This is a genomic window from Streptomyces sp. Xyl84, from assembly GCF_059731885.1.
In genome coordinates, this window is sequence record NZ_AP029182.1 from 2,744,734 (window position 1) to 2,800,491 (window position 55,758).

The 55,758-nt window shown below is 73.3% G+C and carries 52 protein-coding genes (1 of these 52 only partly in view); 30 read left to right on the forward strand and 22 right to left on the reverse strand.

Annotated features, from left to right (window positions below; translation table 11 throughout):
* Positions 1 to 5 precede the first annotated feature (5 nt).
* From AC6I72_RS11675 to AC6I72_RS11685, 3 genes are read right to left on the reverse strand one after another with little or no spacing between them, the layout of a single operon-like run.
* Entirely contained in the window at positions 6 to 416 is a 411-nt protein-coding gene (locus AC6I72_RS11675) for a RidA family protein (protein ID WP_498000726.1), read from the reverse strand.
* Complete coding sequence (locus tag AC6I72_RS11680) at positions 413 to 1,198, reverse strand: IclR family transcriptional regulator (RefSeq protein WP_037861334.1); 786 nt, start codon at positions 1,196 to 1,198, stop codon at positions 413 to 415. The genes AC6I72_RS11675 and AC6I72_RS11680 overlap by 4 nt, the downstream gene beginning before the upstream one ends.
* Positions 1,195 to 2,241 carry a sugar kinase gene (locus AC6I72_RS11685; protein WP_498000727.1) on the reverse strand — a complete coding sequence of 349 codons (1,047 nt, stop codon included), beginning with the start codon at positions 2,239 to 2,241 and terminating at the stop codon, positions 1,195 to 1,197. The genes AC6I72_RS11680 and AC6I72_RS11685 overlap by 4 nt, the downstream gene beginning before the upstream one ends.
* Positions 2,242 to 2,381: 140 nt before the next feature.
* Between AC6I72_RS11685 and AC6I72_RS11690 the strand changes: the two genes are divergently transcribed.
* Positions 2,382 to 3,653 (forward strand): amino acid deaminase, encoded by a 1,272-nt coding sequence (locus AC6I72_RS11690; protein WP_498000728.1) that lies wholly within the window; start codon positions 2,382 to 2,384, stop codon positions 3,651 to 3,653.
* A gap of 31 nt (positions 3,654 to 3,684) precedes the next feature.
* The gene (locus AC6I72_RS11695; protein WP_498000729.1) at positions 3,685 to 5,334 is read left to right on the forward strand and encodes an N-acyl-D-amino-acid deacylase family protein; all 1,650 of its coding nucleotides are present in this window, start codon (positions 3,685 to 3,687) and stop codon (positions 5,332 to 5,334) included.
* 185 nt (positions 5,335 to 5,519) lie between these two features.
* On the opposite strand, the gene AC6I72_RS11700 is transcribed toward AC6I72_RS11695, so the two are convergent.
* Positions 5,520 to 6,419 carry a S1 family peptidase gene (locus tag AC6I72_RS11700; RefSeq protein WP_498000730.1) on the reverse strand — a complete coding sequence of 300 codons (900 nt, stop codon included), beginning with the start codon at positions 6,417 to 6,419 and terminating at the stop codon, positions 5,520 to 5,522.
* 216 nt (positions 6,420 to 6,635) lie between these two features.
* On the opposite strand from AC6I72_RS11700, the gene AC6I72_RS11705 reads away from it, so the two are divergent.
* The 3 genes from AC6I72_RS11705 to AC6I72_RS11715 all read left to right on the forward strand — a co-directional run bounded on the left by AC6I72_RS11705 (position 6,636) and on the right by AC6I72_RS11715 (position 9,078).
* Positions 6,636 to 7,847 (forward strand): pyridoxal phosphate-dependent aminotransferase, encoded by a 1,212-nt coding sequence (locus AC6I72_RS11705; RefSeq protein ID WP_498000731.1) that lies wholly within the window; start codon positions 6,636 to 6,638, stop codon positions 7,845 to 7,847.
* 102 nt (positions 7,848 to 7,949) lie between these two features.
* On the forward strand, positions 7,950 to 8,396 hold the full coding sequence (locus tag AC6I72_RS11710) for an SCO4983 family protein (RefSeq protein ID WP_498000732.1): 447 nt from the start codon (positions 7,950 to 7,952) through the stop codon (positions 8,394 to 8,396).
* A 175-nt stretch (positions 8,397 to 8,571) separates the two neighbouring features.
* The gene (locus AC6I72_RS11715) at positions 8,572 to 9,078 is read left to right on the forward strand and encodes a GNAT family N-acetyltransferase (RefSeq protein ID WP_498000733.1); all 507 of its coding nucleotides are present in this window, start codon (positions 8,572 to 8,574) and stop codon (positions 9,076 to 9,078) included.
* A gap of 97 nt (positions 9,079 to 9,175) precedes the next feature.
* Here AC6I72_RS11715 and AC6I72_RS11720 read toward each other — a convergent pair whose 3' ends face one another.
* Both AC6I72_RS11720 and AC6I72_RS11725 read right to left on the reverse strand, forming a co-directional pair.
* The gene (locus tag AC6I72_RS11720; RefSeq protein WP_037861344.1) at positions 9,176 to 9,352 is read right to left on the reverse strand and encodes a membrane protein; all 177 of its coding nucleotides are present in this window, start codon (positions 9,350 to 9,352) and stop codon (positions 9,176 to 9,178) included.
* 221 nt (positions 9,353 to 9,573) lie between these two features.
* A complete protein-coding gene (locus tag AC6I72_RS11725; RefSeq protein WP_498000734.1) occupies positions 9,574 to 11,406 on the reverse strand; it encodes a phosphoenolpyruvate carboxykinase (GTP) in 1,833 nt (610 codons plus the stop codon).
* Positions 11,407 to 11,706: 300 nt separating this feature from the next.
* On the opposite strand from AC6I72_RS11725, the gene trhA reads away from it, so the two are divergent.
* The 4 genes from trhA to AC6I72_RS11745 all read left to right on the forward strand — a co-directional run bounded on the left by trhA (position 11,707) and on the right by AC6I72_RS11745 (position 14,318).
* Positions 11,707 to 12,420 (forward strand): PAQR family membrane homeostasis protein TrhA, encoded by a 714-nt coding sequence (gene trhA / locus AC6I72_RS11730; protein ID WP_498000735.1) that lies wholly within the window; start codon positions 11,707 to 11,709, stop codon positions 12,418 to 12,420.
* Positions 12,421 to 12,513: 93 nt separating this feature from the next.
* Entirely contained in the window at positions 12,514 to 13,161 is a 648-nt protein-coding gene (locus tag AC6I72_RS11735) for a TetR/AcrR family transcriptional regulator (RefSeq protein ID WP_498000736.1), read from the forward strand.
* 33 nt (positions 13,162 to 13,194) lie between these two features.
* Positions 13,195 to 13,926: a Mut7-C RNAse domain-containing protein gene (locus AC6I72_RS11740; protein ID WP_498000737.1), complete on the forward strand. Its 732-nt coding sequence runs from the start codon at positions 13,195 to 13,197 to the stop codon at positions 13,924 to 13,926.
* 47 nt (positions 13,927 to 13,973) lie between these two features.
* Positions 13,974 to 14,318, forward strand: a complete 345-nt coding sequence (locus AC6I72_RS11745; RefSeq protein WP_498000738.1) for a hypothetical protein — start codon at positions 13,974 to 13,976, stop codon at positions 14,316 to 14,318.
* Between the two features lie 10 nt (positions 14,319 to 14,328).
* Here the strand turns inward: AC6I72_RS11745 and AC6I72_RS11750 are convergent, their stop codons facing one another.
* Complete coding sequence (locus tag AC6I72_RS11750; protein ID WP_498000739.1) at positions 14,329 to 16,362, reverse strand: thioredoxin domain-containing protein; 2,034 nt, start codon at positions 16,360 to 16,362, stop codon at positions 14,329 to 14,331.
* Positions 16,363 to 16,556: 194 nt separating this feature from the next.
* On the opposite strand from AC6I72_RS11750, the gene AC6I72_RS11755 reads away from it, so the two are divergent.
* Positions 16,557 to 19,760, forward strand: a complete 3,204-nt coding sequence (locus AC6I72_RS11755) for a tetratricopeptide repeat protein (protein ID WP_498000740.1) — start codon at positions 16,557 to 16,559, stop codon at positions 19,758 to 19,760.
* An 88-nt stretch (positions 19,761 to 19,848) separates the two neighbouring features.
* Here AC6I72_RS11755 and AC6I72_RS11760 read toward each other — a convergent pair whose 3' ends face one another.
* Entirely contained in the window at positions 19,849 to 20,106 is a 258-nt protein-coding gene (locus AC6I72_RS11760) for a hypothetical protein (protein WP_498000741.1), read from the reverse strand.
* 6 nt (positions 20,107 to 20,112) lie between these two features.
* Positions 20,113 to 20,970 (reverse strand): mycothiol conjugate amidase Mca, encoded by an 858-nt coding sequence (mca, locus tag AC6I72_RS11765; RefSeq protein ID WP_498004654.1) that lies wholly within the window; start codon positions 20,968 to 20,970, stop codon positions 20,113 to 20,115.
* 223 nt (positions 20,971 to 21,193) lie between these two features.
* Between mca and AC6I72_RS11770 the strand changes: the two genes are divergently transcribed.
* Both AC6I72_RS11770 and greA read left to right on the forward strand, forming a co-directional pair.
* Complete coding sequence (locus AC6I72_RS11770) at positions 21,194 to 21,592, forward strand: DUF4307 domain-containing protein (protein WP_366723546.1); 399 nt, start codon at positions 21,194 to 21,196, stop codon at positions 21,590 to 21,592.
* Positions 21,593 to 21,787: 195 nt separating this feature from the next.
* A complete protein-coding gene (greA, locus tag AC6I72_RS11775) occupies positions 21,788 to 22,288 on the forward strand; it encodes a transcription elongation factor GreA (RefSeq protein ID WP_498000742.1) in 501 nt (166 codons plus the stop codon).
* Between the two features lie 181 nt (positions 22,289 to 22,469).
* On the opposite strand, the gene ilvA is transcribed toward greA, so the two are convergent.
* Positions 22,470 to 23,717 carry a threonine ammonia-lyase gene (ilvA, locus tag AC6I72_RS11780; protein WP_498000743.1) on the reverse strand — a complete coding sequence of 416 codons (1,248 nt, stop codon included), beginning with the start codon at positions 23,715 to 23,717 and terminating at the stop codon, positions 22,470 to 22,472.
* Between the two features lie 168 nt (positions 23,718 to 23,885).
* Here ilvA and AC6I72_RS11785 point away from each other — a divergent pair, with 168 nt between their 5' ends.
* The 3 genes from AC6I72_RS11785 (at position 23,886) to AC6I72_RS11795 (ending at position 25,447) form a co-directional block, all read left to right on the forward strand.
* Entirely contained in the window at positions 23,886 to 24,386 is a 501-nt protein-coding gene (locus tag AC6I72_RS11785; RefSeq protein ID WP_498004655.1) for a MarR family winged helix-turn-helix transcriptional regulator, read from the forward strand.
* Between the two features lie 197 nt (positions 24,387 to 24,583).
* A complete protein-coding gene (locus AC6I72_RS11790; protein WP_498000744.1) occupies positions 24,584 to 25,087 on the forward strand; it encodes a sigma factor-like helix-turn-helix DNA-binding protein in 504 nt (167 codons plus the stop codon).
* Between the two features lie 111 nt (positions 25,088 to 25,198).
* Positions 25,199 to 25,447, forward strand: a complete 249-nt coding sequence (locus AC6I72_RS11795; RefSeq protein WP_498004656.1) for a hypothetical protein — start codon at positions 25,199 to 25,201, stop codon at positions 25,445 to 25,447.
* A gap of 154 nt (positions 25,448 to 25,601) precedes the next feature.
* Here the strand turns inward: AC6I72_RS11795 and AC6I72_RS11800 are convergent, their stop codons facing one another.
* A complete protein-coding gene (locus tag AC6I72_RS11800) occupies positions 25,602 to 26,756 on the reverse strand; it encodes a cystathionine gamma-synthase (protein WP_498000745.1) in 1,155 nt (384 codons plus the stop codon).
* A 125-nt stretch (positions 26,757 to 26,881) separates the two neighbouring features.
* Between AC6I72_RS11800 and AC6I72_RS11805 the strand changes: the two genes are divergently transcribed.
* Positions 26,882 to 28,000: a hypothetical protein gene (locus AC6I72_RS11805; protein WP_498000746.1), complete on the forward strand. Its 1,119-nt coding sequence runs from the start codon at positions 26,882 to 26,884 to the stop codon at positions 27,998 to 28,000.
* Positions 28,001 to 28,053: 53 nt separating this feature from the next.
* On the opposite strand, the gene AC6I72_RS11810 is transcribed toward AC6I72_RS11805, so the two are convergent.
* A complete protein-coding gene (locus AC6I72_RS11810) occupies positions 28,054 to 29,094 on the reverse strand; it encodes an NAD(P)-dependent alcohol dehydrogenase (protein ID WP_498000747.1) in 1,041 nt (346 codons plus the stop codon).
* Positions 29,095 to 29,263: 169 nt separating this feature from the next.
* On the opposite strand from AC6I72_RS11810, the gene AC6I72_RS11815 reads away from it, so the two are divergent.
* Positions 29,264 to 30,301 carry a helix-turn-helix domain-containing protein gene (locus tag AC6I72_RS11815; protein WP_498000748.1) on the forward strand — a complete coding sequence of 346 codons (1,038 nt, stop codon included), beginning with the start codon at positions 29,264 to 29,266 and terminating at the stop codon, positions 30,299 to 30,301.
* Positions 30,302 to 30,449: 148 nt separating this feature from the next.
* On the opposite strand, the gene AC6I72_RS11820 is transcribed toward AC6I72_RS11815, so the two are convergent.
* Positions 30,450 to 31,712, reverse strand: coding sequence for a L,D-transpeptidase (locus AC6I72_RS11820; protein WP_498000749.1), 1,263 nt, complete (start codon positions 31,710 to 31,712; stop codon positions 30,450 to 30,452).
* 535 nt (positions 31,713 to 32,247) lie between these two features.
* Between AC6I72_RS11820 and AC6I72_RS11825 the strand changes: the two genes are divergently transcribed.
* Positions 32,248 to 32,652, forward strand: coding sequence for an LAETG motif-containing sortase-dependent surface protein (locus AC6I72_RS11825; RefSeq protein ID WP_498000750.1), 405 nt, complete (start codon positions 32,248 to 32,250; stop codon positions 32,650 to 32,652).
* Between the two features lie 79 nt (positions 32,653 to 32,731).
* Here the strand turns inward: AC6I72_RS11825 and hutH are convergent, their stop codons facing one another.
* The 3 genes from hutH to AC6I72_RS11840 form a co-directional block, all read right to left on the reverse strand.
* Positions 32,732 to 34,300, reverse strand: a complete 1,569-nt coding sequence (hutH, locus tag AC6I72_RS11830) for a histidine ammonia-lyase (RefSeq protein ID WP_498004657.1) — start codon at positions 34,298 to 34,300, stop codon at positions 32,732 to 32,734.
* A 99-nt stretch (positions 34,301 to 34,399) separates the two neighbouring features.
* Positions 34,400 to 35,551, reverse strand: a complete 1,152-nt coding sequence (locus tag AC6I72_RS11835) for a GGDEF domain-containing protein (protein WP_366723557.1) — start codon at positions 35,549 to 35,551, stop codon at positions 34,400 to 34,402.
* A gap of 245 nt (positions 35,552 to 35,796) precedes the next feature.
* Positions 35,797 to 36,591 (reverse strand): enoyl-CoA hydratase/isomerase family protein, encoded by a 795-nt coding sequence (locus AC6I72_RS11840; protein WP_498000751.1) that lies wholly within the window; start codon positions 36,589 to 36,591, stop codon positions 35,797 to 35,799.
* 204 nt (positions 36,592 to 36,795) lie between these two features.
* Between AC6I72_RS11840 and AC6I72_RS11845 the strand changes: the two genes are divergently transcribed.
* Positions 36,796 to 37,722 carry a hypothetical protein gene (locus tag AC6I72_RS11845; protein WP_498000752.1) on the forward strand — a complete coding sequence of 309 codons (927 nt, stop codon included), beginning with the start codon at positions 36,796 to 36,798 and terminating at the stop codon, positions 37,720 to 37,722.
* 183 nt (positions 37,723 to 37,905) lie between these two features.
* Here AC6I72_RS11845 and AC6I72_RS11850 read toward each other — a convergent pair whose 3' ends face one another.
* The gene (locus AC6I72_RS11850; protein ID WP_498000753.1) at positions 37,906 to 39,036 is read right to left on the reverse strand and encodes an adenylate/guanylate cyclase domain-containing protein; all 1,131 of its coding nucleotides are present in this window, start codon (positions 39,034 to 39,036) and stop codon (positions 37,906 to 37,908) included.
* 250 nt (positions 39,037 to 39,286) lie between these two features.
* Positions 39,287 to 40,180, reverse strand: coding sequence for a biotin--[acetyl-CoA-carboxylase] ligase (locus AC6I72_RS11855; protein ID WP_498000754.1), 894 nt, complete (start codon positions 40,178 to 40,180; stop codon positions 39,287 to 39,289).
* Between the two features lie 111 nt (positions 40,181 to 40,291).
* Here AC6I72_RS11855 and AC6I72_RS11860 point away from each other — a divergent pair, with 111 nt between their 5' ends.
* The 4 genes from AC6I72_RS11860 (at position 40,292) to AC6I72_RS11875 (ending at position 43,002) form a co-directional block, all read left to right on the forward strand.
* Positions 40,292 to 41,887: an acyl-CoA carboxylase subunit beta gene (locus AC6I72_RS11860; RefSeq protein ID WP_498000755.1), complete on the forward strand. Its 1,596-nt coding sequence runs from the start codon at positions 40,292 to 40,294 to the stop codon at positions 41,885 to 41,887.
* A gap of 18 nt (positions 41,888 to 41,905) precedes the next feature.
* A complete protein-coding gene (locus tag AC6I72_RS11865; protein WP_498000756.1) occupies positions 41,906 to 42,115 on the forward strand; it encodes an acyl-CoA carboxylase epsilon subunit in 210 nt (69 codons plus the stop codon).
* Positions 42,116 to 42,215: 100 nt separating this feature from the next.
* Positions 42,216 to 42,344: a morphogenic membrane protein MmpB gene (gene mmpB / locus AC6I72_RS11870; RefSeq protein WP_267883417.1), complete on the forward strand. Its 129-nt coding sequence runs from the start codon at positions 42,216 to 42,218 to the stop codon at positions 42,342 to 42,344.
* A 34-nt stretch (positions 42,345 to 42,378) separates the two neighbouring features.
* On the forward strand, positions 42,379 to 43,002 hold the full coding sequence (locus AC6I72_RS11875) for a Maf family protein (RefSeq protein ID WP_037861386.1): 624 nt from the start codon (positions 42,379 to 42,381) through the stop codon (positions 43,000 to 43,002).
* A 9-nt stretch (positions 43,003 to 43,011) separates the two neighbouring features.
* Here AC6I72_RS11875 and AC6I72_RS11880 read toward each other — a convergent pair whose 3' ends face one another.
* Positions 43,012 to 43,515, reverse strand: a complete 504-nt coding sequence (locus AC6I72_RS11880; RefSeq protein ID WP_498000757.1) for a hypothetical protein — start codon at positions 43,513 to 43,515, stop codon at positions 43,012 to 43,014.
* A gap of 373 nt (positions 43,516 to 43,888) precedes the next feature.
* Here AC6I72_RS11880 and AC6I72_RS11885 point away from each other — a divergent pair, with 373 nt between their 5' ends.
* Complete coding sequence (locus AC6I72_RS11885) at positions 43,889 to 45,661, forward strand: acetyl/propionyl/methylcrotonyl-CoA carboxylase subunit alpha (protein WP_498000758.1); 1,773 nt, start codon at positions 43,889 to 43,891, stop codon at positions 45,659 to 45,661.
* Between the two features lie 141 nt (positions 45,662 to 45,802).
* Here AC6I72_RS11885 and AC6I72_RS11890 read toward each other — a convergent pair whose 3' ends face one another.
* Together AC6I72_RS11890 and AC6I72_RS11895 are read right to left on the reverse strand one after the other, a co-directional pair.
* Positions 45,803 to 46,771: a DeoR/GlpR family DNA-binding transcription regulator gene (locus AC6I72_RS11890; protein WP_078884273.1), complete on the reverse strand. Its 969-nt coding sequence runs from the start codon at positions 46,769 to 46,771 to the stop codon at positions 45,803 to 45,805.
* A 356-nt stretch (positions 46,772 to 47,127) separates the two neighbouring features.
* On the reverse strand, positions 47,128 to 48,576 hold the full coding sequence (locus AC6I72_RS11895; protein ID WP_498000759.1) for an NAD(P)H-quinone dehydrogenase: 1,449 nt from the start codon (positions 48,574 to 48,576) through the stop codon (positions 47,128 to 47,130).
* 105 nt (positions 48,577 to 48,681) lie between these two features.
* On the opposite strand from AC6I72_RS11895, the gene AC6I72_RS11900 reads away from it, so the two are divergent.
* From AC6I72_RS11900 to AC6I72_RS11910, 3 genes are all read left to right on the forward strand, one after another.
* A complete protein-coding gene (locus AC6I72_RS11900; RefSeq protein ID WP_498000760.1) occupies positions 48,682 to 49,119 on the forward strand; it encodes a gamma-glutamylcyclotransferase family protein in 438 nt (145 codons plus the stop codon).
* 104 nt (positions 49,120 to 49,223) lie between these two features.
* Positions 49,224 to 50,048, forward strand: coding sequence for a purine-nucleoside phosphorylase (locus AC6I72_RS11905; protein WP_498000761.1), 825 nt, complete (start codon positions 49,224 to 49,226; stop codon positions 50,046 to 50,048).
* A gap of 315 nt (positions 50,049 to 50,363) precedes the next feature.
* The gene (locus AC6I72_RS11910) at positions 50,364 to 51,995 is read left to right on the forward strand and encodes a phospho-sugar mutase (protein ID WP_498004658.1); all 1,632 of its coding nucleotides are present in this window, start codon (positions 50,364 to 50,366) and stop codon (positions 51,993 to 51,995) included.
* A 97-nt stretch (positions 51,996 to 52,092) separates the two neighbouring features.
* Here AC6I72_RS11910 and AC6I72_RS11915 read toward each other — a convergent pair whose 3' ends face one another.
* Positions 52,093 to 52,812: a PH domain-containing protein gene (locus tag AC6I72_RS11915; protein ID WP_498000762.1), complete on the reverse strand. Its 720-nt coding sequence runs from the start codon at positions 52,810 to 52,812 to the stop codon at positions 52,093 to 52,095.
* A gap of 352 nt (positions 52,813 to 53,164) precedes the next feature.
* Here AC6I72_RS11915 and deoC point away from each other — a divergent pair, with 352 nt between their 5' ends.
* The 3 genes in view from deoC to AC6I72_RS11930 are tightly spaced (at most 5 nt apart) and all read left to right on the forward strand, a layout consistent with a single transcriptional unit that may run on beyond the window.
* Entirely contained in the window at positions 53,165 to 54,124 is a 960-nt protein-coding gene (deoC, locus tag AC6I72_RS11920; protein WP_037861083.1) for a deoxyribose-phosphate aldolase, read from the forward strand.
* A 5-nt stretch (positions 54,125 to 54,129) separates the two neighbouring features.
* A complete protein-coding gene (locus AC6I72_RS11925) occupies positions 54,130 to 55,569 on the forward strand; it encodes an aldehyde dehydrogenase family protein (RefSeq protein WP_498000763.1) in 1,440 nt (479 codons plus the stop codon).
* On the forward strand, positions 55,559 to 55,758 hold the 5' end (the start) of the coding sequence (locus AC6I72_RS11930) for an aldehyde dehydrogenase family protein (protein WP_498000764.1). Its footprint extends 706 nt past the window's final position; the window shows 200 of its 906 coding nt (coding positions 1–200); the start codon lies at positions 55,559 to 55,561; its stop codon lies off the right edge, out of view. The genes AC6I72_RS11925 and AC6I72_RS11930 overlap by 11 nt, the downstream gene beginning before the upstream one ends.

Here is a 55,758-nt window from a genome sequence, read left to right on the forward strand (position 1 = left end):
AGGCGTCAGCCGAGGACGGCGAGCGCGTCGATCTCGATGAGGAGTCCCGCGGGCAGACCGACGTAGACCGTGGTGCGGGCGGCGGGCGGCTGGGTGAGGCCCTGCTCCTCGAAGTAGGCGTTGTAGATCTCGTTCATCTCGGCGAAGTGGTCCACGTCGGTGAGGTAGACGCGGATCATCATCACGTCGTCCCAGCCCGCGCCGCCCTCTTCGAGGATCGCCTTGACGTTGGCGAGGGTCTGCAGGGTCTGCTCGCGCAGGGTGGGGCCGGCGGGCGTGGGGGCCTTGCCCTCCTCGTGGGGCAGGAAGCCGACCTGGCCGGCGACCTGGAGGATGTTGCCCTTCTTCACGCCGTGGGAGAACTTGGCGGGCGGCACGGTGTGGGTCTTCGGGGTGAGCGCGGTCTTCTCGGTCATGCGGTGTCCCTGTCCGGTGTGGTTGCGGGGGTGGGTACGGGGGTTCTCCCGGAGTACTCGCCGCTGATGGCGTCCGCGGTACGGCGCACCAGCGGGAGCAGGGTGAGGAGTTCGTCGGCGGTGACGACGACGTTCGGCGCGGAGACCGACATCGCGGCGACCACCCGGCCGTCGGCGCCGCGGATGGGGGCGGCGACGCAGTTGATGGACTCCTCGTGGCCGCCGAGGTCGGTGGCCCAGCCCTGTTCGCGCACCGTCGCCAGCTCCTTCAGGAAGGCGGCGGCGCTGGGGGTCGAACGGGCCGTGTACAGGGGGTAGTCGAGCTTGTCGGCGATCGCGCGCCGTTCGGGCTCGGGCAGGTCGGCCAGCAGGAGTTTGGCCACCGCCGCGACGGTGATCGCGACGGGCTTGCCGATCCGGGAGTACATGCGCACCGGGTAGCGGCTGTCGACCTTGTCGATGTACAGCACCTCGTTCTCCTCGTAGACGGCGAGGTGCACGGTGTGGCCGCAGGTCTCGTTGAGGCGCAGCAGGTGGGGGTGGGCGATCTCGCGGATGTCGAGGTTCTCCACCGCCTCCTGCGCGAGGGCGAAGAGGCGCGCGCCGAGCCGGTAGCGCTGGTCGGACTGGCGGTAGACCAGGCCGTGTTCGTGCAGGGTGCGCAGCAGCCTGAGCGCGGTGGACTTGTGGACGCCGAGGCGGTCGGCGACCTGTCCCAGGTCGGCGGGGCCCTCGGCGAGCAGCGGCAGGATGCTCAGTGCGCGGTCGACGGTCTGGCTCATGGCGTACGTACCTCCTTCTCGGCCCCTTCAGCGGTGCGCGTCCAGCCGGGGCCGAGTCGAAGTCTCCCCCACGCGGCCTCGTCCAGGGCGGCCAGCCGGTCGGCGTGGCCGCGGGCGGCGGGGACGGCGAGGTCGCCGGGGACGGTGAGGGCGGCGGCGGCCATGAGGTGGCCGTGCCGGAGGCGGTCGCGTACGGGCAGGCCGCGCAGGGTGGCGGAGAGGAATCCGGCGGCGAAGGCGTCCCCGGCGCCGACGGGCGCGACGACGTCCACGCGCAGGGCGGGCACGGAGGTGCTGCCGCCGGGGTGGAAGACGGTGGCCCCTTCGGCGCCCTGTTTGACGACGAGGACCGCCGGTCCGGGCAGCAGGGAGCGGATGGCGCCGGGGCCGCCGGTGACGCCCCAGGCGGCCTCGGCCTCGTCCTCGCCGACGAAGACGAGGTCGGCGCCGCGGGCCAGGTCCAGCAGCACGCGCGGTCCTTCGGTGTCCCGCCACAGGCCGGGCCGGAAGTTGACGTCGAAGGAGACCAGGGGGCGGCCGGGGCGGGGGGCGGTCAGCTCGCGCAGCAGGCCGAGGCAGCCGGCGGACAGGGCGGCCGTGATGCCGGACAGGTGCAGGACGCGGCAGGCGCGCAGGGCCGCCGCATCCACGGTGCCGGCGGCCATCGCGGAGGCCGCCGAGCCGGCCCGGTAGTAGGCCACCTCGTGCGCGTCGGTGGCCCGGTCGCCGGCGGTGCGGAAGTAGATGCCGGTGGGGCGGTCGGGGTCGCGTGTCACGGAGGTCACGTCGACGCCGTACGCGCCGATCGTCTCGACCAGGTGGTCGCCGAAGCCGTCGGCGCCGACCCGGCTCACCCAGCGGGCGGAGTGTCCGGCGGCGGCGAGCATGCACGCCACGTTGGACTCGGCGCCGCCGATGGCGCGGGTGAAGGAGGGGACGTCGGCGAGGCGGCCGGGGCGGGAGGGCAGGAAGGTGACCATGGACTCGCCGAGCGCGACGACGTCCACGTCGTCGGTGCCATTGCGGGGTCCGGTGGCGGTCACGATGCTCGTAGCTCCTCGGTGCGGGGGGTGCGGGGCGCGGGGCGTTTCGTTGACCTCGCGTGGCCGAGATGTTAGACAGCATTAAGCGGTCCGTGCAATGCACGTTGCACATTTTGCAACGCACCTGATCAGGAGGGTCCATGGATACCGAGGCGCTCGCACGCCTGGCCGAGGAACGGGTCGACCACCGGTTCAAGGGGCTCCCGCCGGACGCGGACGGCCTGACCGTCGGCGAGCTGACGGCCGAGCGCCGCAACCTGTTCACCGGCGGCTTCACCACGCCCGTGCTCGCGCTGTCCGCCGAGCGCCTGGAGCACAACCTGAAGCTGATGGAGACCTACGCGGCCCGGCACGGCCTCGCCTTCGCCCCGCACGGCAAGACGTCCATGGCGCCGCGGCTCTTCCAGCGGCAGCTCGAACACGGCGCGTGGGGCATCACCCTGGCCGTACCGCACCAGGTGCGGGTGGCCCGCGCCTTCGGGTTCCGGCGGATCTTCCTGGCCAACGAGCTGGTGGACCCGGCCGCGCTGCGCTGGACCGCCGCCGAACTCGCCGCCGACCCGTCCTTCCGCCTCGTCTGCTACGTCGACTCCGTGCGCGGTGTGGAGCTGATGGACGCGGTGCTGCGCGAGGCCGGCGCCGGGCGTCCGCTCGACGTGGTGGTCGAGCTGGGCGCGGGCGAGGGCGCGCGCACCGGGGCGCGTACCGCGGCGGAGTGCGCGGCGGTCGCCGACGCGGTCGCGGCCACGGACACGCTGCGCCTGGCCGGGGTCGCCGGGTACGAGGGCGAGGTGCCGCGCGCCGACCCGGAGCGGGTGCGGGCGTGGCTGCGCCGGCTCGTCGGCCTCGCCGTGGAGTTCGACGAGGCGGGCCGGTTCGCGGGGACGGAGGAGATCGTGGTGAGCGCGGGCGGCAGCGCCTGGTTCGACGCGGTCGCCGATGTGTTCGCCGAGATCCCCGGGCTGTCCCGGCCGGTGCTGAAGCTGCTGCGCTCGGGCGCCTACGTCTCGCACGACGACGGCCACTACCGCGAGATCACCCCGTTCAACCGGGTTCCGCAGGAGGGCGCCCTGGAGCCCGCCTTCCGCCTGTGGGCCCAGGTCGTCTCCCGGCCCGACGGCGGGCAGGCCTTCGCCAACGCGGGCAAGCGGGACGCGGCCCACGACCTGGACCTGCCGCTCGCCCAGGTGGTCCGGCGCGGGAGTGCCGAGCGCCCGGCGGCCGGCATCACCGTGACCGGCCTGTCCGACCAGCACACCTGGCTGGGCACGGACCCGGAGGCGGACCTCGCGGTCGGCGACTGGATCGGCCTGGGTCTGTCCCACCCGTGCACGTCCTTCGACAAGTGGCAGCTGATCCCGGTGGCCGAGGCGGACGGCACGGTCGTCGACTACATCCGTACGTTCTTCTAGGACTCCGAGGAGTCAGGAAAGGGAGCCACCCATGGATCCGGTCGAACTCGCCGACCTCACCGACCTCGTCATCCGGGACGCGGACGTCGTGGACGGCACCGGCGCACCCTCCTACCGCGCCGACGTGGCGATCAGGGGCGGCCGGATCGTGTCGATCGTCAAGGAGGCCGCGGCGGCCGGCTGCGCGCGGCCCCGGGCCCGGCGCGAGCTGGACGCCGAGGGGCTGGTCCTCTCCCCCGGCTTCATCGACATGCACGCCCACAGCGACCTGGCCCTGCTGCGCGATCCCGACCACAGCGCGAAGGCCGCCCAGGGCGTCACCCTGGAGGTGATCGGGCAGGACGGCCTGTCGTACGCCCCGGTCGACGACCGGACGCTCGGCGAGGTCCGCCGGGCGATCACCGGGTGGAACGGACACGGCGACGACATCGACTTCTCCTGGCGCTCGGTGGGCGAGTACCTGGACCGGCTCGACCACGGCTTCGACGGCCGGGGCATCGCCGTCAACGCGGCCTACCTGGTCCCGCAGGGCACCGTGCGCGCCCTGGCGGTCGGCTGGGAGGACCGCCCGGCCACCCCCCAGGAGCTGGACCGGATGCGGCAGCTGGTCGCCGAGGGCCTGGAGCAGGGCGCGGTCGGCATGTCCTCCGGTCTCACCTACACGCCCGGCATGTACGCCGAGGACGCCGAACTGACCGAACTGTGCCGGGTGGTGGCGCGCCACGGCGGCTACTACTGCCCGCACCACCGCAGTTACGGCGCGGGCGCGCTGGAGGCGTACGCGGAGATGGTGGCCCTGACCCGGGCGGCCGGCTGCCCGCTGCACCTGGCGCACGCCACGATGAACTTCGGCCCGAACAAGGGCCGGGCGCCCGAACTGCTGGCGCTGCTCGACGACGCGCTCGCGGCGGGCGCAGACATCTCCCTCGACACCTATCCCTACACGCCGGGCTGCACCACCCTGGTCGCGCTGCTGCCGAGCTGGGCGAGCGAGGGCGGCCCGGAGAAGATCCTCGGCCGGCTCGCCGACGCGGCGACCGCCGAGCGGATCCGCCACCACCTGGAGGTCACCGGCGCGGACGGCTGCCACGGGGTGCCGGTGGAGTGGGAGACGATCGAGATCTCCGGGGTGAGCGACCCCGCGCTCGCCGGGTACGTCGGGCTCACGGTGGCGCAGTCGGCGGCCCGGCGCGGCGAGAGCTGCTGGAGCGTCGCCCGCCGCCTCCTGGTGGAGGACCGGCTCGGCACGACGATCCTCCAGCACGTCGGCCACGAGGAGAACGTGCGGGCGATCATGCGCCACCGGGTGCACACCGGCGGTTCGGACGGCATCCTCCAGGGCACCAAGCCGCACCCGCGCGCCTACGGCACCTTCCCGCAGTACCTCGGCCGGTACGTACGGGAGCTGGGGATCCTGTCCCTGGAGGAGTGCGTCGCGCACCTCACCTCGCGCCCGGCGGCCCGGCTGCGGCTGGCGGACCGGGGTGTCGTCCGGGAGGGCCACCGCGCCGACCTGGTGCTGTTCGACCCGGCCACGGTGGCGGCCGGGTCGACCTTCGAGGAGCCGCGCGCGCTGCCGACGGGGATCCCGCACGTCCTGATCGACGGCCGGTTCGTGATCGAGGACGGGCGGCGCACGGACGTCCTGGCGGGGCGGGCGGTCCGCCGCACCGAGGCGTGACCGCCCGCCGCGCCCGGGGGCTGAGAGCTGCGAACAACAGCGGGGTCCGGTCAGCGGGCGGTGTCCGGTGCGTGCGGTCGCAAGGCGCCGGAAGGCCCTCGTAGCGGAGCTGCCAGGGCCTTCCGGCAAGGCGGCGAGGGCGCGTGCCGGGCGCCGCCCGCCCGGGCCCGCTTCTGTCCGCGGCTCTAAGGCTTGGGCAGGACGCAGCCGGCCGCGTCCAGGTCCAGCCGGTTGCCGGTCGTGAAGCAGGCCGGGATCTGGTAGGTCTCCTCGGCGTAGTTGATGCCCTGGCGGACGGTGACGTTGCCGCTCTGGTCGACCTCGCAGGGGTTGTTCTCGGTGCAGCGCTCCCCGTCCTCGTTGCCGGTGTTGTTGACGGCGACCACCTTGCCGGTGGCGGTGTCGATGACGGGCGAGCCGGAGGTGCCGCCGATGGTGTTGCAGGCGGAGGTGTAGCGGACGGAGTCCTTCCAGGTCCAGCCGCCCTCCTTGAGGCGGTAGACGAAGCCGTCGATGTTGCAGCTGTAGGTGCGCTTCCAGTAGCCGGAGACGACCTTGATGGCGGTGCCGGCGACCGGGTGGGTGTCGCTGACGGTGAGCGGGCTGATCCCGTAGGAGCTCCTGATCTGCGCGTAGGTACGGGTGAGCTGGTAGATCGTGACGTCGGTGTCGGTCATCGTCGAGTAGACGACCTTGCTGGCGCGCAGCGTCGCGACCTGGGAGCCCGCCGAGTTCAGCAGCCCGAAGGAGCGGCTGGAGGTCTGGCCGACGATGACCTCGCCGGGCGCCGGGAAGCCGGTCTCCAGGCAGTGACCGTTGCTGAGCACGAGCGCCGGGTCGCTGTCCGCGGAGGCGGGGAAGCGGATGACCGAGCCGGAGCAGTTGCTCAGCGCCACGGTGCCGGCGAAGTCGACGGCCTTGGCGGCGGGCGCCGCCTGCGCGCGGCCGGGCGTGGCCTGCGCGCGGCTCTGGGCCGCCTTCGCGGGGGCGGGCGCGGCGCTCGTGGTCTGCGCCGCCGCCGCGGGGGCCACGCCGGCCCCGGTGATCACCAGGGTCGCGAGCGCGGCCAGGAGAGGCTTGTTCATGTGGGGGTCCCCTCTGCGGACATGAGCGACCGGAGATCTTCCGGTCGCCTGTCTTGTCATGCGCATTGTGATGGCGGCGTGCGGGCCCCCACAAGAACCCGTCCCGCCGTCATGGGGTCATCCCTCGGTCGCGATCCGCGGCCGCGGACCCGACGCGCGTCTCAAGTGGCGGAAAACACGAGCCACCGGGCGTTACCCGGCCGTAAGCTCCCATACATGCAGGTGATCCAGTCGACCAAGCTCGCCAACGTCTGTTACGAGATCCGGGGGCCGGTGCTCGAGGAGGCGATGCGGCTGGAGGCGGCCGGCCACCGCATCCTGAAGCTGAACACCGGCAACCCGGCCGCGTTCGGCTTCGAATGCCCGCCGGAGATCCTGGAGGACATCCTCCGCAACGTCTCCACGGCCCACGGCTACGGCGACGCGAAGGGCCTGCTGGCCGCCCGCCGCGCGGTCGTCATGCACAACCAGACGCTCGGCATCGAGACCGACGTCGAGCACGTCTTCATCGGCAACGGCGTCTCCGAGCTGATCGTGATGGCCATGCAGGCCCTGCTCGACGACGGCGACGAGGTCCTCGTCCCGGCGCCGGACTACCCGCTGTGGACCGCCGCCGTCTCGCTGTCCGGCGGCACCGCCGTGCACTACCGCTGCGACGAGCAGTCCGACTGGATGCCCGACCTCGCCGACGTGGAGCGCAAGGTCACCGACCGCACCAAGGCCATCGTGATCATCAACCCGAACAACCCGACCGGGGCGGTCTACGACCCGGCCGTGCTCAAGGGACTGACCGACATCGCCCGCCGGCACAACCTGCTGGTCTGCTCCGACGAGATCTACGACAAGATCCTCTACGACGGCGCCACCCACACCCCGACGGCCTCCGTCGCCCCGGACCTGCTGACCCTCACCTTCAACGGCATGTCCAAGGCGTACCGGGTGGCCGGCTACCGGGTCGGCTGGATGGCGGTCTCCGGCCCGCGCGCCCACGCCGACTCCTACATCGAGGGCCTGACCATCCTGGCGAACATGCGCCTGTGCGCGAACATGCCGGGGCAGCACGGCGTGGTGGCGGCCCTCAGCGGGCGGCAGACCATCAACGACCTGGTCCTGCCGGGCGGCCGGCTCAAGGAGCAGATGGACACCGCCCACGAACTGCTCACCCGGATCCCGGGCGTGACCTGCGTACGGCCCAAGGGGGCGCTCTACCTCTTCCCGCGCCTGGACCCCAAGGTCTTCAAGATCAAGGACGACCGGCGGATGGTCCTGGACCTGCTGCGCCGCGAGAAGATCATGGTCGTGCACGGTACGGGCTTCAACTGGCCCGAGCCCGACCACTTCCGGGTCGTCACCCTGCCCACGGCCGGCGACCTGCGCGACGCGGTGAGCCGGATCGGCACCTTCCTGGACGGCTACAGCCAGGTCTGACCCTCACGCTCGGTGCGCCTGTGGTCCGGTTCCGCGACCCGGCTCAACTTTAGACGCGTTCTAATGTAGGATGCCTTCTGTCAGAGCACAGGAGGCCGTCCCATGTACGAACCGATCCGCGGCAAGTCGGTCCACAGCACGATGGCCGGCACCACCTCCGACTTCCCCCACCGCTCCCGCGAGGAGGAGCTGGACATCCAGCTCGCCGGCCATCTCGCGGCCCTGCTCGCCGTCACGGACGAGCTGCGCACCCTGGCCCCGGAGGCCGGCCTGGACGCGGCGGCCGAACGGCTCGCCGCCCAGGTGACCCGGCTGCGCGGAGGCCGCGCCCCGGCCCGCACCTCGGTGGCCGCGGTCACCGATCCGGGTCCGCTGCACCGGCGGGCCCACGCGCTCGCGGGCCGCGCCCTGGTCGTCGCCGCCTCCCGGGCGGACACGGCGGCGGCCATCCTGGCCGCCGAGCGGATGGACGCGCACGCCGCCGCGCAGGCGGCGGCACCGCGGGAGCCCCGGGGGAACACCCAGGAACTGAGTGGCGCCGCCCAGTAGCCCCCGCCGAGGGCTCCACCGACGGCCCCGGTCCGCGCGCACCCGCAGCGACGCGCGGACCGGGTGCCCTACACTTCGCCTGCCGTCGCGCCCCTGGACCACGGGCCGCAGGCCACACGGCGCCGTGACCGCACCCCGGCGGGAGAGAGAAGACGTGTCAGGCGAGAGAGAAGACGTGGCCGTTCCCGGTGCCGCAGTCCGGCCCGTGCGCCCCGCCGACCTCCCCGCGGTCGCCGCCGTCTACGGGTACTACGCCCTGCACACCGTCGCCACCTTCGACGAGACGCCCCGCTCCCTGGAGGACTGGGAGGCCAAGCGCGCCGATCTGGCCGCGCGCGGGCTGCCGTTCCTGGTCGCCGAGGAGGCGGGCCGCGTCCTCGGCTTCGCGTACGCCGGTCCGTACCGCCCCAAGCCGGCGTACCGGCACACGGTCGAGGACACCGTGTACCTCGCCCCGGACGCCACCGGGCGCGGGCTCGGCGCCGCCCTGCTGGGCGCGCTGATCGAGGGGTGCGCCCGCGCCGGGGCGCAGCGCATGATCGCGGTCGTCGCCGAGCCGGGCGGCGACGCGTCGGCCGCGCTGCACCGCCGCCTCGGGTTCACCGAGGCGGGCCGGCTCACCGGCGTGGGGTACAAGCACGGCCGCCGCCTCGACACCCTTCTGCTCCAGCGCGCGCTGTGACCGTGCGCCGGCGGACGCGCCGACCACGCGCCGGCGCGTGAAAGCCCCGGCCCAGCGCCCACGGTGACGCGTTCGCGTCAACCAAAGATCACGACCGTCAGCCGAAGATCACGACGAAGAGCACGAACAGCACGAGGATCGCCAGGACGACCATCCAGACCGGCCAGTTGCCGCGTCCCTGCGGCTCCTCGGGGCCGCCGCCGCGCGGGCGGTCCTCGGCCAGGTCCGGGTTGTCGGGACGGTCGTGCTTGTAGAAGTCACCGTCTCCAGCCATGCCCTCATCACCCTCCTTCACCGGGAGGACTCCCGGGTACCCGCGGCCGCCCCGGCCATACGGCCGGCTGTGCCGAACGGGTGAGGGCACACGGAAGGGGCCGGCCCCGCACGCCGTTGTGCGGGGCCGGCCCCTGACCGGGTCCTGCCGCGGCCGACCGGAGCGACTGTGCAGGTCAGGGCAGGTCGCGGTCGGCCGCGGAGTTCTGGGGCGCGGGCGGGTCAGCCCAGGCGCTCGACCAGCGCGCGGTACTGCTCCCACAGCTCCTCGGGCGTGTGGTCACCGAAGGTGTTCAGGTGCTCGGGGACCAGCGCGGCCTCCTCGCGCCACACGTCCTTGTCGACGGTGAGCAGGAACTTCAGGTCGGAGGCGGACAGGTCCAGGCCGTCGGTGTCCAGCGCCGCCTCGGTCGGCAGGATGCCGATGGGGGTCTCGACGCCCTCCGCCCTGCCCTCCAGGCGCTCGACGATCCACTTCAGCACGCGGCTGTTCTCGCCGAAGCCGGGCCAGACGAACTTGCCCTGGTGGTCCTTGCGGAACCAGTTCACGTAGTAGATCTTCGGCAGCTTGGACTGGTCCTTGTCCTTGCCGACCTCGATCCAGTGGCCCATGTAGTCGCCCATGTTGTAGCCGCAGAACGGCAGCATGGCGAACGGGTCGCGGCGCAGCTCGCCGACCTTGCCCTCGGCGGCGGCGGTCTTCTCGGAGGCGACGTTCGCGCCGAGGAACACGCCGTGGTTCCAGTCGAAGGACTCGGTCACCAGCGGCACGGCGCTGGCGCGGCGGCCGCCGAAGAGGATCGCCGAGATCGGCACGCCCTTGGGGTCCTCCCACTCCGGCGCGATGATCGGGCACTGGGCGGCGGGGGTGGTGAAGCGGGCGTTGGGGTGCGCGGCCGGGGTGCCGGACTCGGGCGTCCAGTCGTTGCCCTTCCAGTCGGTCAGGTGGGCCGGGGTCTCCTCCGTCATGCCCTCCCACCACACGTCGCCGTCGTCGGTGAGGGCGACGTTGGTGAAGACCGAGTTGCCCCACAGCGTCTTCATCGCGTTGGCGTTGGTGTGCTCACCGGTGCCGGGCGCGACGCCGAAGAAGCCTGCCTCCGGGTTGATCGCGTACAGGCGGCCGTCCTCGCCGAACCGCATCCACGCGATGTCGTCGCCGATGGTCTCCACGGTCCAGCCGGACACGGTCGGCTCCAGCATGGCGAGGTTGGTCTTGCCGCAGGCGCTGGGGAAGGCGGCCGCGACGTACTTGGCCTCGCCGGTGGGCGGGGTGAGCTTGAGGATCAGCATGTGCTCGGCGAGCCAGCCCTCGTCACGGGCCATGACGGAGGCGATGCGCAGGGCGTAGCACTTCTTGCCGAGCAGCGCGTTGCCGCCGTAGCCGGAGCCGTAGGACCAGATCTCGCGGTCCTCGGGGAAGTGCGAGATGTACTTGGTGGAGTTGCACGGCCAGGGGACGTCCTCCTGGCCCTCCTCCAGCGGGGCGCCGACGGTGTGCACGGCCTTGACGAAGAAGCCGTCGTCGCCGAGTTCGTCGAGGACCGGCTGTCCCATGCGGGTCATGGTGCGCATGGACACGGCGACGTAGGCGGAGTCGGTGATCTCGACGCCGATCGCGGAGAGCGGGGAGCCGAGGGGGCCCATGCAGAACGGGACGACGTACATCGTCCGGCCCTTCATGGAGCCGCGGAAGATCCCGCCCTCGCCGTCCTGGCCCCGGAAGATCTCCCGCATCTCGGCGGGGGCCTTCCAGTGGTTGGTGGGGCCGGCGTCCTCCTCCTTCGCGGAGCAGATGAACGTACGGTCCTCGACGCGGGCCACGTCGGAGGGGTCCGAGGCCGCGTAGTAGGAGTTGGGGCGCTTGATCGGGTCGAGCTTCCGGAAGGTGCCCTTCTGGACGAGCTCCCCGCACAGTCGCTCGTACTCGGCCTCGGATCCGTCACACCAGACCACCCTGTCCGGCTGCGTGAGTTCCGCGATCTCGTCGACCCACGAGATCAGGTCCTTGTGGTTGGTCGGGAGGACGGGGGGAGCCGCGATGTCGCGCGCCACGATTGCTCCTAAATGAGGGGTTTTTTGTCTTGTCGCCCCGTGGGGGCTGCGACCCGGATGCTTCGTAGCCGCTCATCCGGTGCCGACCGCACTCATTTGATCATCCGACGCGCGCGCCCATCTGTCCAGAGGGCCGCACAGGTGAGCGGGGTGAGGAATCCCACGGTTTTCCGGGGTTCTTTGCGTCCGCGTTGACATCGGCTGAAGGACTTTTTGCGTTCGCCCGGTTCCGCCGCGATCGCCGCATTCCGCCCCGTGCGCTGACGCGTGACTTAACGTGAGGTGGGTACCATGCGGCGCATGACTGCGTCCGCCTCCGACGCGCCCCTGGACACGCCGGCCGGTGGCCGCGGTCCGGCCGCGCTCTCCCTGCCGCATCCGGTCAAGCCGAAACTGCGCGGCTGGCTGCACCTCGGAATGTTCCCGGCCGTACTGATAGCGGGCCTGGTGCTCACCGCGCTCGCCGACTCCACCCGGGGCCGGATCGCCTGCGGGATCTACGTCCTCACCGCCTGCCTGCTCTTCGGCGTGAGCGCGCTCTACCACCGCGGCAACTGGAGCCCCCGCCTCGGCGGCGTCCTGCGCCGCCTGGACCACGCGAACATCTTCCTGATCATCGCGGGCACCTACACGCCGCTCACCCTGCTGCTCCTGCCGGGCGGCAAGGGCCAGTGGCTGCTGTGGGGCATCTGGGCGGCGGCCGCCGCGGGCATCGTCTTCCGCGTCTTCTGGGTCGGCGCCCCCCGCTGGCTCTACACCCCGTGCTACATCGCGATGGGCTGGGCCGCCGTCTTCTTCCTGCCCGACTTCATGCGCACCGGCGGCATCGCGGTCCTGGTCCTGGTGATCGCCGGCGGCCTGCTCTACAGCGCGGGCGGCATCGTCTACGGCATCAAACGCCCCAACCCCTCCCCCCGCTGGTTCGGCTTCCACGAGGTCTTCCACTCCCTCACGCTGGCCGCCTTCGCCGTGCACTACGTCGGGATCTCCCTCGTCGCCTACCAGCACGGATAGCCACCGCCCCGCGCACGCCGCCCGCCCAGGCGGGCGCGGGCCGGCCGCCGTCGGCCGCGGCCGGTGCGGGGCCCCGTGCCGGACAATGGGCCCATGACGGCCGCACACTCCTCCTCCTCCGCCGCACCCGCCCCGCCCGCCGGCCGCCCCCCGCTCGGCCTGCGCGAGCGCAAGAAGATCAGGACCCGTGAGGCGATCCGCACGGCGACGTACGCGCTGGTCCGGGAGCAGGGCTACGACGCCACGACGATCGAGCAGATCGCCGAACGGGCGGAGGTCTCGCCGTCGACCGTCTGCCGGTACTTCCCCACCAAGGAGGACATCGTCCTCACCGACGAGTGGGACCCGCTGCTGGCCCGGGAACTGCGCGCCCGGCCCGCCGACGAACCCTGGACCCGCTCCGTCCGCCACGTGCTGCACACGGCCATCGGCCGCGGCGTGGACCCCGACGCCGAGGTGTCACGGCTGCGCACCCGGCTGATGGTCGAGGTGCCCGCGGTGCGCTCGCGGATGATGGAGAGCATGTCGGTCACCGGCCACCTGCTCTGCACCGCCGCGGCCGAGCGCACCGGCCGCGACCCGGAGAGCCTGGAGGTGCGGGCCTGGGCGATGTCCCTGGTCGGCGCACTGATGGAGACCACCCTGTTCTGGGCCGAGCGGGGCCACCGCGACGACCTCGCGGACCTCGTCGACCGCACCCTCACCGTCCTCGAACACGGCCTGTCCCCGGAAAACCGCTGAGGCACCGGCGGCCCTCCGTGCCATCCTGACCAGGTGAACGGTCCCGAGATCCACGTCGAGTTCGCCCCCGGCCTGCACGTGTTCGTCCCGCACACCCGCCGCCGGGGCGCCACCGCGGTCGTCACCGACGGAGTCTCCTCGCTCGGCCACGTCGTCGAATCCCTCGGCGTCCCCCTCACCGAGGTCGGCACGCTGGTGGTCGACGGCCGCGAGGTGCCCGCGGCGCACCTCCCGCGGGCCGGCGAGTCCGTGCGGGTGCGCGCCGTCGAACGCCCCCAGCCGGTCCCCGGCGCCCCCCTGCGGTTCCTCCTCGACGTGCACCTGGGCACCCTCGCCCGCCGCCTGCGCCTGCTCGGCGTCGACGCCGCCTACGAGTCGACGGACATCGGCGACCCGGCCCTCGCCGCCCGCTCGGCGGCCGAGAAGCGGGTCCTGCTCAGCCGCGACCGCGGCCTGCTGCGCCGCCGCGAACTGTGGGCGGGCGCCTTCGTCTACAGCACCCGCCCCGACGACCAGCTCCGCGACGTCCTCGACCGCTTCCACCCCGAGCTGCGGCCCTGGACCCGCTGCACCGCCTGCAACGGCCTGCTGAGACAGGCCACCAAGGCCGAGGTGGCCGACCAGCTCGCACACGGCACCCAGCGCACCTACGACGTCTTCGCGCAGTGCCGCGCCTGCGGACGCGCGTACTGGAAGGGCGCCCACCACGACCAGCTGGAGGCGATCGTGGAACAGGCGATGAGTACGCGCGCGCAGGGGAGTTGAGTACGCGCACCGATCAGCGCGGCGGCCCGCTCCGGTTGGCTGGAGCCATGACAGCGACGACACGGAACGCGGCAGCCGGGGAACCCGGGAACAACAGCACGGTGTGGTCCGCCCTGGGCCTGGGCCTGCTCGTGCCCATGGTCGTCGGCTGCTGGCTGCTGGCCCTCTCCACCGAGCACGGCACGCAGTGCCTGATGTACGGCGACTCCACCCAGGGCTGCCACCAGGGCGGGGGAGACGTCCTCTACGGCCTGTTCTTCGCCTCCGCCGCCGCCGGCGTGGCCGCGCTGGTGCTCCCGCGCCGGCTGGCGTCCGCCCGCGCCGGGGCCGCCGTCCTCCAGTGGGCCGCCCAGGCGCTGCTGGCCGTCCTCATCCTCGCCTTCAACTCCTGACGCGGACGCCTCACCCGCCCAGCGCCGCGCGCAGCCGCTCCGGGTCGCCGGTCGGGGCGTCGCAGGTGAAGTTGCGGCAGACGTACGCGGCGGGCTCGCCGCCCAGCAGGGGGCGGCCGGCGAGCAGCGGGAACTCGTCGCTGCCTTCGGTGCCGTAGGCGACGACGGCACCGGGCGCGGGCGCCAGCAGCGCCGTACGGTGCAGGGCCCGGGCCCGCTCGTCGGCCGGGGACGGTCCGACGACCGCCACCTCGCGCGGCCCGTCGAGCGCGGCCTCGGCGACGGCCAGCCCCCAGCCGACGAAGCGCGGGACGCGCGGGCCGAGCGCCTGGACGACCCCCAGGGCCCGTTCGGCGGCGGCCCGGTGCGGCTGCGAACCGGTGTGCGCCGCATAGCCGAGCAGGGCCCCCGCGGCGGCCGTCCAGCCGGACGGGGTCGCGTTGTCGGTGGGGTCCTGGGGGCGCCGGATCAGCTTCTCGGCGTCGGTGGCGGTGTCGTACAGGGAGCCGGACTCCCGGTCGGTGAACCGGGACAGGACGTGGTCGAGGAGCAGGCCCGCGAAGTCGAGCCAGACCCCTTCGCCGGTCACGGAGGCGAGCGCGAGGAAGCCCTCGGCGACGTCCGCGTAGTCCTCCAGCACCCCGGCGTTCCCCCCGGCGTGCCCGTCCCGGCTGGTACGGGTCAGCCCCGCGTGCTCGTCCATGTGCAGCCGTACGAGCAGGTCGGCGGCGCCGAGGGCGGCCTCCACCAGGTCGGGACGGTCGAAGTAGGCGCCGGTCTCGGCGAGGGCGGCGACCGCGAGGCCGTTCCAGGCGGCGACGACCTTGTCGTCCCGGCCGGGCGCGGGCCGCCGGGCGCGTGCCGCGGACAGACGGCGGCGGATCGCCTCGATGCGCTCGGCGTCCTGGACGCCCTCACGGACGGGGAGCTGGAGGACGGAGGCACCGTGCTCGAAGGTGCCCTCCTCGGTGACGCCGAAGTACCGGGCGGCGAGTTCGGCGTCCTCGTCACCGAGGACCTCGCGCAACTGCTCCGGCGTCCACACGTAGTAGGCGCCCTCCACGTGCCGTCCCTGCCCGTCGTCGCTGTCCGCGTCGAGCGCCGAGGCGAACCCGCCCTGCTCCGTGCGCAGTTCGCGGACCATGAAGTCGGCGGTCTCCAGGGCCACGCGGCGGGCCAGCTCCGAGCCGGTGGTGCGCCACAGGTGGGCGTAGACCCGGCAGAGCAGCGCGTTGTCGTACAGCATCTTCTCGAAGTGCGGCACGACCCAGTCGCGGTCCACGGAGTAGCGGGCGAAGCCGCCGCCGAGCTGGTCGTACAGACCGCCGCGGGCCATCCGCTCGCAGGTGTCCCGGGCCATCTGCAATGCGCCCTCGGAGCCGGTGCGGGCGTGGTGGCGCAGCAGGAACTCGATCACCATGGACGGCGGGAACTTCGGCGCGCCGCCGAACCCGCCGCGCTGCGGGTCGTACTCGCGGGTCAGCCCGAGCAGCGCCTGCCCCAGCTCCTCGCCGCCCGGGGTCCGCGTACCGCCGTAGTCGATCTCGCGCTGGGCGAGGTCACGGACGATCTTCCCGGCGACGTCGGTGACCTCCTCCCGACGGGTCTCCCAGGCCTGCTGCACGCCTTGCAGCACCTGCCGGAAGGACGGCATCCCCTGCCGGGGCACGGGCGGGAAGTAGGTGCCGAAGTAGAACGGTTCGGCGTCGGGCGTCAGGAACACGGTCATCGGCCAGCCGCCCTGCCCGGTGGCCGCCTGCACGGCCTCCATGTAGACGGCATCGACGTCGGGCCGCTCCTCCCGGTCGACCTTGACGCTGACGAAGTGCTCGTTCATATAGGCGGCGACCGCTTCGTCCTCGAAGCTTTCCGCCGACAGGACATGGCACCAATGGCAGCTCGAATAGCCGACGCTCAGGAGCACGGGCACACCACGCCGCCGCGCCTCCTCGAACGCCTCAGACGACCACGGCCACCAGTCGACGGGGTTGTCGGCGTGCTGGAGCAGGTACGGAGAGGTCTCATGGGCCAGTCGGTTCGGCATACCCCCATCCTGCCTCACCCGCACCGGCCGGGCACGGAACGTGACCGGCGGCCCCGGTCCGCCGGTGGACGGTGTGTCACTCCGGCCGGCCGGCCGTCATTCCTTGGTGGCCGTTGATCGCCACCCCCTCGCGCTCGCGCCCCGCTCGAAGGACACTCGTACGCACAGGAGTTGCCGCCGGAGGGGGACGGGACATGCGGGACGCTCATCGGGCGGAGGCCGAACGGCTGCTCGCCCGGGCCGTGGAGGAGGAGGTGCGCCGGTCGGGCGGGCGGGTGGACGGCGGTGTGCTGCTGTCGCGCGCCAAGGCCGCGCTGGACTCCCTCGCCCGGCCGGCCCAGGAGGAGTACGAGGCGTACACCCGGGCGCTGGACGAGGCGGCGGCCGGGCAGCTGACCTTCGCGCAGCGCTACGCGCGCGAGGGCGCCGGAACTCCCCTGATGGTCGCGGTGGTCGCCGCGCTCGCCGCCGCCGTCGGCGACGTGGCGCTCGGCACCGGGGCGGGCACCGCGCTCGGCGCGGGTGCCGTCGCCGCCGTGGCGGGCGCCGCCGCCACCGTCGTCAAGGTGGGCGCCGCGCATCTGCCCGCGGCCCACCACCGGGCGGGCGCGGCCGGTCAGCCCGGCGGCCCCGAGCAGCTGCGGCTGCAGTGGCTCACCGCGCTGGAGGTGCGCGGCATCCGGCCGTTCCTGGACCAGCAGCGCGTGCTCACCGCCTCCGCCGCGCCGAAGAAGGCGGCGCCCCGGCTGCGCGGCGCGGACAAGAGCGCGGCGGCCCGCAGGCGCAGCGTGCTGGAGCAGTCCTTCGGGCAACTGCCCGAGCCGGACGGCGTCTTCGCCGGGCGGCGGCAGGAGGTGGCACGGATCCGGCAGTGGGTGCAGGCGGCCCGCGCCCACACCGAGACCCGGCCGACGGTCGTCGTCCTGCACGGCGCGCCCGGCTCCGGCCGCTCCACCCTCGCCGTCCGCGCGGCGCACGAGCTGCGCGACCAGTTCCGCGGCGCGGTCGTCGTCGACCTGCGCGGGGACAGCGCCGAGGAGCCGCCGCTGACCACCCGTGACGCGCTGCTGCACCTGCTGAACCGGCTGGGCGCGCCCCGTGAGCAGCTCCTGTTCCGCGACCGCTCCTCGCCCGACCAGCAGGTCAAGCGGCTGGGCGAGCTGTACGACCAGCATCTGACGGGGCTGCCGGTGACGATCGTGCTGGACGACGCCTCGGACGCCGCCCAGGTGGCCGCCCTGGTGCCCGAGCGCTCCGACGGCCTGGTCCTGGTCACCGCCCGCACCCCGCTGGAGCTGCCCGCCGACCTGCCGGCCTGGGTGCACCAGCTCCCGGTCGAGGCCCTGGACGAGGCGGGCGCCGAGGAGCTGCTGACCGCCGCCGCCGAGGACACCTCCGGTCCCTACGACGCGGAGTCCGCCGAGCGGATCCGCGCGCTGTGCGGCGGGCTGCCGCTGGCGCTGCGGATCGCGGGCTCCGCGCTCGGCCCGCGCTCGCCGCGCCGGCTGGCCGCGGACCTCGCGGCGTACGGCCCGGTGGATCCCGTCGAGCGGGTCCTGTGGCTGCGCTACACCGACCAGGCGGAACCGGCCCGCCGGCTGCTGCGGCGGCTCGCCCTGGCGGGCCGTGCCTCGCTGGGTGCCGCGGCGGCGGCCGCGCTGCTCGCCACGGACGAGGCGGAGGCGACCCGGCACCTGACGGCCCTGGCCCGCGCCGGTCTGATCGACCACGTGCGCGGCAGCCGCCACCGGCTGCACGATCTGGTGCGGTCCTTCGCCCACGCCCGGCTGCTGGACGAGGAGGACCCCGCGGAGCGGACGGCCGCGCAGGAGCGGCTGATCGGGAACTACGCCGAGCTGGCCGACTCGGTGCTGCGCCTGGTCGACGGCAACAACTCGACCCGCTCGGACCGCTTCAGCCCGCACGGCTTCACCTCCCTCGACGAGGCGCTGCGCTGGCTGGACGACGAGTCCAGCTTCATCACGGCGGCCCTGCGGCACGCGGAGGACGTGGACCAGGCGGCCGTCCTGAACCTGCTGGGCGCGCTGTGCGACTACTGCCTGCTGCGCGGCGACCTGTACCGGCTGGGTGAGATCAGCGAGCTGACCCAGGCCGTCGACCAGGGGCTGCTGGTCCGCTCGGTGCAGTGGCGCACCGGCATCGCGGCCCGGCAGCTGGGCGAGCTGGACAAGGCACGCGCCACGCTGGCCTCCGTCGTCGATCTGTACCGCGAGGCGCACCACGAGGCGGGCGCGGCCCGCGCGCTGAACTCGCTCGGCATCACCCTGCACCACCAGGGCAACCTGACCGAGGCCGCGGCCCGGCTGCGCGAGGCCATGGCGTTGCAGGACGTGCCGGAGCTGGCCACCGACCGGGCGTGGACGATGCACGCGCTGGCGGCCGTGGAGCGTGACCGGGGCAACCTGGCGGAGGCGCTGGACCTGCTGACGCGTTCCCTGGTGCTGCACCGTGAGGGCGGGTCCGTGCACGGCGAGGCGTGGGCGCACTTCCAGCTGGGCCAGCTCGCGCTGCGCCAGGGCGAGGTGGAGGAGGCGGAGGGGCACCTGGGCGAGGCCCTGGAGCGTTACGGCCGCACCCGTGACGCCCGCGGGGAGGCCTGGGCGCTGACGCAGCTGGCGCGCGCCCGGCTGCTGGCCGGGGAGACGGCGGAGGCGGTGGAGGCGCTGCGCGGGGCGGCCGCCCGGCACCGTGACAACGAGGACGCGCGCGGTGAGGCGTGGACGCTGTACTACCTGGGGCAGGCGCTGGAGGAGACCGGCGGCCTGGACCAGGCGGTGCGCGAGCTGGAACGGGCCCGGACGATGTTCTCCCGGATGCGCGACGTCTACGGGCTGGCCTGCGCCCGCCACCATTCGGCCCGGGTCACCCGCGACCAGCGGGCGGCGCAGACCGGCTCGCTGCGCAATTCCGGTTTCGCCCGTCAGCTCCTGGTGGACGCGCGTGCCGACTTCCAGCGCATCGGGGTGGCGCACGGCGAGGCCTGGACGTGCCTGGAGCTGGCCGTGGTCGACGCGGGCAACGCCCGCACCCCGCAGGCCCTCGCCCTGTGCGAGGAGGCGCTGGCGCTGTTCGCCTCCTACGGTGACCGGCGCGGCGAGGACTGGGCGCGCTTTTTGCGCTGCACGCTGCTGCCGTTCGCGGCGCCCGGCGGTGTGGAGGTCGGTACGGCGGTCGCCCAGGAGGACCTGGCGGAGCTGGCCCGCGCCGGCCACCCGCTGCGGGACCGGAAGCTGGAGGGCTGCATGGAGGCGTACCGGCTCGTCCTGGAGCGCGGTGTGAGCCTGGAGGGGGGCTGGCAGGCCTGGCGTCTGGGCATGGTCCCGGACCGGCACGCCCGTGAGGTGATGGGCGTGCAGGCGGCGCCGGCGCGGGGGTGAGGCAGGGGCGCGCGCGGGCGTGCGGGCATGACGGAGGGTGACTCCGCGCACCGGGTGCGGTGGGCGGAATCACCCGCTGGGCGGCAGGTCAGCCCTTGGAGGGGTGGGGGCGGCCGGGGCCGGCGCCGCCCTTGCCCGAGGGGTTCTGGTCGGCCTCCTGGGCCTCCTTGAAGTCCACCTTGCCCATGTGGCGGTTCATGGACTTCATCAGGAACCACACCGCCAGGGCCATCACCGCGAAGACGATGAAACCGAGGACGCCGGGGGTGACCTTGTTCTTGTCGAACTCGGCCAGGGTGACCAGATGCGTCGTTGCCAGGCTCGCGCTTGCGCTCATGTCAGGCATTCTCCCTCAGTGCTGCCGGACGCCCGCAAAGAGGTCGTCCTCGGGCAGCGAGGTGTCCACGAGCGACTTCGCCAGCTCGTACTCCTCGGTCGGCCAGACCTCCTTCTGGACGTCCATCGGCACCCGGAACCAGCCGCCGTCGGGGTCGATCTGCGTGGCGTGGGCGATCAGTGCCTTGTCGCGGATCTCGAAGAAGTCCGCGCAGGGGACGTGGGTGGTCAGCGTGCGGTCCTTGTGGCCGGACTTCTCCCAGCGCTCCAGCCACTCGCCGTAGGGGGACTCCAGGCCGCGGTCGAGCAGGGCCTTGTGCAGCGCCTCGGTGCGCGCGCGGTTGAAGCCCTGGTTGTAGTACAGCTTCACCGGCTGGTGGGCCGGGCCGTACTCGTCCTCCGGGTACTTCTCGGTGTCCGCCGCGCCCTCGAACGCCACCATCGAGATCTTGTGGGTCATGATGTGGTCGGGGTGCGGGTAGCCGCCGTTCTCGTCGTAGGTGGTGATCACCTGCGGGCGGAAGGAGCGGATCTGGCGCACCAGCTCGCCGGCGGCCTTGTCGACGTCCTCCAGGGCGAAGCAGCCCTCGGGCAGCGGCGGCAGCGGGTCGCCCTCGGGCAGGCCGGAGTCGACGAAGCCGAGCCACTCCTGCTTGATGCCGAGGATCTCGCGCGCCTCGTCCATCTCCTTCTTGCGCACTTCGTGGATGTGCTCCTCGATGTACGTGTCGCCCTGGAGCTTGGGGTTGAGGATGGAGCCGCGCTCTCCGCCCGTGCAGGTCACCACCAGCACGTCCACCCCCTCGGACACGTACTTCGCCATGGTGGCCGCGCCCTTGCTCGACTCGTCGTCGGGATGCGCGTGCACGGCCATCAGTCGCAGCTGGTCAGTCAAGGCTCATTCCTCAAGGTCAAGTCGGTGCCCGGTGTCGTCGGGCGCTGCACGGCCGCCGCGTCGGTGCCCCGTCGGTGCGGGGTGGCGGTCGAGCGGCGGTCCGGGGCTTCTATAGTGACCGAATCGGGGGGCGAATAATTCCGGAGCGGGGCTCCGGGGCCCCTCGCGGGACGACCGTCCCGCCCCTGCCGAGAGGACGATCATGAGTACGGCGAGCACCCGGCTGCCCGAGGGCCGCTACGGCCGCTCCCCGGACGAACGCGCCGACCGCAAACTCAAGATCGCCGGTGCCGTTCTCGGGGCCCTGCTGCTCGCCCTGATCGGCTACTTCGCCTACCACTACGTGGGGCAGAACAAGATCAGCGCCCAGGTCGTCTCGTTCCAGGCGTCGGACGACGCGGTGCAGATCCACCTGGAGGTGCACAAGGACGCCGGAGCGCGCGGTTACTGCACGCTGCGCTCGCAGGCGGCCGACGGCACCGAGGTGGGCCGGGCCGATTTCCGCTTCGACCAGCGCGCCAAGCAGGTCGACAAGGTCCTCACCCTGCGCACCACGGCCCGGGGGACGACCGGCGAGCTGCTGGGCTGCCACGCCGACTGACGCGGTCCGGGCGCGGCGACACCCGCGTTTCTTCCGGAATACGCGGTCGCTGACCTGCGTTGACGCAATTTAGATGGCTTATGTCCTCCCCCTTTCGCCGCTGAATTGTTAGGCTCGTGGTTTCGCCCATCCATGAGGGACCATTCTTCTGGGTAGGGCGATGCTTTGTATTCCCAGTACCGACGAGGAGCACCTGTGACCCAGACCAGCGAGAACGTCACCTGGCTGACCCAGGAGGCGTACAACAAGCTCAAGGACGAGCTTGAGTACCTTACTGGTCCCGCGCGCACCGAGATCGCAGCCAAGATCGCGGCCGCGCGCGAGGAGGGCGACCTGCGCGAGAACGGTGGGTACCACGCGGCCAAGGAGGAGCAGGGCAAGCAGGAGCTCCGTGTGCGCCAGCTGACCCAGCTCCTCGAGAACGCCCAGGTGGGCGAGGCCCCGGCCTCCGCGGACGGCGCGGTCGCGCCCGGCATGGTCGTCACGATCGCCTTCGACGGTGACGAGGACGACACGCTGTCCTTCCTGCTGGCCTCGCGCGAGTACGCGAGCGCCGACATCGAGACCTACTCGCCCCAGTCGCCGCTCGGCTCCGGCGTGATCGGCCACAAGGTCGGCGAGGACGCGGAGTACGAGCTGCCGAACGGCAAGAAGGCGTCGGTGAAGATCCTCAGGGCCGAGCCGTACAACGGCTGACCGCGCACGCGGTACCGGAGACGCGCACCCGTCCCGGAGACCGGGCCCCCCGTACGCCCCGCCGGGCGCGGGGGGCTTCGTCGTACCCGGCGCGGGGCGGCGCCGCACCCGGCGTGGTCCCGCCCGGCACGGCCGCCCCCGGCGGCGTCGCACCCGGCGCGGGGCGCGGGACGGCTGCGGTTCAGACGATGACCGTGTAGCCGGCCTCGCGCAGGGCCTGGCCGACCTCGGCGCAGTGCGCCTGGCCCTTCGTCTCCAGGTGCAGCTCCACCTCGGCCTCCGTGAGCCCGAGCCGCGGGTCGGTGCGTACGTGGCTGACGTCCAGGACGTTGGCGTCGACCGCCGACAGCACCCCGAGCAGGGTGGCCAGGGCGCCGGGCCGGTCCGTCAGCCGCAGCGTGACGGCCAGGTAGCGGCCCTGCGCCGCCATCCCGTGCCGCAGGACCCGCTGGAGCAGCACCGGGTCGACGTTGCCGCCGGAGAGCACCGCCACGACCGGCCCCTCGAAGGCCTCCTCGGCGCCCTCGCCCCCCTCGGCGCAGAGCAGCGCCGCCACCGGGCTGGCCCCGGCCGGCTCCACCACCAGCTTGGCCCGCTCCAGCAGGAGCAGCAGGGCCGCGGACAGCTGGTCCTCGCCGACCGTGCGCACCTCGTCCACCAGTTCGGAGACGATGCCGAACGGCACGTCGCCCGGCCGCCCGACCCTGATGCCGTCGGCCATCGTCGTCGGGCTGCCGATCGCCACCGGCCGTCCCGCCGCCAGCGAGGGCGGGTACGCCGCCGAGCCCGCCGCCTGCACCCCGATGATCCGCACGTCCGGCCGCAGCGCCTTCACCGCGACCGCGATCCCGGCCGCGAGCCCGCCGCCGCCGATGCCGACGACGATCGTGCGCACCCGCGGGCACTGCTCCAGGATCTCCAGCCCGACGGTGCCCTGCCCCGCGATGACGTCCGGGTGGTCGAAGGGGTGGATGAAGACCGCGCCGGTCTCGGCGGCGTACTCCTGCGCGGCGGCCAGCGTCTCGTCGACCACCTGGCCGTGCAGGCGCACCTCGGCGCCGTAGCCCCGGGTGGCGCTGATCTTCGGCAGCGGGGCGCCCTTGGGCATGAACACCGTGGCGTGCACCCCGAGCAGCTGCGAGGCCAGGGCGACGCCCTGCGCGTGGTTGCCCGCGCTCGCGGCCACCACCCCCGCGGCGCGCTCCTCCGGCAGCAGGCCGGCGATCCGCACGTAGGCGCCGCGCAGCTTGAAGGATCCCGTGCGCTGGAGGTTCTCGCACTTGAGGAGGACCGGCGCGCCCGCGAGTTCGGACAGGTGCCTGCTGCTCTCCATGGCGGTCACCCGCGCCACGCCCGAGAGCATCTTCTGGGCCCCGCGCACGTCGTCCAGCGTGACGGGCGGGAAGGACTCAGCCGTGCCGTAGCTCATGAGGGAAGTCTCGCAGTTCACGCCCGCGGCGGGTCGCCCGTGACCAACCTGCGAGACCGGTTCGCGCAGCGCCGGTACGCCCCGCCGTCCGGCCGCGTACCCTGTCCCCCAACCCAGCAGCCCGTCAGAAGTGAGCCTCCGGCCATGCCCACAACACCTGAAATGTCGATGGACATGACGAGCGTCGGTGACACCGGTCTCCTCGAAACCCTCCAGCACGAGGTGGCGCTGTTCGCCCGCCGTGCGGAACAGACCCGGCTCGGCGGGGTGGGGCAGGTCCGCAACTCCATGGACCGCGCCGCCTACCTGCTGCTCAACCGCCTCGACAAGGAAGGCCCGATGGGCGTCAAGGCGCTCGCCGCGAGCATGGGCATCGACTCCTCCACGGTCACCCGTCAGGTGGCGCCGCTCGTGGACACCGGGCTCGTGAAGCGGACCTCGCACCCCGAGGACGGGCGCGCGGTGGTGCTCCAGCTCTCTCCGCGCGGGCTGACCCGGCTGGAGGAGGTCCGCACCTCCAGGCGCCGGCTGATGGCCGAGCTGACCGAGGACTGGACGCCCGAGGAGCGCGCGGCCTTCTGCTCCCTGCTGACCCGTTTCAACCACGCGCTCTCCGGCCGCCAGTCGCCGCAGGGCGGCGCGGCGCGGGAGGCGGGCGCGGCGTCCTGACCGCCCCCCGGGTGCGTGCCGCGGCCCGGGCACGCTCGTGCGGGGCCGCCCCGGCGCCACATGCCGTCCGCACGGCTCTTGACCGACGGGCCGCCCCTGGCCTGATATGAGACCCGGGGGGTTCGGTCGCACCGGTTTCTCGCGTCCCGACACGGCCGTGGTCCCCCTTCCCACGACGGCCGTCGGCAGGAGGCGCGGTGCGAGAGCGGCAGGCGTCCCCCGGCGCGCGCCGGGCCCGGGAGTTCGAGGCGTTCGTCGCGGGCGCCGCCGGGCGGCTGCTGCACGCCGCCACCCTGCTCACCGCGGAGGCACCGCAGGACAACCCGCGCGCGCGGCGCCTGCTGACCCTCTCCCTCGCGCACACGTACGCGTGCTGGGACCGGCTGCGCGGCGAGGACCCCTACGAGCGGGCCCGGCAGTCGCTGGCGACCCGGTTCGCCCGGGAGGCCTGGCACCGGCACGGCGTGCGGGGCCGCGGCCGCCCCGCGCCGCCCGGCGCCCTGGCCGCCCTCTCCGCCCAGGAACGCCTGGTCGTCGTCCTGCGGCTGTACGAGGGCGTCGCCGAGGAGCAGGCCGCCGCTCTGCTCGGCCTGCCCGCCGAACGGGTCCGCGTGATCTGCGACCGTGCGATCGCCGCGCTCACGCACGCGCCCGCGCGCGCCGCCCCCGCCGTACGCGGCCCGAAGGTGGCCCCGTCGTAGCCGGGGCGGTGCGCCCGTACCCGCCGGGCGCACGGGCCGGGACACCGGGACCGAACACGCACGCGAGCGCAGGCGAGCCGTGAGCAGCACCGGCGGACGACGGGGGGCGTGGTGAACAGAGTGGAGCGTGAGGCGGCCGTACGGCGGATCCTGGAGCAGACACAGCCCCAGGTGCCCGCCGGGCTGTACGACGACGCCGTGCGCCGCGGCGCCCGCATGCTGCGCCGCCGTACGCTCGCCCGCCGCGCCCTGTGGCTGCTGCTGTGCGCCGCGGCCCTCGCCTTCACCGTGTGGGCGCTGACGGTGCGCCCCTGGGCGGAGCCGCCTTCGCAGACGACCCCGCCCGTGACGGACTGGTGAACCCGGGCCACCCGGCCACCGGGCGCCCGGGTCTCCGGATCGACGGCCACCGGCCGCCCGGCCGACGGCCAGCGGGCAGCGGGCAGCGGGCAGCGGGCAGCGAGCAGCGAGCAGCGGGCAGCGGGCAGCGGGCAGCGGGCAGCGGCCCGGCGTACTAGCCGAGGGCCTGCTGCAGGTCCTCCAGCAGGTCGTCGACGTTCTCGATGCCGACGGAGAGGCGGACCAGGTCCGCGGGGACCTCCAGGGCGGAGCCCGCGGCGGACGCGTGGGTCATGCGCCCCGGGTGCTCGATCAGGGACTCGACGCCGCCGAGGGACTCACCGAGGGTGAACACCCTGGCCCGGTTGCAGACCTCCACGGCCGCCTCCTCCCCGCCCTCGACCCGGAAGGAGACCATGCCGCCGAACGCCTTCATCTGCTTGGCGGCGACCTCGTGACCAGGGTGGTCGGGCAGCCCGGGGTACAGGACACGCGTCACGCGCCGGTGCCGGGACAGCATGTCGGCGACCTTGGTGGCGTTCTCGCTGTGCCGGTCCATGCGCACCGCGAGGGTCTTGGTGCCGCGCAGCACCAGCCAGGAGTCGAAGGGACCGGCGACGGCGCCCATGGCGTTCTGGTGGTACGCCAGTTCGTCGCCGAGTCCGGCGTCGCTGACGATCAGCGCGCCGCCGACGACGTCCGAGTGGCCGCCCATGTACTTGGTCAGCGAGTGCACGACGACGTCGGCGCCCAGCGCGAGCGGCTGCTGCAGGTACGGCGTCGCGAAGGTGTTGTCCACGACGAGCCTCGCACCGGCGTCCCGGGCGACCTGGGCGACGGCGGCGATGTCGGTGACGCCGAGCAGCGGGTTGGAGGGGGTCTCCACCCACACGACCTTGGTCCGCTCGGTGATCGCGGCCCGTACGGCGGCCGGGTCGCTGGTGTCGGCCACCGACCACTCCACGCCCCAGCGGGAGACGACCTTGGCGAACAGACGGAACGTGCCGCCGTAGGCGTCGTTCGGGATCACCACGTGGTCGCCGGGGGCGAGCAGCGTCCGCAGCAGGCAGTCCTCGGCCGCCAGTCCGGACGCGAACGCGAGGCCCCGGCGGCCGCCCTCCAGGGCGGCGAGGTTCTCCTCGAGGGCGGTCCTGGTCGGGTTGGCGCTGCGGCTGTACTCGTAGCCGCCGCGCAGACCGCCCACGCCGTCCTGCTTGTAGGTCGAGACCTGGTAGATCGGCGGGACGACCGCGCCGGTGAGGGGATCGGCGGTGTTGCCCGCGTGGATCGCGAGGGTCTCGAAGTGCTGACTGATGTGCTCGTCGCTCATGGGCCCGAGGGTAGTGCTCCCGGAGCCGCGGCGCGGGACGCCGGGCACGGCGGGCGCCGCGGGGTTTTCCACAGGCCCGGGGCGCAGGTTGGCCAATTGCCGGCGCCGTCTGGTTCGCTTGTGGCATGGAGATTCTCTGGGTGCTGACGGCACTGGTCCTGCTGAGCTTCGTGCTGCTCCCGTTCCTGCGGCGCAGGCGGGGCGTCATCGAGCAGGTCCCGCCGGGGCACCCGGACGCGGCGGACCCGGCGGACTACGGGTTCGTACGGCAGGAGGAGCTGGACGTCCGCATGCCCGGTCCCGACCAGGACCTGCTGGACGTGCTGGACCTGGTGCAGCGCACCCAGGACCACCACGCCGCCTCCCAGCTGCTGGCGGGCACCGAGGCGGAGGGCGAGCTGCGCTGGCAGCGCGTCCAGGCCTTCGCCGGTGCCGCGGCGCTGGAGCTCCAGCAGCGCCCGGGCGGGGTCAGCGAGACGCCCGGCGGACAGTGGCTGCGGGTGTGGCGGGCGGAGTCCCCCAAGGACGCGGGCGGCGCGGCGGTGCACGCCGAGTTCCTGGTGCAGCAGGCGTGGCGGACGTCGACGCCGGGGACGGACGAGTTCCGGATCATCATGGAGGAGGCCCGCGTCTCGTGCGGCGAGGCCGCGCTGCTGGCACCGGGCGATCCGGTCCCCTACATCATCGAGCTGTCGGTGGCGCGCGGACTGTCCTACTCCCGGCCCGAGTTCGAGCAGCTCTGGCTGAAGATCCTCGACCGTGCCCCGGCCCACATGGGCGCCCACCTGGCCGCGCTGCACTACTGGTGCGAGAAGTGGCACGGCTCGCGGCAGCTGGCGATGGAGTTCGCCCAGGCCGCCGCGGCCCGCGCCCCGCGCGGCTCGCTGCTCGCCGCCATGCCGCTGTTCGCGGTCTTCGAGCACCTTCCCGAGGTGAACCTGGTCCGCGGCTTCTACCAGAGCGAGGTCGTCACCAAGGCGGTCCACGGCGCCCTGCACGCCATCCACTCGGCCCGCCCCGGTGACCCGATGGCAGCGCACGTGCGCCACCTGCTCATCTTCTTCCTGGTCCGCTCCGAGCGCTGGGCGGAGGCCATGAACCAGCTCATACACGTCGACGGCCACGTCGGCGCCCTGCCCTGGACGCTGTCCGAGGACCCGGCGGCGGAGTTCGCCGTCTACCGCGCCCTGGCGGTGGCCGGCTACGAGGCCAACGGCGGCAGCCCGGCGACCCTGCCGCACTGACGCGCGCCCGCCCTGCCACCGCGTGCGCGTGGGGCCGGGCGGCGCCGGGTGTCTCAGATCGTCGCCGTGTCGATCACGAAGCGGTAGCGCACGTCGCTGGCCAGTACCCGCTCGTACGCCTCGTTGATCTCCTCCGCCCCGATCAGTTCGATCTCGGCGCCCAGGCCGTGCGCGGCGCAGAAGTCCAGCATCTCCTGGGTCTCGGCGATGCCGCCGATGCTGGAGCTGCTCAGGCTGCGCCGGCCGCCGGCGACCGCGGAGAGCGGGATCTGCACGGGCTCCTCGGGCAGGCCGACGTTGACCAGCGCGCCGTCCGTGCGCAGCAGGGACAGGAACGCGGGGAAGTCGAGCGGCGCCGAGACCGTGTTCAGGATCAGGTCGAAGGAGCCCTGGAGCTGCTCGAACGTCGCCGGGTCACTGGTGGCGTGGTAGTGGTCGGCGCCCATGCGCAGGCCGTCGTCCTGCTTGCGCAGGGACTGGGACAGGACGGTCACCTCCGCGCCGAGGGCGTGGGCGATCTTGACGCCCATGTGACCGAGGCCGCCGAAGCCCACCACGGCGACCTTCTTGCCGGGGCCGGTGTTCCAGTGCTTCAGCGGGGAGTACGTGGTGATGCCGGCGCACAGCAGCGGCGCGGCCACGTCCAGGGCCAGGCCGTCGGGGATGCGCACGACGTAGTTCTCGTCGACCACGATCTTCTCGGCGTAGCCGCCGTAGGTCGGCTCGCCGTCCTTGCCCACGGCGTTGTACGTCCAGGTCGGGCGGCGGACGCAGTACTGCTCCAGACCCGCGGCGCAATTGTCGCACTCGCGGCAGGAGTCCACCATGCAGCCGACGCCCACGCGGTCGCCGACGGCGTACCGGGTGACGCCGGGGCCGACCTCGGAGACGACGCCCGCGATCTCGTGGCCGGGGACCATCGGGAAGATCGCCTGGCCCCAGCCTTCGCGGGCCTGGTGGATGTCCGAGTGGCAGATACCGGCGAACTTGATGTCGATCAGCACATCGAACTCGCCGACTGCCCGGCGTTCGATGGTGGTGCGCTCCAGCGGCGCCTTCGCTGCGGGGGCGGCGTATGCGGCGACAGTGGTCATGCCGAGGGGTCTCCTAGCGGTTGGCGTGCCCGGCTGCCTTCCGGCCGGGCACGTCGTCCAGCGTGCCCCCTGGTGGGCCGTCCGCCCAGACCACGGTTCTGCGTACGTCCGCCGTGCCTACCACTGGCGGGGGCAGGATGCGGTGCGTAGGACCAGGGATACTGGACGTATGGACGAAAAGCCCGAAACGGCCGCGACGGAAGGCGGCGCGCAGACCGGGGCGCGGGCCGGGGCCGGTGCGGAGACCGGGGCGCGGGCCGGGGCCGGTGCGGAGACCGGGGCGCGGGCCGGGGCCGGTGCGGAGACCGGGGCGCGGGCCGGGGCCGGTGCGGGGCTGGAGCGGCGTGCCGAGCTGAGCGAGTTCCTGCGCACGCGCCGGGCCCGGCTCCAGCCGGAGGACGTGGGTCTGCCGCACTACGGACGCCACCGCCGGGTGCCCGGTCTGCGCCGCGAGGAGCTGGCCCAGCTGGCCGGCGTCTCTGTGGCGTACTACACCCGCCTGGAACAGGGCAACGGCCGCAACGTCTCCGCGGAGGTGCTGGACTCCATCGCCCGCGCGCTGCGCCTGACCGACGCCGAGCACGCCCACCTGACCCATCTGGCCAAGCCCAAGCACAAGAAGAAGCAGACGGCGCCGACGCAGCAGGTGCGCTCCTCGCTGCGGCAGCTGCTCGACACGATGGACACCGTCCCGGCGTACGTGGTGGGGCGGCGCGCGGAGCTGCTGGCCTGGAACCGGATGGCGGCGGCCGTCTTCGGCGACTGGTCGCAGCTGCCCGCCGCCGAGCGGAACTGGGCCCGCATGGTCTTCCTGGACCCGGGCACCAGGGACCTCTACGTCGAGTGGGAGCAGAAGGCGATCGACATCGTGTGCGCGCTGCACATGGAGGCCGGCTGCTATCCGGACGACCCGCGGCTGTCGGCCCTCGTCGGTGAACTGTCCGTCAAGAGCGAGGACTTCCGCCGCCTGTGGGCCACCCACGACGTCAAGGAGAAGAGCCACGGCGTCAAGCGCCTGCGCCATCCCCTGGTCGGTGAGCTGGCGCTGCGCTACGAGTCCTTCAAACTGGCCGACGACGCCGAGCAGTCGCTGGTGGCCTACCACGCCGAGCCCGGCTCCCCGTCCGCGGAGTCACTGCGCCTGCTGGCCAGTTGGGGTGCGGACGCGACACGGGCGGGGAGCGGGAGCCCGGCGTCCTCGGCGTGACGCCGGGCGGGCCGGCGGATCCGGCGGCGTGGCGGATCGGGCGGGCGGCTCGGACGGGGGCCGCTCCGGCCCCGCCCCGGCTTCCTCCCGCGACGAAAACACCGGTGCCGCCCTCGGGGGCGGCACCGGTGGGACAGCTGAGGGAGGGTCAGGCGGCGGAGCCGGCCTTCCACTGGGACCAGCTCATGTTCCAGCCGTTGAGGCCGTTGTCCGGGGAGACCGTCTTGTCGCCGGTGTGCTGCACGACGACGACGTCACCGAGCAGCGAGTGGTTGTAGAACCACGCGGCCGGCGTGCTCGGGTCCTTGGCGCCCTTCTTGTCCTGCAGGCCGACGCAGCCGTGGCTGGTGTTGGCGTTGCCGAAGACGGACGGGCCGCCCCAGTAGTTGCCGTGGATGAAGGTGCCGGAGTTGGTCAGGCGCATGGCGTGCGGCACGTCCTTGATGTCGTACTCGCCCTTGCCGTCGGAGTCCTTGAACCCGACCGTCGCGCCGTTCATCCGGGTCTGGGTGAACTTCTCGGAGATCACCATGGCGCCCTCGTAGGTGGTGTGCTCGGGGGAGCCGGCGGAGATCGGGATGGTCTTGACCGTCCTGCCGTCCTGCGTGACCTTCATCTGCTTGGTCTTGGCGTCGACGTAGGAGACCTGGTTGCGGCCGATGTGGAAGGTGACCGTCTTCTGCTGGACGCCGTAGACGCCCTGGGCGCCCTGCACACCGTCGAGGTCGAGCTTCAGCGTGACGGTGGAGCCCTCCTTCCAGTACTGCTCGGGGCGGAAGTCGAGGCGGTTGGCGCCGAACCAGTGGCCGACGACCTCCTGGCCGCTGGAGGAGGAGACGGTGATGTGCTTCTGCACCGTCGCCTTGTCGGTGATCGACTTGTCGAAGTTGATCGAGACGGGCATGCCCACGCCGACGGTGGTGCCGTTGTCCGGCGTGAAGGTGCCGATGAAGCTGTGCGCCGGGGCGACGGTGGTGAACGAGGCGTTCTCGTGGGCGGCGCGGCCCTTGGCGTCCGTGGCGGTGGCGGCGACCTTGTAGGTGGTGGAGCGGGCGAGCGGGCCGCTCGGCTTCCAGCTGGTCCTGTCCGCCGATATCTGGCCCTTGACGGCCTTGCCGTCGGCGGTGGTCATCGTGACGTCCGTCAGCGTGCCCTTGGTCACGGCGACCGCGGCGGAGTTGTTGATGGACGCGTTGTCGGAGCCGTCCGCCGGTGTGATCTTGATCTGGGCCTCCGACGTCTGCTGGGCCGCGGCCTTGTCCGCCGTGGCCTGCGAGCTGTCGTCGCCGTTCCCACCGGCCGCGTCGCTGCTGCCGGAGCAGGCCGAGAGCACCAGAACACCGCCGAGCAGAGCGGACGAGGCCATCAGGGCCCTGCGCCGCTTGCTGTTCGTCATCACACGCTTCTCCATCGTTGCCGTATTCCCCGAGACCCCTCGAATCCCCCGTCGCGAATCATCAACGCCGCGAATCCTCAACGCTACGACCGTTTCGTCCCGTTCCCCAGGCCGCCCCAGTGTGTGCCTCGCCACGTCGGCCGGGCCGCGGGGGCGGTCGCGGGGGCGCTGCGCGGGGGTTCGCGGGAGGTGCCTGTCATCATCCTCGCCGGGTCCCCGGCCCGGAAAGGCGGGGTCACGCCCGGCCGGGGCGGGGCCGCGCACGACGGGGTCGCGGAGCCGGCCGCGGGCCCCGGCGGCGGCCGCCTGACGCCCTGTCGGACCGCACGCGCCGGACCGCGTGCCCCCCGATGCGGGGGCAGTGTCTTCGGTCACAAGGGGGCGCCGCGTCCCCACGGCGCGCGCGAATCAGCGCAAAGCGCTACTGATCGGGTGGTGCGCCCGGGGCGGCCGCATGTCAAACCTCCCGTGACTTTCCCGTGACCCGTGGCTTTCACTACCATCGCCCCACACGGCCAATTCGCCAGTGCCACAAGGGGATCGATATTCCGTGTCAACCGCTCGCCGTACGCTCCTGACCGCCACCGCCGCGGGCACCCTGCTGGGCGCCCTGTGGTTCGTCCCCTCCGCGAGCGCGTCGGGGGACACCCCGGCGAGAGCGGTGGCCGACGCGGTGCCGACGGCGCACGCCACGGAGCGGGGACGCGCGGCGGCCACGACGGCGGACCGGCCCGCGGACGGGACGACGGCGACAGCCACGGGCTCCGGTTCCGGGAACACGGCCACCGCCGACGGCACGGCCGGCACCGGCGGGGCGCCCGGCACCGGCGGCACGGAACTGGCCGACACCGGAAGCGTCGACACCACTCCCTACGTCGTCGGCGGGTCGCTCTTCCTCGCGGCGGGCGCCGGCTTCGTCGTCTACTCGGTGCGCCGGGAACGCCTCGGCTTCTGATCCTCCCGGGGCTCCGGCCGGTCTCCTCTTCTGCCGGGGCTCCGGCCCGCTCCGGCCGGTGGAGCGGGCCGGGCCGGGCTCACCGCAGCGGGCCGGTCACCGTCTCGGCCGCGGCGACCAGGCGGCCGTCGCGCACGAAGGCGTCGGCGGCGGCCAGGTCCGGCGCCAGGAAGCGGTCGGGGCCGGGACCGCCCACGCCCGCCTCCCGCGCGGCGTCGATGACCGCGCGGCTGGCCGGGGCCGGGGCCAGCCCCTCGCGCAGCTCGACGGCGCGCGCGGCGGCGTACAGCTCGATCGCGATGATCCGGGTCAGGTTGCCGACGGCCGTGCGCAGCTTGCGCGCCGCCGACCAGCCCATGGAGACGTGGTCCTCCTGCATGGCGGAGGACGGGATCGAGTCGGCGGAGGCGGGCACGGCGAGCCGCTTCATCTCGCTGACCAGCGCCGCCTGCGTGTACTGGGCGATCATCAGGCCCGAGTCGACGCCCGCGTCGTCGGCGAGGAAGGGCGGCAGACCGTGGCTGCGGTTCTTGTCGAGCAGCCGGTCGGTGCGGCGTTCGGCGATGGACCCGAGGTCGGCGGCGGCGATGGCGAGGAAGTCCAGCACGTAGGCGACCGGGGCGCCGTGGAAGTTGCCGTTGGACTCCACCCGCCCTCCCCCAGTGCCGAAAGCCTGGGAGGTGCCCCCGGGCAGCACGACCGGGTTGTCGATGGCGGAGGCCAGCTCCCGCTCGGCGACCAGACGGGCGTGCGCGAGGGTGTCCCGTCCGGCGCCGGCGACCTGCGGGGCGCAGCGCACCGAGTACGCGTCCTGCACGCGGGGCGCGTCGTCCTGGTGGTGCCCGGTGAGCTGGGAGCCCTGGAGCACGGCGAGCATGTTGGCGGCGGAGGCGCCCTGGCCCGGGTGCGGGCGGATGGCGTGCAGCTCGGGGGCGAGGACCTTGTCCGTGCCGAGCAGCGCCTCCAGCGACAGGGCCGCGGTGATGTCGGCGGACTTGTAGAGGGTGTCGAGGTCGGCGAGGGCCATGACCAGCATGCCGAGCATGCCGTCGGTGCCGTTCAGGAGGGCGAGCCCCTCCTTCTCGCGCAGTTCGACGGGCTGGATGCCGTGCTCGGCGAGCAGTTCGCCGGCCGGGCGCACGGCGCCGTCGGGGCCCTCCGCGTCGCCTTCGCCCATGAGGGTGAGGGCGCAGTGCGACAGGGGCGCGAGGTCGCCGGAGCAGCCGAGGGAACCGTACTCGTGCACGACCGGGGTGATGCCCGCGTTGAGGACGTCGGCCATGGTCTGCGCGACCTGGGGGCGGACGCCGGTGTGCCCGGAGCAGACGGTCTTCAGACGCAGGAACATCAGGGCGCGTACGACCTCGCGCTCGACCCGCGGGCCCATGCCGGCGGCGTGCGAGCGGACGATGTTGCGCTGCAGCTGGGCACGGAGTTCGGGGCTGATGTGCCGGGTCGCGAGGGCGCCGAAGCCGGTGCTGACGCCGTAGACGGGGTCGGGCTCGGCGGCCAGCGCGTCCACGATCTCGCGGGCCGCGGCGAGGGCCGCCACCGCCTCCCCGGACAGTTCGACGCGCGCGCCGTCGCGCGCCACGGCGAGGACGTCGGACGCGGTGACCCCCGACGTCCCCACCACCACAGTGTGCATATCCATATTCAGGAGCGTACGCAGTGAATGCGGAGATGTCACTAGTGGGTCCGGGGGGTGACCCTTACCACGGCCGCCGGTCCGCCCCGCCGGGGCAGGTCAGGGCCGGCGCCCCCGGAAGCGGCGCCGCTCGGCCGGTGCGTCGGGGGCGGCCGGAGGCTCGTCGGCCAGGCGGACCACCGGGTCGGCGGGGCCTTCCCGGCCGGCGACGACCGGACGGTCCGCCCGCAGCGCCTTGGCCCGGTACTGCGCGGCGTCGGCGAGCCGGAACAGCCGGCGGGCCGAGGGCACCGGTCCGATCGCGTCCTCGGTCGACGCCACTCCGCAGGCGACGCCCTCCCCCAGCTCCAGCTCGGCCGCCCGCCGGCACAGCTCGTCGGCCGCCTTGACCACTTCGTCGGCGGCCGGGCCGACCGCGAGCAGACAGAACTCGTCGCCGCCGAGCCGGGCCACGAGGGCGCCGGGCACCGTCGCCCCGCACAGCGACAGCACCGAGCCGAATCGTTCCAGCAGCCGGTCGCCGACCGCGTGGCCGAGGGTGTCGTTGACCCGCTTGAGCCCGTTGAGGTCACAGACGACGAGACTGACGACGACCCCGTCCTCGCGGTGCCGCTCGATCGCCTCCTCCAGCCGCACGTCCACGGCGCGGCGGTTGGCGAGCCCGGTGAGCGGGTCCGTGAACGCCAGCCTGCGGGCCTCCTCCAGCCGTTCCGTCTGCGCGAGGCCCGCCGCCACCACGGCGGCGAGGACCGTGGCGAAGTCGGCGTCGGACCGGTCGAAGACGGTCCGGCCGGCCGGGCGGGCGACATACAGCTCACCCCAGGCCCGGCCGTGCTGCACGATCGGCGCGACCACGCAGCAGCCCCGGCCGCGCCGGCGCAGCGCCGCGACCCGCTGGTGGCAGTAACCCGGCTGTCCCGCCGCCGGGCCCTCGGCGGTCTCCACCCACGCGTCCGGCTCGCCGCCGGAGGCCCACCGCTCGTGCAGGAACTCGGCGATCTCCGGGAACTGGTGCACGGGGTACGCCTCGCCCTCCGGGAACTCCTCCTCCTCGGGCGCCCGGTCCCCCACGTTCACCAGCACCCGCAGCCGCCCGCGCTCGCGCTCCCACACCGACAGCGCGGCGAAGCTGCCCTCCAGCGCCCGGCACGCCCCGAGCGCCGCCGCCCGCCACGACTCCCGCGGCGTGTGCGCCGCGGCCATCCCCTGCGCCAACGCCACGACGGCGGCCAGTCGCCTGTTCTCGCCCATCACCCCAGGCTAGGGAGGTTTCACCTGATTCGGGACATTGGTGGGGCTGAGAGAGGCCGTGACCACGGCCACGGACGGAACCGGTGCGGTGATCCGGGCGGAAGGACCCGCCGGGTTTCGCCCGGCACGGACGGCCCCGGGGAGACGGCCCCGCCGGGACCGCCCGGGAGGGACGAATTAGCCGGGACCGCGCGGAACGGACGGCCCGGACAGAACGGGCCCGGAAGGAAGAATCGGGGAAGGGCTCACTCACCCGGCCAGCGCGGGGCCCGCTTCTCGTTGAAGGCCGCGACGCCCTCCGCGCGGTCCGCCGAGAAGGCCGTCGAACGCCAGGCCGCGTCCTCGACCTCCAGACCGGCCCGCAGGTCCAGCCCCTGCCCCAGCCGCAGCGCCCGCTTGGCCGCGCGCAGTCCCACCGGGGAGTTCGCCGCCATCCGGGCGGCCAGCTCCAGCGCCTCCTCGCGGTCCCGGCCCTCCTCCACCAGCAGGTCCACCAGCCCCAGATCGCGCGCCTCGGCCGCCTCGAGCCGCCGCGCGGTGAAGATCAGCTCCGCGGCACGCGCCGCGCCGACCCGCCGGGGCAGCAGTTGCGTGCCGCCACCGCCGGGGATCACGCCCACGGACACCTCCGGCAGCCCGACCACGGCCGTACGGTCGGCCACGATCACATCGCAGGAGAGCGCCAGCTCGAACCCGCCGCCGAGCGCGAAACCGTGCACCGCGGCGACGGTCGGCATCGGCAGCTCCAGTACGCCGGTGTACGCCCCGCGCGCGACCGGCCGCTGCCGCAGCAGGTCGGCGTCGGTGAAGGAGTTGCGCTCCTTGAGGTCGGCCCCGACGCAGAACGCCCGCTCGTGCGAGGAGGACAGGACGACCACGCGCGCCTCCGGGTCGGCGGCGAGCGCCGCGCACGCTCCGGCGATCGACCGGGCCATGTCCGTCGACACGGCGTTCATGGCCTTGGGCCGGTCGAGGACGACTTCCGCGACATGGCCGTGCCGCCGCACCAGCACGAACTCCCCGAACCGCTCCTCGCTCATGACACCCTCCCGGTTAACGCGGGTTAACAGATCACCGCCCCGATCATCTCAGCCGCGCCCGTACGGGGAAAGGGGCTCCCTGTCGAGACCCGGCACCCCGTTCGAGTGACATTCCGGCCGACCCGCGTGAAACCCCTGCGCCACCGCATAACGTGCGTCCGCCACGGCGCAACGGGGGGCGCGAGCGCATCGGGGAGGAGCGCGATGAGGACGGACACGACCGGCACCGCAGAGCAGGACGCCATAACCACCGGCGACCGCGACGGCGGCAGGGACCCAGGGAGCAGCACCTCGGACGCCCCGGACCCGGGCCCGGGAGACATCGCCCCCGGCGACAGCGCCCCCGCCAGCACAGATCCCGAAGGCAGCACCCCCCGCAGCACAGGTCCGGGAGACGGCGCCCCCGCCAGCACAGGTCCGGGAGACAGCGCCCCCGGCGCCGCGGATCCCGGCGACGCCACCCCTGGCGGATCCGGCCGATCCGGTCGCCGCGCTCCCTTCCGGGGCCCGCGCCTGCGGGGGCGGCACCGCCGGCCCCGGCCGCGCCGGGTACTGCTCACCGCGGGCGCGCTGGCCGTCACCGCCGGTGTGCTGAGCCTCGTACGCCTGACCTCGGAGTACGGGCACGGCGGTCCGGGGACCGCCGAGGCGGAGCCCTACCGGCACCCCGGTCAGGGCGGCGTCACGGCCGCCCCGTCGTCCGGCGCCGCCCTCACCGCGACCGGCACGGCGAGGGCGGGGAAGGGGCCGTCGGTCCTGCCCTCCTCCGCGCTCCCCATGGGCGGCATCGGCGCCGCGGCGGCTCCGGGCACCGCTCCCGCACCGCCCGCCTCCGCGTACGGCACGGGCCCGGTCCCGTCCACCGGCCCGGCGCAGGCGGCGGGCCCCGCCGCGGCGGGCACCGCGTCACAGCGCCCCGAGACCACGCCCCCGCCGGGCGCTCCCGCTCACCCGCCCGCGCCCGCCGGCACGTCCCACGCCCCGGCCCCCCACCCCTCCACACCGGCGCCCGCGCCGAGCACCCGCGCCCCGGCACCCCCGCCGCCGCCCTCCGGCGGGGGCGGCGCGGGCAGCGGGGGCGACGGAGACCTGTGCATCCCGGTCATCGGCGTGTGCGTCGGCCTCCGCTGACGCACACCCGGCACACAGCGGCCCACCGCCCGGCACCGGCACCCGGCGCCGCGCCCGGCGCATGAGGCTCGGAGCAGACCGCTCACGGCCCGGCTCCCGGCACAGGACGCATCAGAACCCGACTCGGTCACAGGACGCTCAGGACCCGGGACTCAGGACCCGGGACTCGGCGCCCGGCCCCCTTCACGGGGCCGGCTCGGCCCGGCGGGTCAGCAGCCAGGGTTCCACCACGCCGAGTCCGCGCACCGGACGCTGCCAGGTCGGCTGCAGGGCGAAGCGGTACACCGGCGGTTCCTCGCCCTCCTTCTCCGCGGCCTGGGCGGCCTCGGCCGCCTGCGCCTCGGAGGCGGGGGAATCGCCGGTGCGGATCAGTTCCTCGGCGAAGGCGCTGTCGACGAGCACGGCGTCACGCGGGGCTATGGACGTCAGCCGGGAGGCGAGGTTGACGGTCGTGCCGAACACATCGCCCATCCGGGTGGTCACCGTGCCGAACGCCATCCCGACCCGCAGCTCCGGCATCGTCTCGTCGTTCTCCATGGTCTCGACCAGCCGCAGCGCGATGTCCGCCGCCGTGCCCGCGTCGTCGGCGGCGTACAGCACCTCGTCACCGAGCGTCTTGATCAGCCGCCCGCCGCGCGCGGCCACCAGGTCGGCGGCGGTCGTCTCGAAGGCCTCGACCAGCTCGCCCAGCTCCTCCTCCTCCATCCGGCGGGTCAGCCGGGTGAAGCCGACGAGGTCGGCGAAACCCACGGCCAGGCGCCGGTCGACCATCTCCTCGTCGTCGGCGACCTGCACGACCCGCCCGGCGGAGGCGGCGAGCTGCCGCCGCCAGACGTAGACGAGGAACTCCTCCAGCTCGGGCAGGAGCAGTTCGACGATCGGGTACGTCACCTCGGTGCGCGTCATGCCCGGCTCGGGCGGCTCGGTCAGCCCCTCCAGGAAGGAGTCGATCTGCCACTCGGCCAGCCGGGCGGTGGTCTGCCCCGTGGACCGGGCCACCTGCACGGCCATGGCCTCGCTGAGCAGCCCGGCCTCGACCAGACCGGCGAGGCGGCGCAGCGCCAGGACGTCGGCCTCGGTCAGCGCCTTGGCCTGGCCGATGTCGGCGAAGCCCATGGCCCGCCAGAAGCGCGAGGCCAGCTCCATGGAGACGCCGGCGCTGCGGGCCGCCTGAAAGGGGGTGTAGCGCCGTTCCGCGCCCAGGATGAGCTGTTCGAGACGGAGCGCGAGCGGGTCCTCGCCGGAGTCGGCGGCGTGGGGGTCCACCCGGCCGTCCGCGTCCTGCGCACCCGAGCCCGTGTCGTCGACGGTCACGCCTGCTGCCCTTCCGATCTGTCACGGTCAGGTATCGACCGGCCTCAACTCTACGGCAGGTGTGCGCCAGCTCACTCCGTCACAGCGGTCCGCGCAGGGAGCTGAGCTGGGCCGTCGCCCGCCCGGCCGCGGGACCGCCCGCCTCGCGGGCCGGCCGTCCACCGGCCGCGGGACCGTACGCCGGCCGCCCGTCCCGGCGGCGGGGCGCAGGCGCGCCGGGCCGCCCGCCCGTCCCGCACCCCCTTCCCGCTCAGGCCGGCCGCAGATGGACGATGTCGCCCGCGCCCACCGGCTCCTGCACGCCGTTCTCGGTGGCGAGGACGAGCCTGCCGTCGCCGTCCACCGCGACCGCCTCGCCGACCACCGAACGGTCGCCCGGCAGCTCGGCCCGCACCTTACGTCCCAGGGTCGCGCACCCCGCCGCGTACGTCTCCTGCAGACCCGCGGCGGCCGGGTCGCCCCCCGCCTCCCGCCAGCGCCCGTACCACTCCTCCAGCGAGCGCAGCACCGCGCGCAGCAGCGGGTCGCGGTCCGTGCTCACGGCCCCGGCCAGGGCCAGGGAGCCGGCCTGCGGGACGGGCAGTTCGTCCTCGCGCAGGGTGACGTTGATGCCGACGCCGAGGACCACCCCGCCGTCCCCGGCCCCTTCCGCCAGGATGCCGCCGGCCTTGCGTTCCTCGTGACCGACGGTCACCAGCAGGTCGTTGGGCCACTTCAGTGCCGTGTCGACACCGGCGGAGCGGGACAGTCCGGTGGCGACCGCCACGCCGGTGAGCAGCGGCAGCCAGCCCCAGCGGGCCACCGGCACCCCGGCCGGCCGCAGCAGCACCGAGAAGAACAGCCCGGAGCGGGCCGGGGCGCTCCACCGGCGGTCCAGGCGGCCGCGCGCGGCGGTCTGTTCCTCGGCGACGAGGACGGCGCCCTCGGCCGCCTCCCCCGCCTCCGCCCGGGCCACCAGGTCCGCGTTGGTGGAACCGGTGCGCTGCACCACCTGCACCTCGGACCACAGGCCGCCCTCACGCACCAGTCCGCGGCGCAGTGCCGCGACGTTCAGGGGCGGGCGGTCGAGGTCGGACCAGCGGCTTCCCCGCGGCGGGTCGCCGGGCTTGCCGTGGCTGTCGTCTGCTGCATCTCGCGGCGTCATGCAACCCACCCTAGGTGTGGGAAACGCCGCACTGCCGAACGGTGGGGGCCCCATTAGTCTACGGATGAGTAACCGTCCCCCCTTTTGAGCAGGCAGGGAGCCGCGATCCCGATGTCCGAGCCGGAAGAGCGCCAAGAGACCGACATCCACACCACCGCGGGCAAACTCGCGGATCTCCAGCGGCGTATCGAGGAAGCGACGCACGCGGGTTCGCAGCGGGCCGTGGAGAAACAGCACGCCAAGGGCAAGCTGACGGCCCGTGAGCGGATCGAACTCCTGCTGGACGAGGACTCGTTCGTGGAGCTGGACGAGTTCGCCCGGCACCGCTCCACGAACTTCGGCCTGGAGGCGAACCGGCCCTACGGCGACGGTGTGGTCACCGGCTACGGCACGGTCGACGGCCGTCCGGTGGCCGTCTTCTCCCAGGACTTCACCGTCTTCGGCGGCGCGCTGGGCGAGACATACGGGCAGAAGATCTGCAAGGTGATGGACTTCGCGCTGAAGACCGGCTGCCCGGTCATCGGCATCAACGACTCCGGCGGCGCCCGCATCCAGGAGGGCGTGGCCTCGCTCGGCGCCTACGGCGAGATCTTCCGCCGCAACACCCACGCCTCCGGTGTCGTCCCGCAGATCAGCCTGGTCGTCGGCCCGTGCGCGGGCGGCGCGGTGTACTCGCCCGCGATCACCGACTTCACGGTCATGGTCGACCAGACCAGCCACATGTTCATCACCGGCCCGGACGTGATCAAGACGGTCACCGGTGAGGACGTCGGCTTCGAGGAGCTGGGCGGCGCCCGCACCCACAACTCCGCCTCGGGCGTGGCCCACCACATGGCCGCCGACGAGAAGGACGCCGTCGAGTACGTCAAGCAGCTGCTGTCGTACCTGCCGTCCAACAACCTCTCCGAGCCGCCCGCCTTCCCCGAGCAGGCCGATCTGACGGTCAGCGACGAGGACCGCGAGCTGGACGTGATCGTCCCGGACTCGGCGAACCAGCCCTACGACATGCACACCGTCGTGGAACACGTCCTGGACGACGCCGAGTTCTTCGAGACGCAGCCGCTGTTCGCCCCGAACATCCTCACCGGCTACGGCCGTGTCGAGGGGCACCCGGTGGGCATCGTCGCCAACCAGCCGATGCAGTTCGCCGGCTGCCTGGACATCGACGCCTCCGAGAAGGCCGCGCGTTTCGTGCGCACCTGCGACGCCTTCAACATCCCGGTGCTCACCTTCGTGGACGTGCCCGGGTTCCTGCCCGGTGTCGGCCAGGAGCACGAGGGCATCATCCGCCGCGGCGCCAAGCTGATCTTCGCCTACGCCGAGGCGACGGTCCCGCTGATCACGGTCATCACCCGCAAGGCCTTCGGCGGCGCCTACGACGTGATGGGCTCCAAGCACCTGGGCGCCGACCTCAACCTGGCCTGGCCCACCGCCCAGATCGCCGTCATGGGCGCCCAGGGCGCGGTCAACATCCTGCACCGCCGCACCATCGCCGACGCCGGTGACGACGCCGACGCGACCCGCGCCCGTCTGATCCAGGAGTACGAGGACACGCTGCTCAACCCCTACGTCGCCGCCGAACGCGGTTACGTCGACGCCGTGATCATGCCGTCCGACACCCGGGCCCACGTCGTCCGCGGCCTGCGTCAACTGCGCACCAAGCGGGAATCCCTGCCTCCGAAGAAGCACGGCAACATCCCCCTCTGAGCCCTGTAAGGAGCCGCTGTGACCATCAGGGTCCTACGAGGCAACCCCACCCCGGAGGAGCTGGCCGCCGCACTGGCGGTGGTCCGGGCGCGCGCCGCGGCGGCGGCCGTCCAGCCGTCCGGCGCGCCCGGCCCCCGGGACTCCTGGGCCGACCCGTCCCGCGTCGCCGCCCGCCGCACCCCCCGCCCGGGCCCGGCGGCCTGGACACGGACGTACTGGCCCAGCTGACCGCCCGGCCCGGCCCGCGGGCACCGCGCGGGCCGGGCCGTCACCAACTTGAGTACGCGTACTCAGGCGCCGGCCCCGCCCCCGGCCGGACCATCGAGGAATGCTGTGGTCCGACCCCGAGAACGAGCCTCCGAAGGAACTGCGCGACATGCAGGCGATGTTGCGGCGGCTCGGTGTTCTCATGGCGCTGGCCATGGTGGTGGCGATGTTCGCGATCGGGCTGAGGTGAGCGCGACCGCGGGCCCCGCCGATACCCTGACCGCATGACTGACCAGCCGCGCCGCCGACTCGTGCTCGCCTCCCAGTCCCCCGCCCGGCTCGGGCTGCTCCGGCAGGCCGGGCTGGACCCGGAGGTGATCGTGAGCGGGGTCGACGAGGACGCGATCACCGCCCCCACCCCCGCCGAGCTGGCGCTGGCCCTCGCCGAGGCGAAGGCCTCCGTGGTGGCGGCCCGCCCGGAGGTCAAGGGCGCCCTGGTGATCGGCTGCGACTCGGTGCTCGACCTCGACGGCCGGGCGCTCGGCAAGCCCGCCGACGCCGAGGAGGCCGTCGCCCGCTGGAAGGCGATGCGCGGCCGGGCCGGCACCCTCCAGACCGGGCACTGCGTCTGGGACACGGCGACCGGCCGCCACACCTCGGCCACCGCCTCCACCGTGGTCCGCTTCGGGGAGCCGACGGACGAGGAGGTCGCCGCGTACGTCGCCTCCGGCGAGCCCCTCCACGTGGCCGGCGCCTTCACCCTGGACGGCCGCTCGGCCCCGTTCATCGACGGCATCGACGGCGACCACGGCAACGTCATCGGCCTCAGCCTGCCCCTGGTGCGCCGGCTGCTGGCGGAACTGGGCGTGGGCATCACCGCCTTGTGGGCGCCGCCCCGGGAGAGCTGAGCAGGCCGCTCAGGAGGCCGTGGGCCCGGCCCCGGGAGCCGCCGGAGCAGAGCCGTGCGGGCCGCCCCCGGGGCCGCTCGCCGGCGCGTCCGGCCGCGGCCGGGGCCGCTCCCCCTCCGCCTCCGCCTGGTCGTAGGTCATCAGGAGCAGCACGATCAGCGCCAGCACGACGATCATGGCCAGGAACGCCGTCCAGCCCAGCAGACCCCACGCGAAGGCGCCCAGCAGCGCGTGCACCACGGCGGCGCTGATCAGCAGCACGCGCCCGAACCCGGCCGGGCGGCGGCCGCGCACGGCGACGAGCAGGGCGACCAGGGCGCACAGGGCGAGGTAGAGGCCGAAGACCACTCCGCCGATCTTCGAGGACGTCGACATCACGTTCGAGTCCAGACCGGCCAGGGACATCCGCTGCCGGTGGACGACCTCCCCGAGGAGCCAGTTCACCGCCGCGAAACCGAGCGCCTCCGCGAAGAGCACGACCGCCACGACCCATGCCACCGGTCTGCGCACCACCGGTTCCACCCACTTCCGACCGCCGCTCCACCCGGAGCCCTGTTACCGCCAGTACCGTCAGACAGCGCGAACGCTACTAACGGGTAAACCTGGGGACAAGGGTTCTGCCGAGGGCAAAGATTCATTGGGCCATTCGTAGGGACTCCACAAAGAAACGAAGTGGGCCGCAGCACGCTCTCACAGAGACCTTGACCACACCGTGGGGCTAGGGTTTTCCGCAGGAGCCCTGCGTACCGAGGTGCGACTAGGGCTTTCGCGGGTCGAGCGAGCCTCGAATCACGCTCCGTGTGGGCAAGCTCACCATTGGGGACGGGTCGAAGTGCCGTGTCGGCAGTCCCTAAACTCGGCTTGTTTCAAGGAGGGAGCCTCAATCGTGCGCAAGGTGCTCATCGCCAACCGTGGCGAAATCGCTGTCCGCGTGGCCCGGGCCTGCCGGGACGCCGGAATCGCGAGCGTGGCCGTCTACGCGGACCCGGACCGGGACGCTCTGCATGTCCGCGCCGCTGACGAGGCGTTCGCCCTGGGCGGTGACACCCCCGCCACCAGCTACCTGGACATCGACAAGGTCCTCAAGGCAGCCAAGGAGTCCGGCGCGGACGCCGTCCACCCCGGCTACGGCTTCCTCTCGGAGAACGCCGAGTTCGCCCAGGCCGTACTGGACGCCGACCTGATCTGGATCGGCCCGCCGCCGCACGCCATCCGCGACCTCGGTGACAAGGTCGCCGCCCGGCACATCGCCCAGCGCGCCGGCGCGCCCCTGGTCGCCGGCACCTCCGACCCGGTCTCCGGTGCCGACGAGGTCGTGGCCTTCGCCGAGGAGCACGGCCTGCCGATCGCCATCAAGGCGGCCTTCGGCGGCGGCGGCCGCGGCCTCAAGGTCGCCCGCACCCTCGAAGAGGTCCCCGAGCTGTACGACTCGGCGGTCCGCGAGGCGGTGGCCGCCTTCGGCCGCGGCGAGTGCTTCGTCGAGCGGTACCTCGACCGCCCGCGCCACGTCGAGACCCAGTGCCTGGCCGACAAGCACGGCAACGTCGTGGTGGTCTCCACCCGCGACTGCTCCCTGCAGCGCCGCCACCAGAAGCTGGTCGAGGAGGCCCCGGCGCCGTTCCTGAGCGAGGCCCAGGTCGCCGAGCTGTACCGCGCCTCCAAGGCCATCCTCAAGGAGGCCGGCTACGAAGGCGCCGGCACCTGCGAGTTCCTCGTCGGCCAGGACGGGACCATCTCCTTCCTGGAGGTCAACACGCGCCTCCAGGTCGAGCACCCGGTCACCGAGGAGGTCGCCGGCATCGACCTGGTCCGCGAGATGTTCCGCATCGCCGACGGCGAGGAACTGGGCTACGACGACCCGCAGCTGCGCGGCCACTCCTTCGAGTTCCGCATCAACGGCGAGGACCCGGGCCGCAACTTCCTGCCCGCCCCCGGCACCGTCACCCGTTTCGACGCCCCCACGGGCCCCGGTGTCCGCCTCGACGCCGGTGTCGAGGCCGGCAGCGTGATCGGCCCGGCCTGGGACTCCCTGCTGGCCAAGCTGATCGTCTCCGGGCGCACCCGCAAGGAGGCCCTGGAGCGCGCCTCCCGCGCCCTGGAGGAGTTCCAGGTCGAGGGCATGGCCACCGCGATCCCGTTCCACCGCAAGGTCGTCACCGACCCGGCCTTCGCCCCGGAACTGACGGGCTCCGAGGACCCCTTCACGGTCCACACCCGCTGGATCGAGACCGAGTTCACCAACGACATCAAGCCCTTCACCGCTGCGGCCGACACGGACACCGACGAGGAGTCCGGCCGCGAGACGGTCGTCGTCGAGGTCGGCGGCAAGCGCCTGGAGGTCTCCCTGCCCTCCTCCCTCGGCATGAGCCTGGCCCGCACCGGGCTGGCCGCGGGCGCCAAGCCCAAGCGCCGCGCGGCGAAGAAGTCCGGGCCCGTCGCCTCCGGTGACACGCTCGCCTCCCCGATGCAGGGCACGATCGTCAAGATCGCCGTGGAGGAGGGCCAGGAGGTCAAGGAGGGCGACCTGATCGTCGTCCTGGAGGCCATGAAGATGGAGCAGCCCCTCAACGCCCACAAGAACGGCACCGTCAAGGGGCTCACCGCCGAGGTCGGCGCCTCCCTCACCTCCGGTGCCGCGATCTGCGAGATCAAGGACTGACACCCGCGGTACACGACAGGCGCCCGGCGGCCCGCGACGAGCGGGTGGCCGGGCGCCTGCCGTGTGAGGGCCCGCCGACGGCCGCCGCCGACGGCCGCCCGGGACCGGAGGCGGCCTCACGGCCCCCGGCCCCGGGAGCGCTCACCGGCGCCGCAGGTCCGCGACTCGGGCCGCCCGCTCGGCACCCGCCGACTGGTCCTGGCCGCCCAGTCCCGTGGCACGCAGGGTGGCGGCCGGACCCGTGACCTGGCCGCGGCGCGGGCCGGGCAGCGGGACGTCCCGGCGGCGCTCGCCGCGGGCCGGGGCCTGCTCGCCCACGGGGTTTCCCGCCGGACCGGCCACGGCGATCTGCACGCCCTGGTCGGCCAGGGCCTGCAGTTCGGTTCCCGCCCGGTCGTCGTGGGCGGGCGGCTCGTCCGTCACCAGGCGGGTGATGAACTCGGTCGGGACGGTCTGGAACATGGTGTCCGCGCCCAGCTTGGTGTGGTCGGCGAGGACGACGACCTCCGCGGCGGCCTGGACGAGGGCGCGGTCGACGGAGGCCGACAGCATGTTGGAGGTGGACAGCCCGCGTTCGGCGGTCAGCCCGCTCCCCGACAGGAACGCCCTGGACACCCGCAGCCCCTGCAGCGACTGTTCGGCACCCGACCCGACGAGGGCGTAGTTGGAGCCGCGCAGCGTGCCGCCGGTCATCACGACCTCCACGCGGTTGGCGTGGGCGAGGGCCTGGGCGACCAGCAGCGAGTTGGTGACCACGGTCAGCCCGGGGATCCGGGCGAGCCGGCGGGCCAGCTCCTGGGTGGTCGTACCGGCCCCGACGACGATGGCCTCGCCTTCTTCGACGAGTCCCGCGGCGAGGTCGGCGATGGCCGTCTTCTCCGCGGTCGCGAGGTGCGACTTCTGCGGGAAGCCGGACTCGCGGGTGAACCCGCCCGGCAGTACCGCACCGCCGTGCCGGCGGTCGAGGAGTCCTTCCGCCTCCAGTGCCCGCACGTCCCGCCGTACGGTCACTTCGGAGGTCTGGACGACACGGGCGAGTTCACGGAGCGACACCGCACCGTTCGCTCGCACCATTTCGAGGATGAGTTGGCGACGTTCAGCAGCGAACACGAAACTGACAGTAACCCCAGCGACCGTCTGCTTTCAGCAGTTTGCACCGAATAACAGAAGTTGTTCGCAAGGTGGCACGGGGAGTGGTATAAGAGCTGCGAACAAAAGGGGAGTCCGATCAGCTCGCGGCGTCCGGTGCGTGCGATCGCAAGGCGCCGGAAGGCCCTTGTAGCGGAGCTACCAGGGCCTTCCGGCAACGCCGCGAGCGTGCGTACCGGGCGTCGCGAGCCGGGCGCCCCTTTTGTTCGCAGCTCTAAGCCGTAGTCCAGCAGCCTATGCCGCGCGCATGGTCCGCAACTCCCCGTACACGGCGGGGAGTCGGATCCGGCCGCAGGCCGGAGCCCTCCCCGCCGCCCTCACGCCTCGCCGGCCGACTTGCGCCCGTGCAGCTGCCGGGCCACCTCGGCGATCGACCCCGACAGAGAGGGGTACACGGTGAAGGCGTTCGCGATCTGTTCGACCGTCAGGTTGTTGTCGACGGCGATCGAGATGGGGTGGATCAGTTCCGAGGCGCGCGGCGCCACGACCACACCGCCGACCACGATGCCCGTACCCGGGCGGCAGAAGATCTTGACGAAGCCGTCCCGGATGCCCTGCATCTTGGCGCGCGGGTTGCGCAGCAGGGGCAGCTTCACACAGCGGGCGTCGATCTTGCCGGCGTCCACGTCGGCCTGGCTGTAGCCGACGGTGGCGATCTCGGGGTCGGTGAAGACGTTGGAGGAGACGGTCTTCAGGTTCAGCGGGGCCACCGCGTCGCCGAGGAAGTGGTACATGGCGATACGTCCCTGCATCGCCGCCACCGACGCCAGCGCGAAGACACCGGTCACGTCACCGGCCGCGTAGACGCCCGGAGCCGTCGTCCGCGACACCTTGTCCGTCCAGATGTGCCCGGAGTCGCGCAGCCTGACGCCGGCCTCCTCCAGACCGAGCCCCGCGCTGTTGGGGATGGCGCCGACGGCCATCAGGCAGTGGGAACCGGTGATGACCCGGCCGTCGGCCAGCGTCACCTCCACCCGGTCCCCGACCCGCTTGGCCGCGGCGGCGCGCGAGCGGGCCATGACGTTCATGCCGCGGCGCCGGAAGACGTCCTCCAGGACGGCCGCCGCGTCCGGGTCCTCGCCGGGCAGCACGCGGTCGCGGGAGGACACCAGCGTGACCTTGGACCCCAGCGCCTGGTAGGCGCCCGCGAACTCGGCGCCGGTGACGCCCGACCCCACCACGATGAGTTCCTCGGGCAGCTCGGTGAGGTCGTAGACCTGCGTCCAGTTGAGGATGCGCTCGCCGTCGGGCTGCGCGTCGGGCACCTCGCGCGGGTGGCCGCCGGTCGCGATCAGCACCGCGTCCGCGGTGAGCGTCTCCTCGCTGCCGTCGGCCGTGCTGACGACGACCTTGCGCGACCCGTCCAGGGCCTGCATGCCCTCGAGCCGCCCGCGGCCGCGCATGACCCGGGCGCCCGCGCGCGTCACGGAGGCGGTGATGTCGTGCGACTGGGCGAGCGCGAGCCGCTTGACCCTCCGGTTGACCTTCCCCAGGTCGACCCCGACGACCCGGGCGGCCTGCTCCAGCGGCGGGGTGTCGTCGGCGACGATGATCCCCAGCTCCTCGTACGAGGAGTCGAAGGTGGTCATCACCTCGGCCGTGGCGATCAGGGTCTTCGACGGCACGCAGTCGGTCAGCACCGACGCTCCGCCCAGACCGTCGCAGTCGACGACGGTCACCTCCGCGCCGAGCTGAGCGGCCACCAGCGCCGCTTCGTATCCGCCGGGTCCGCCACCGATGATCACGATCCGAGTCACGTACTCCATTGTCCCGCACTCCTCAAGATGCTCCTCCCCGGGGGCACCGCCGGGTGCGGGAGACGGCTTCCGCCCCGGATGAGCCGCCCGCGCCGCTGCCGTACCCTTCGACGCATGTCGCTCTACGCCGCGTACGCCGGCAATCTCGACGCGCGGCTGATGTCCCGCCGCGCTCCGCACTCGCCGCTGCGCGCGACGGGCTGGCTGAACGGCTGGCGGCTGACCTTCGGCGGCGAGCAGCTGGGCTGGGAGGGCGCCCTGGCGACCCTGGTCGAGGACCCGATCTCCCAGGTCTTCGTCGCGCTCTACGACATCGCCCCGATGGACGAGGAGTCCCTGGACCGCTGGGAGGGCGTCGGCATGGACATCTACCGGCGCACGCGCGTGCGGGTGCACACCCTGGAGGGTGAGGAGAAGGCCTGGGCGTACGTCCTCGACGCCTACGAGGGCGGTCTGCCCTCCGCCCGCTACCTGGGCGAGATCGCGGACGCGGCCGAGTCCGCCGGGGCCCCGCACGACTATGTGATGGAACTGCGCAAGCGCCCCTGCTGAGACTCCCGGCACCGGCACCTTGTCGGAAACGACAAGGCAACGATCCCGTTCCCGTGAGCTCTGTCATCTACGCGCGTAGGCGAATTCCGGCTACCCTCGTCCGCGTGAACGCATCTCTTCTTCCGGACGACATCCAGGGCGACCCCTACGCCGCCGCCGACGCCGCCGCCGCGCGCCTGCGGGAACTCACCGGCGCGGAGACCCACGACGTCGCCCTCGTGATGGGCTCCGGCTGGGCACCGGCCGTCGACGCCCTGGGCGCCCCCGACGCCGAGTTCCAGGTCACCGAGCTGCCCGGCTTCCCGCCGCCGGCGGTCCAGGGCCACGGTGGCAGGATCCGCTCGTACAGCACGGGCTCGAAGCGGGCCCTGGTGTTCCTGGGCCGCACCCACTACTACGAGGGTCACGGCGTGGCCGCCGTCGCCCACGGCGTGCGCACCGCCGTCGCGGCCGGCGTCAAGACGATGATCCTCACCAACGGCTGCGGCGGCCTGCGCGAAGGGATGCGCCCCGGCCAGCCGGTCCTGATCAGCGACCACATCAACCTGACCGCCACCTCCCCGATCGTCGGCGCCAACTTCGTCGACCTGACCGACCTCTACAGCCCGCGCCTGCGCGCCCTGTGCAAGGAGGTCGACCCCACCCTGGAGGAGGGCGTCTACGCTCAGTTCCCCGGCCCGCACTACGAGACGCCCGCCGAGATCCGCATGGCCCGCGTCATCGGCGCGGACCTGGTCGGCATGTCCACGGTCCTGGAGGCGATCGCCGCCCGCGAGGCCGGCGCCGAGGTCCTGGGCATCTCCCTGGTGACCAACCTCGCCGCCGGCATGACGGGCGAACCCCTCAACCACGAGGAGGTCCTCCAGGCGGGCCGCGACAGCGCCACCCGCATGGGCTCCCTGCTGGCCCAGGTCCTGGACCGCCTGTAGCCCGCACCCGGAGGCGGGCCGCGGCGGTCCTGCCCGCAGCCGCGTACGGCGGGGAGGGGACGTGTCGGGGGGTGTCCGCCCGCAGCGGTCGGCGCGTCAACCCGGGCACTGGTTGAACAAGTGACCGATTCCGCGCCGTTCCGAGGACGGACACCCCCCCGGCGCACCCCCACCCCCTGCACGGGCCGCCGCAGGCACCCCCGCACCCCCCTCACCAGCCACACCACACCGGCCAGCGCCCCGTACAGCGCGCCGCAGGCACCCCGCACCACCGACGACACGAGAGGCTGACCCGACGTGCACGACGACGACCTCATGGCCCGGGCCGAGGCATGGCTCGCCGAGGACCCCGACGCGGACACCCGCGCGGAACTCGCCGCGCTCATCGAGGCGCGCGACACGGCCGAGCTGACGGCACGCTTCGCCGGCACCCTCCAGTTCGGCACCGCCGGCCTCCGCGGCGAACTGGGCGCGGGCCCCCTGCGCATGAACCGCTCCGTGGTCATCCGCGCCGCCGCCGGCCTCGCCGCGTACCTGAAGAAGCAGGGCATCCCCCACGGGACCGACACGGCCGGCCTCGTCGTCATCGGCTACGACGCCCGCCACAAGTCGGCGGACTTCGCCCGCGACACCGCCGCCGTCATGACCGGCGCCGGCCTGCGTGCGGCCGTACTCCCCCGCCCGCTGCCCACCCCCGTCCTCGCCTTCGCCATCCGCCACCTCGGCGCGGTCGCGGGCGTGGAGGTCACCGCCAGCCACAACCCGCCACGCGACAACGGCTACAAGGTGTACCTGGGCGACGGCTCCCAGATCGTCCCGCCCGCGGACGCGGAGATCGCGGCGGAGATCGACGCGATCACCACCCTCACCGCGGTCTCCCGCCCCGACACCGGCTGGGAGACGCTCGGCGAGGACGTCCTGGAGGCCTACCTGGCCCGTACGGACGCCGTCCTCGCCCAGGGCTCCCCCCGCACGGCCCGCACCGTCTACACGGCGATGCACGGCGTCGGCAAGGAGACCCTGCTCGCCGCCTTCGCCCGCGCGGGCTTCCCCGCCCCCGCCCTGGTCGCCGAGCAGGCCGACCCGGACCCGGACTTCCCGACCGTCGCCTTCCCCAACCCGGAAGAGCCCGGCGCGATGGACCTGGCCTTCGCCAAGGCCCGCGAGACCGGCCCCGACCTGATCATCGCCAACGACCCGGACGCGGACCGCTGCGCGGCGGCCGTGAAGGACGGCGCGGACTGGCGCATGCTGCGCGGCGACGAGGTCGGCGCGCTGCTCGCCGCCCACCTGGTCGCCCGCGGCGCGCACGGCACCTTCGCGGAGTCGGTCGTCTCCTCCTCCCTGCTCGGCCGCATCGCCGCGAAGGCGGGCCTGCCCTACGAGGAGACCCTCACCGGCTTCAAGTGGATCGCCCGCGTGGAGGGCCTGCGCTACGGCTACGAGGAGGCCCTCGGCTACTGCGTGGACCCGGAGGGCGTACGGGACAAGGACGGCATCACCGCCGCCCTGCTGATCACGGAGCTGGCCTCCCGGCTCAAGGAGGAGGGCCGCACCCTCCTGGACCTCCTCGACGACCTCGCGGTGGAGCACGGCCTGCACGCCACGGACCAGCTCTCGGTCCGCGTGCAGGACCTCTCCCTGATCACCGACGCGATGCGCCGCCTGCGCGAGCAGCCCCCGACCGCACTGGCGGGCCTGCCCGTCACCCGCGCCGAGGACCTGACGCAGGGCACGCAGACGCTGCCGCCGACCGACGGCCTGCGCTACACCCTGGACGGCGCCCGGGTCATCGTCCGCCCGTCGGGCACGGAGCCGAAGCTGAAGTGCTATCTGGAGGTGGTGGTCCCGGTGGCGGACCACGCGGACCTCCCGGCGGCCCGGGAGAAGGCCGCCGGGCTGCTGGCGGCGATCAAGCGCGACCTGTCGGCAGCGGCAGGCATCTGACGCGGCCTGGGCCGGGTGGGTCCGACCGCGCTCGCAAGCGGGCCCCGGCCGAAGCCGGGGCCCGCTGCGCCGTTCCGGTGGCCCGGTGGCCGGCCCGTCAGCCCACGGCCAGCAGGATCGCCAGGACCACCGCACCGGCCAGCGCCGGACCGGCGATCTCGTAGGCCCAGCGGACCGTCACCTCGCCCTGCGCGCTCTCGGCGTGCGCGCGGGACTCCTGCAGTTCGCGCAGGTCGTTCATGAACTGGTCGCCCTCCGCCCGGATGGGCCCGCCGGCGCCCGCCGTGCCCCCGGCCCTCGGGGCGCCTCCCGCGACACCCCCGAGCCCGCCGACGGCTCCCCGGCCGAAGAGCCCGCCGCGGCCGGTGGCCCCGGGCTCCCCCGCGGCGGCGGCCCGCGCCTCCTGCCGGGCCGCCCGCTTGCGCGCCCGCAGCGACACGGGCACGGCCCAGAGCTGGTACTTCGCGCCGGACGCGGCGATCACCTCGTTGGAGTACCCCGAGCGCAGGCCCGCGACCTGGCTCCAGGGCAGCACGATCACGCGGAAGGGGTTGCGTACGCGCAGCCGGTCGTCGTTGACGTACACGGCGGGCCGGAAGGTGAAGGCGATCACGAGCGGCACGGTGAGGATCATCCCGGCCAGCGCCAGCCACGGCGTGCGGCCACTGCCGCTGAACATCGCGTCGAGACCCAGCCACAGGATGATCGCGAGCAGGAGGACACCGCCCGCGATGGCGCCGGACGACCGGCGGACCCGGTCCTGGAACTCGGGGGCCGGCGGCTGCGGCGCGGGGGACTCGTGCTCGGGCGTCGTCATGGCCCCGATTGTGCCCGACCCCGCCCCCCGCACCACGCTCCCCCCACAGGCGACCGCCCACCCCGAGCACCGCCGCCTGCACCACCACAGCCACGGCACCCCTCCGGCCGCCCCACCACCGCCCAGCAGCCACCCCACCACCGAAACCACCACCGCCCAGCGGCCGCCCCACACCGGACCCACCCCGCCCGCAGACCGCGCCCCACCCCCGCCCCTCACCTCCGAACCAGCCACCCGCCCACCTCCTGCTCCCCGCCCTCTGCTCCCCGCCTCCCCTCCCCCCGAGGTGCCCCGCTCCACACCGCCGGGGGTGTACAGCCGCTACGCGCGTAGATATGCTCACCTGGTGACCATGCCCACGACTGCACCCTCCGCGCCGCCGCTCTCCGACGTCACTGCGTCCGACAGCTCGCTGCGCCGTTTCCTGCACGGGCTGCCCGGCGTCGACGCGGTCGGCCTCGAGGCGCGCGCCGCCTCGCTCGGCACCCGTTCCATCAAGACCACCGCGAAGGCGTACGCCATCGACCTCGCCATCTCGATGGTCGACCTGACGACACTGGAAGGCGCGGACACCCCGGGCAAGGTCCGGGCGCTCGGCGCCAAGGCGGTCCATCCCGACCCGACGGACCGCACGGCCCCCACCACGGCCGCGGTCTGCGTCTACCCGGACATGGTGGCCGTCGCCAAGGAGGCCGTCGCCGGTTCGGGCGTCAAGGTCGCCTCGGTGGCCACCGCCTTCCCCGCGGGCCGCGCCGCCCTGGACGTGAAGCTCGCCGACGTGCGCGAGGCCGTCGCGGCGGGCGCGGACGAGATCGACATGGTCATCGACCGCGGGGCGTTCCTCGCGGGCAGGTACCTGAAGGTGTTCGACGAGATCACCGCCGTGAAGGAGGCCTGCGGGACCGCCGCCCGCCTGAAGGTCATCTTCGAGACCGGCGAGCTGTCGACGTACGACAACATCCGCCGCGCCAGCTGGCTCGGCATGCTCGCCGGGGCGGACTTCATCAAGACCTCCACCGGAAAGGTCGCGGTCAACGCGACCCCCGCCAACACGCTCCTCATGCTGGAGGCGGTGCGCGACTTCCGCGCGCAGACCGGTGTGCAGGTGGGCGTGAAGCCGGCCGGCGGCATCCGCACCTCCAAGGACGCCATCAAGTTCCTGGTCCTGGTCAACGAGACCGCGGGCGGGGACTGGCTGGACAACCACTGGTTCCGCTTCGGCGCCTCCTCGCTGCTGAACGATCTGCTGATGCAGCGTCAGAAGCTGGCCACCGGCCGCTACTCCGGCCCCGACTACGTGACGGTGGACTGATCACCATGGCATCCGCATTCGAGTACGCACCGGCTCCCGAGTCCCGCTCGGTCGTCGACATCGCCCCCTCCTACGGCCTGTTCATCGACGGCGAGTTCACGGACGCGGCCGACGGCAAGGTCTTCAAGACGGTCAGCCCCGCCACCGAGGAGGTCCTCTCCGAGGTCGCCCAGGCGGGCGAGGCCGATGTCGACCGCGCGGTGAAGGCCGCCCGCAAGGCGTTCGAGAAGTGGTCGGCGCTGCCGGGCTCCGAGCGCGCCAAGTACCTGTTCCGCATCGCCCGGATCATCCAGGAGCGCAGCCGCGAGCTGGCCGTCCTGGAGACCCTGGACAACGGCAAGCCGATCAAGGAGACCCGCGACGCGGACCTCCCGCTGGTCGCGGCGCACTTCTTCTACTACGCGGGCTGGGCCGACAAGCTCGGCCACGCCGGGTTCGGCGCGAACCCGCGGCCCCTCGGCGTGGCCGGCCAGGTCATCCCGTGGAACTTCCCGCTCCTGATGCTGGCGTGGAAGATCGCCCCGGCGCTCGCCACCGGCAACACGGTCGTCCTCAAGCCCGCCGAGACGACCCCCCTGTCCGCCCTCTTCTTCGCGGACATCTGCCGCCAGGCGGGCCTGCCCAAGGGTGTCGTCAACATCCTGCCCGGCTACGGCGAGGCGGGCGCCGCGCTCGTCGCGCACCCGGACGTGAACAAGGTCGCCTTCACCGGCTCCACGGCCGTCGGCAAGGAGATCGCGCGCACGGTCGCGGGCACGGGCAAGAAGCTCACGCTGGAACTGGGCGGCAAGGGCGCCAACATCGTCTTCGACGACGCCCCGGTCGACCAGGCCGTCGAGGGCATCGTCACCGGCATCTTCTTCAACCAGGGCCAGGTCTGCTGCGCGGGCTCCCGCCTCCTGGTCCAGGAGTCGGTCCACGACGAGCTGCTGGACTCCCTCAAGCGCCGCCTGTCCACGCTCCGCCTCGGCGACCCGCTGGACAAGAACACGGACATCGGCGCGATCAACTCCGCCGAGCAGCTGGCCCGGATCACCGCGCTCGCCGAGCGGGGCGAGGCGGAGGGCGCCGAGCGCTGGTCCCCGGCCTGCGAACTGCCCTCCTCCGGCTACTGGTTCGCCCCGACGCTGTTCACCAACGTCACGCAGGCGCACACCATCGCCCGGGACGAGATCTTCGGCCCGGTGCTGTCGGTCCTCACCTTCCGCACGCCCGACGAGGCGGTCGCCAAGGCGAACAACACCCAGTACGGCCTGAGCGCCGGCATCTGGACCGAGAAGGGGTCGAGGATCCTCGCCGTCGCGAGCAAGCTCCGCGCGGGCGTGATCTGGTCCAACACGTTCAACAAGTTCGACCCGGCCTCGCCGTTCGGCGGCTACAAGGAGTCGGGCTTCGGCCGCGAGGGCGGCCGCCACGGCCTGGAGGCGTACCTCGATGTCCGATAAGACCGACAAGACTGAGCGACTCTCCGTCTTCAAGACCTACAAGCTGTACGTCGGCGGGAAGTTCCCGCGTTCCGAGAGCGGCCGGGTGTACGAGGTGAGCGACGCGAAGGGCAACTGGCTGGCGAACGTGCCCCTGTCCTCCCGCAAGGACGCCCGGGACGCGGTGGTGGCCGCCCGCAAGGCGTTCGG

Coding starts and splice junctions, on each gene's coding strand:
- AC6I72_RS11675 (WP_498000726.1), bottom strand. CDS start 416: ATGACCGAGAAGACCGCGCTCACCCCGAAGACCCACACCGTGCCGCCC.
- AC6I72_RS11680 (WP_037861334.1), bottom strand. CDS start 1,198: ATGAGCCAGACCGTCGACCGCGCACTGAGCATCCTGCCGCTGCTCGCC.
- AC6I72_RS11690 (WP_498000728.1), top strand. CDS start 2,382: ATGGATACCGAGGCGCTCGCACGCCTGGCCGAGGAACGGGTCGACCAC.
- AC6I72_RS11695 (WP_498000729.1), top strand. CDS start 3,685: ATGGATCCGGTCGAACTCGCCGACCTCACCGACCTCGTCATCCGGGAC.
- AC6I72_RS11700 (WP_498000730.1), bottom strand. CDS start 6,419: ATGAACAAGCCTCTCCTGGCCGCGCTCGCGACCCTGGTGATCACCGGG.
- AC6I72_RS11705 (WP_498000731.1), top strand. CDS start 6,636: ATGCAGGTGATCCAGTCGACCAAGCTCGCCAACGTCTGTTACGAGATC.
- AC6I72_RS11710 (WP_498000732.1), top strand. CDS start 7,950: ATGTACGAACCGATCCGCGGCAAGTCGGTCCACAGCACGATGGCCGGC.
- AC6I72_RS11720 (WP_037861344.1), bottom strand. CDS start 9,352: ATGGCTGGAGACGGTGACTTCTACAAGCACGACCGTCCCGACAACCCG.
- trhA (WP_498000735.1), top strand. CDS start 11,707: ATGACTGCGTCCGCCTCCGACGCGCCCCTGGACACGCCGGCCGGTGGC.
- AC6I72_RS11735 (WP_498000736.1), top strand. CDS start 12,514: ATGACGGCCGCACACTCCTCCTCCTCCGCCGCACCCGCCCCGCCCGCC.
- AC6I72_RS11745 (WP_498000738.1), top strand. CDS start 13,974: ATGACAGCGACGACACGGAACGCGGCAGCCGGGGAACCCGGGAACAAC.
- AC6I72_RS11750 (WP_498000739.1), bottom strand. CDS start 16,362: ATGCCGAACCGACTGGCCCATGAGACCTCTCCGTACCTGCTCCAGCAC.
- AC6I72_RS11755 (WP_498000740.1), top strand. CDS start 16,557: ATGCGGGACGCTCATCGGGCGGAGGCCGAACGGCTGCTCGCCCGGGCC.
- AC6I72_RS11760 (WP_498000741.1), bottom strand. CDS start 20,106: ATGCCTGACATGAGCGCAAGCGCGAGCCTGGCAACGACGCATCTGGTC.
- mca (WP_498004654.1), bottom strand. CDS start 20,970: ATGGCCGTGCACGCGCATCCCGACGACGAGTCGAGCAAGGGCGCGGCC.
- AC6I72_RS11770 (WP_366723546.1), top strand. CDS start 21,194: ATGAGTACGGCGAGCACCCGGCTGCCCGAGGGCCGCTACGGCCGCTCC.
- ilvA (WP_498000743.1), bottom strand. CDS start 23,717: ATGAGCTACGGCACGGCTGAGTCCTTCCCGCCCGTCACGCTGGACGAC.
- AC6I72_RS11785 (WP_498004655.1), top strand. CDS start 23,886: ATGGACATGACGAGCGTCGGTGACACCGGTCTCCTCGAAACCCTCCAG.
- AC6I72_RS11800 (WP_498000745.1), bottom strand. CDS start 26,756: ATGAGCGACGAGCACATCAGTCAGCACTTCGAGACCCTCGCGATCCAC.
- AC6I72_RS11805 (WP_498000746.1), top strand. CDS start 26,882: ATGGAGATTCTCTGGGTGCTGACGGCACTGGTCCTGCTGAGCTTCGTG.
- AC6I72_RS11810 (WP_498000747.1), bottom strand. CDS start 29,094: ATGACCACTGTCGCCGCATACGCCGCCCCCGCAGCGAAGGCGCCGCTG.
- AC6I72_RS11815 (WP_498000748.1), top strand. CDS start 29,264: ATGGACGAAAAGCCCGAAACGGCCGCGACGGAAGGCGGCGCGCAGACC.
- AC6I72_RS11820 (WP_498000749.1), bottom strand. CDS start 31,712: ATGGAGAAGCGTGTGATGACGAACAGCAAGCGGCGCAGGGCCCTGATG.
- hutH (WP_498004657.1), bottom strand. CDS start 34,300: ATGCACACTGTGGTGGTGGGGACGTCGGGGGTCACCGCGTCCGACGTC.
- AC6I72_RS11835 (WP_366723557.1), bottom strand. CDS start 35,551: ATGGGCGAGAACAGGCGACTGGCCGCCGTCGTGGCGTTGGCGCAGGGG.
- AC6I72_RS11840 (WP_498000751.1), bottom strand. CDS start 36,591: ATGAGCGAGGAGCGGTTCGGGGAGTTCGTGCTGGTGCGGCGGCACGGC.
- AC6I72_RS11845 (WP_498000752.1), top strand. CDS start 36,796: ATGAGGACGGACACGACCGGCACCGCAGAGCAGGACGCCATAACCACC.
- AC6I72_RS11855 (WP_498000754.1), bottom strand. CDS start 40,180: ATGACGCCGCGAGATGCAGCAGACGACAGCCACGGCAAGCCCGGCGAC.
- AC6I72_RS11860 (WP_498000755.1), top strand. CDS start 40,292: ATGTCCGAGCCGGAAGAGCGCCAAGAGACCGACATCCACACCACCGCG.
- mmpB (WP_267883417.1), top strand. CDS start 42,216: ATGCTGTGGTCCGACCCCGAGAACGAGCCTCCGAAGGAACTGCGCGAC.
- AC6I72_RS11875 (WP_037861386.1), top strand. CDS start 42,379: ATGACTGACCAGCCGCGCCGCCGACTCGTGCTCGCCTCCCAGTCCCCC.
- AC6I72_RS11895 (WP_498000759.1), bottom strand. CDS start 48,576: ATGGAGTACGTGACTCGGATCGTGATCATCGGTGGCGGACCCGGCGGA.
- AC6I72_RS11900 (WP_498000760.1), top strand. CDS start 48,682: ATGTCGCTCTACGCCGCGTACGCCGGCAATCTCGACGCGCGGCTGATG.
- AC6I72_RS11910 (WP_498004658.1), top strand. CDS start 50,364: ATGGCCCGGGCCGAGGCATGGCTCGCCGAGGACCCCGACGCGGACACC.
- AC6I72_RS11915 (WP_498000762.1), bottom strand. CDS start 52,812: ATGACGACGCCCGAGCACGAGTCCCCCGCGCCGCAGCCGCCGGCCCCC.
- deoC (WP_037861083.1), top strand. CDS start 53,165: ATGCCCACGACTGCACCCTCCGCGCCGCCGCTCTCCGACGTCACTGCG.
- AC6I72_RS11925 (WP_498000763.1), top strand. CDS start 54,130: ATGGCATCCGCATTCGAGTACGCACCGGCTCCCGAGTCCCGCTCGGTC.